General features: G+C 50.8%; 55 protein-coding genes (1 of these 55 running past the window's edge). 19 read left to right on the plus strand and 36 right to left on the minus strand.

Annotated elements, in window-relative coordinates:
• Positions 1 to 361: 361 nt before the first annotated feature.
• The 25 genes from O3660_RS06655 to O3660_RS06775 form a co-directional block, all read right to left on the minus strand.
• Positions 362 to 988, minus strand: a complete 627-nt coding sequence (locus O3660_RS06655) for a recombinase family protein (protein WP_049351093.1) — start codon at positions 986 to 988, stop codon at positions 362 to 364.
• Positions 989 to 996: 8 nt separating this feature from the next.
• Positions 997 to 1671, minus strand: coding sequence for a Fic family protein (locus O3660_RS06660; protein WP_049351092.1), 675 nt, complete (start codon positions 1669 to 1671; stop codon positions 997 to 999).
• A gap of 839 nt (positions 1672 to 2510) precedes the next feature.
• Positions 2511 to 3623 (minus strand): relaxase/mobilization nuclease domain-containing protein, encoded by a 1113-nt coding sequence (locus tag O3660_RS06665; RefSeq protein ID WP_318250381.1) that lies wholly within the window; start codon positions 3621 to 3623, stop codon positions 2511 to 2513.
• A complete protein-coding gene (gene mobC / locus O3660_RS06670; RefSeq protein ID WP_371464710.1) occupies positions 3586 to 4101 on the minus strand; it encodes a plasmid mobilization relaxosome protein MobC in 516 nt (171 codons plus the stop codon). The genes O3660_RS06665 and mobC overlap by 38 nt, the downstream gene beginning before the upstream one ends.
• 62 nt (positions 4102 to 4163) lie before the next feature.
• Positions 4164 to 5528 (minus strand): hypothetical protein, encoded by a 1365-nt coding sequence (locus O3660_RS06675; protein WP_371464711.1) that lies wholly within the window; start codon positions 5526 to 5528, stop codon positions 4164 to 4166.
• 69 nt (positions 5529 to 5597) lie between these two features.
• Positions 5598 to 8033, minus strand: a complete 2436-nt coding sequence (locus tag O3660_RS06680; protein ID WP_371464712.1) for an LPD7 domain-containing protein — start codon at positions 8031 to 8033, stop codon at positions 5598 to 5600.
• A gap of 61 nt (positions 8034 to 8094) precedes the next feature.
• A complete protein-coding gene (locus O3660_RS06685; protein WP_049351087.1) occupies positions 8095 to 10107 on the minus strand; it encodes a type IV secretory system conjugative DNA transfer family protein in 2013 nt (670 codons plus the stop codon).
• A 70-nt stretch (positions 10108 to 10177) separates the two neighbouring features.
• On the minus strand, positions 10178 to 10546 hold the full coding sequence (locus O3660_RS06690; protein WP_049323733.1) for a single-stranded DNA-binding protein: 369 nt from the start codon (positions 10544 to 10546) through the stop codon (positions 10178 to 10180).
• Between the two features lie 9 nt (positions 10547 to 10555).
• Positions 10556 to 11683 (minus strand): ATPase, T2SS/T4P/T4SS family, encoded by a 1128-nt coding sequence (locus O3660_RS06695; RefSeq protein ID WP_049351086.1) that lies wholly within the window; start codon positions 11681 to 11683, stop codon positions 10556 to 10558.
• Between the two features lie 54 nt (positions 11684 to 11737).
• Positions 11738 to 13060, minus strand: a complete 1323-nt coding sequence (gene virB10, locus O3660_RS06700; protein ID WP_053090729.1) for a type IV secretion system protein VirB10 — start codon at positions 13058 to 13060, stop codon at positions 11738 to 11740.
• Complete coding sequence (virB9, locus tag O3660_RS06705; protein ID WP_065425730.1) at positions 13057 to 13890, minus strand: P-type conjugative transfer protein VirB9; 834 nt, start codon at positions 13888 to 13890, stop codon at positions 13057 to 13059. Before virB9 ends, virB10 begins: the two co-directional genes overlap by 4 nt.
• Positions 13891 to 13917: 27 nt before the next feature.
• A complete protein-coding gene (locus O3660_RS06710) occupies positions 13918 to 14622 on the minus strand; it encodes a virB8 family protein (RefSeq protein ID WP_152333322.1) in 705 nt (234 codons plus the stop codon).
• A gap of 192 nt (positions 14623 to 14814) precedes the next feature.
• Complete coding sequence (locus tag O3660_RS06715) at positions 14815 to 15309, minus strand: hypothetical protein (protein ID WP_049323729.1); 495 nt, start codon at positions 15307 to 15309, stop codon at positions 14815 to 14817.
• A gap of 18 nt (positions 15310 to 15327) precedes the next feature.
• Positions 15328 to 15519 (minus strand): hypothetical protein, encoded by a 192-nt coding sequence (locus tag O3660_RS06720; protein ID WP_152333321.1) that lies wholly within the window; start codon positions 15517 to 15519, stop codon positions 15328 to 15330.
• Between the two features lie 23 nt (positions 15520 to 15542).
• Positions 15543 to 16457, minus strand: coding sequence for a type IV secretion system protein (locus tag O3660_RS06725; protein ID WP_049351082.1), 915 nt, complete (start codon positions 16455 to 16457; stop codon positions 15543 to 15545).
• Positions 16458 to 16519: 62 nt separating this feature from the next.
• On the minus strand, positions 16520 to 17191 hold the full coding sequence (locus O3660_RS06730) for a type IV secretion system protein (RefSeq protein WP_371464714.1): 672 nt from the start codon (positions 17189 to 17191) through the stop codon (positions 16520 to 16522).
• Positions 17192 to 17274: 83 nt separating this feature from the next.
• Complete coding sequence (locus tag O3660_RS06735; RefSeq protein WP_371464716.1) at positions 17275 to 19689, minus strand: conjugal transfer protein; 2415 nt, start codon at positions 19687 to 19689, stop codon at positions 17275 to 17277.
• A complete protein-coding gene (locus tag O3660_RS06740) occupies positions 19589 to 20023 on the minus strand; it encodes a VirB3 family type IV secretion system protein (protein WP_371464717.1) in 435 nt (144 codons plus the stop codon). The genes O3660_RS06735 and O3660_RS06740 overlap by 101 nt, the downstream gene beginning before the upstream one ends.
• 22 nt (positions 20024 to 20045) lie before the next feature.
• Positions 20046 to 20357 (minus strand): hypothetical protein, encoded by a 312-nt coding sequence (locus O3660_RS06745; RefSeq protein ID WP_371464718.1) that lies wholly within the window; start codon positions 20355 to 20357, stop codon positions 20046 to 20048.
• A 67-nt stretch (positions 20358 to 20424) separates the two neighbouring features.
• Positions 20425 to 21084 carry a lytic transglycosylase domain-containing protein gene (locus O3660_RS06750; RefSeq protein WP_371464719.1) on the minus strand — a complete coding sequence of 220 codons (660 nt, stop codon included), beginning with the start codon at positions 21082 to 21084 and terminating at the stop codon, positions 20425 to 20427.
• 660 nt (positions 21085 to 21744) lie between these two features.
• Positions 21745 to 22998, minus strand: coding sequence for an ABC transporter permease (locus tag O3660_RS06755; RefSeq protein WP_049352420.1), 1254 nt, complete (start codon positions 22996 to 22998; stop codon positions 21745 to 21747).
• Entirely contained in the window at positions 22995 to 23909 is a 915-nt protein-coding gene (locus tag O3660_RS06760) for an ABC transporter ATP-binding protein (protein WP_049352418.1), read from the minus strand. The genes O3660_RS06755 and O3660_RS06760 overlap by 4 nt, the downstream gene beginning before the upstream one ends.
• A 28-nt stretch (positions 23910 to 23937) precedes the next feature.
• On the minus strand, positions 23938 to 24681 hold the full coding sequence (locus O3660_RS06765) for an SH3 domain-containing protein (protein ID WP_049352417.1): 744 nt from the start codon (positions 24679 to 24681) through the stop codon (positions 23938 to 23940).
• A gap of 80 nt (positions 24682 to 24761) precedes the next feature.
• Positions 24762 to 25760 (minus strand): BtrH N-terminal domain-containing protein, encoded by a 999-nt coding sequence (locus tag O3660_RS06770; protein ID WP_049352415.1) that lies wholly within the window; start codon positions 25758 to 25760, stop codon positions 24762 to 24764.
• Between the two features lie 71 nt (positions 25761 to 25831).
• Positions 25832 to 26680 (minus strand): RnfABCDGE type electron transport complex subunit B, encoded by an 849-nt coding sequence (locus tag O3660_RS06775; RefSeq protein WP_371464773.1) that lies wholly within the window; start codon positions 26678 to 26680, stop codon positions 25832 to 25834.
• A gap of 195 nt (positions 26681 to 26875) precedes the next feature.
• On the opposite strand from O3660_RS06775, the gene O3660_RS06780 reads away from it, so the two are divergent.
• Complete coding sequence (locus tag O3660_RS06780; RefSeq protein ID WP_003684664.1) at positions 26876 to 27343, plus strand: YchJ family protein; 468 nt, start codon at positions 26876 to 26878, stop codon at positions 27341 to 27343.
• Between the two features lie 264 nt (positions 27344 to 27607).
• Here the strand turns inward: O3660_RS06780 and O3660_RS06785 are convergent, their stop codons facing one another.
• Complete coding sequence (locus O3660_RS06785) at positions 27608 to 28396, minus strand: inositol monophosphatase family protein (protein WP_049350881.1); 789 nt, start codon at positions 28394 to 28396, stop codon at positions 27608 to 27610.
• 167 nt (positions 28397 to 28563) lie between these two features.
• On the opposite strand from O3660_RS06785, the gene O3660_RS06790 reads away from it, so the two are divergent.
• From O3660_RS06790 to O3660_RS06805, 4 genes are all read left to right on the plus strand, one after another.
• Positions 28564 to 29289 carry a 16S rRNA (uracil(1498)-N(3))-methyltransferase gene (locus tag O3660_RS06790; protein ID WP_049350880.1) on the plus strand — a complete coding sequence of 242 codons (726 nt, stop codon included), beginning with the start codon at positions 28564 to 28566 and terminating at the stop codon, positions 29287 to 29289.
• Between the two features lie 107 nt (positions 29290 to 29396).
• Entirely contained in the window at positions 29397 to 29687 is a 291-nt protein-coding gene (locus tag O3660_RS06795) for an acyl carrier protein (protein ID WP_049350879.1), read from the plus strand.
• Positions 29684 to 30742 (plus strand): beta-ketoacyl synthase N-terminal-like domain-containing protein, encoded by a 1059-nt coding sequence (locus O3660_RS06800; RefSeq protein WP_049350878.1) that lies wholly within the window; start codon positions 29684 to 29686, stop codon positions 30740 to 30742. Before O3660_RS06795 ends, O3660_RS06800 begins: the two co-directional genes overlap by 4 nt.
• Positions 30724 to 31413: a hypothetical protein gene (locus tag O3660_RS06805; RefSeq protein ID WP_049350877.1), complete on the plus strand. Its 690-nt coding sequence runs from the start codon at positions 30724 to 30726 to the stop codon at positions 31411 to 31413. Before O3660_RS06800 ends, O3660_RS06805 begins: the two co-directional genes overlap by 19 nt.
• 110 nt (positions 31414 to 31523) lie before the next feature.
• Here O3660_RS06805 and O3660_RS06810 read toward each other — a convergent pair whose 3' ends face one another.
• The 3 genes from O3660_RS06810 to cyaY form a co-directional block, all read right to left on the minus strand.
• Positions 31524 to 32861: a hypothetical protein gene (locus O3660_RS06810; protein ID WP_049350876.1), complete on the minus strand. Its 1338-nt coding sequence runs from the start codon at positions 32859 to 32861 to the stop codon at positions 31524 to 31526.
• Between the two features lie 184 nt (positions 32862 to 33045).
• Positions 33046 to 33552 (minus strand): S-ribosylhomocysteine lyase, encoded by a 507-nt coding sequence (luxS, locus tag O3660_RS06815; RefSeq protein WP_049350875.1) that lies wholly within the window; start codon positions 33550 to 33552, stop codon positions 33046 to 33048.
• Between the two features lie 54 nt (positions 33553 to 33606).
• Complete coding sequence (cyaY, locus tag O3660_RS06820; RefSeq protein ID WP_036472792.1) at positions 33607 to 33930, minus strand: iron donor protein CyaY; 324 nt, start codon at positions 33928 to 33930, stop codon at positions 33607 to 33609.
• Between the two features lie 71 nt (positions 33931 to 34001).
• Between cyaY and O3660_RS06825 the strand changes: the two genes are divergently transcribed.
• Together O3660_RS06825 and lysA are read left to right on the plus strand one after the other, a co-directional pair.
• Positions 34002 to 34172: a lipoprotein gene (locus O3660_RS06825; protein WP_036472795.1), complete on the plus strand. Its 171-nt coding sequence runs from the start codon at positions 34002 to 34004 to the stop codon at positions 34170 to 34172.
• Positions 34173 to 34188: 16 nt separating this feature from the next.
• A complete protein-coding gene (gene lysA / locus O3660_RS06830) occupies positions 34189 to 35409 on the plus strand; it encodes a diaminopimelate decarboxylase (protein ID WP_371464721.1) in 1221 nt (406 codons plus the stop codon).
• Positions 35410 to 35511: 102 nt separating this feature from the next.
• Here the strand turns inward: lysA and O3660_RS06835 are convergent, their stop codons facing one another.
• Together O3660_RS06835 and O3660_RS06840 are read right to left on the minus strand one after the other, a co-directional pair.
• Positions 35512 to 35739, minus strand: coding sequence for a SlyX family protein (locus O3660_RS06835; RefSeq protein WP_049350873.1), 228 nt, complete (start codon positions 35737 to 35739; stop codon positions 35512 to 35514).
• 1 nt (position 35740) lies between these two features.
• Entirely contained in the window at positions 35741 to 37114 is a 1374-nt protein-coding gene (locus O3660_RS06840; RefSeq protein WP_049350872.1) for a Na+/H+ antiporter family protein, read from the minus strand.
• Between the two features lie 364 nt (positions 37115 to 37478).
• On the opposite strand from O3660_RS06840, the gene O3660_RS06845 reads away from it, so the two are divergent.
• Entirely contained in the window at positions 37479 to 38798 is a 1320-nt protein-coding gene (locus O3660_RS06845; protein WP_049350871.1) for an MFS transporter, read from the plus strand.
• A gap of 316 nt (positions 38799 to 39114) precedes the next feature.
• Complete coding sequence (gene adhE, locus O3660_RS06850) at positions 39115 to 41730, plus strand: bifunctional acetaldehyde-CoA/alcohol dehydrogenase (RefSeq protein ID WP_049350870.1); 2616 nt, start codon at positions 39115 to 39117, stop codon at positions 41728 to 41730.
• Between the two features lie 262 nt (positions 41731 to 41992).
• Here the strand turns inward: adhE and leuS are convergent, their stop codons facing one another.
• The 5 genes from leuS to O3660_RS06875 all read right to left on the minus strand — a co-directional run bounded on the left by leuS (position 41993) and on the right by O3660_RS06875 (position 50712).
• Positions 41993 to 44623 carry a leucine--tRNA ligase gene (gene leuS / locus O3660_RS06855; RefSeq protein WP_049350869.1) on the minus strand — a complete coding sequence of 877 codons (2631 nt, stop codon included), beginning with the start codon at positions 44621 to 44623 and terminating at the stop codon, positions 41993 to 41995.
• Between the two features lie 298 nt (positions 44624 to 44921).
• The gene (locus O3660_RS06860; protein WP_371464723.1) at positions 44922 to 45650 is read right to left on the minus strand and encodes a DUF4400 domain-containing protein; all 729 of its coding nucleotides are present in this window, start codon (positions 45648 to 45650) and stop codon (positions 44922 to 44924) included.
• Positions 45643 to 47694, minus strand: a complete 2052-nt coding sequence (traD, locus tag O3660_RS06865; RefSeq protein ID WP_371464724.1) for a type IV conjugative transfer system coupling protein TraD — start codon at positions 47692 to 47694, stop codon at positions 45643 to 45645. Before traD ends, O3660_RS06860 begins: the two co-directional genes overlap by 8 nt.
• A 1-nt stretch (position 47695) precedes the next feature.
• Entirely contained in the window at positions 47696 to 50284 is a 2589-nt protein-coding gene (gene mobH, locus O3660_RS06870) for a MobH family relaxase (RefSeq protein ID WP_371464725.1), read from the minus strand.
• A complete protein-coding gene (locus O3660_RS06875) occupies positions 50275 to 50712 on the minus strand; it encodes a hypothetical protein (protein ID WP_371464726.1) in 438 nt (145 codons plus the stop codon). The genes mobH and O3660_RS06875 overlap by 10 nt, the downstream gene beginning before the upstream one ends.
• Positions 50713 to 50735: 23 nt before the next feature.
• Here O3660_RS06875 and O3660_RS06880 point away from each other — a divergent pair, with 23 nt between their 5' ends.
• The 10 genes from O3660_RS06880 to O3660_RS06925 all read left to right on the plus strand — a co-directional run.
• The gene (locus O3660_RS06880) at positions 50736 to 51170 is read left to right on the plus strand and encodes a hypothetical protein (protein WP_371464727.1); all 435 of its coding nucleotides are present in this window, start codon (positions 50736 to 50738) and stop codon (positions 51168 to 51170) included.
• Between the two features lie 278 nt (positions 51171 to 51448).
• Positions 51449 to 52750, plus strand: a complete 1302-nt coding sequence (locus O3660_RS06885) for a GspE/PulE family protein (RefSeq protein ID WP_371464728.1) — start codon at positions 51449 to 51451, stop codon at positions 52748 to 52750.
• On the plus strand, positions 52747 to 53418 hold the full coding sequence (locus O3660_RS06890) for a DsbA family protein (protein WP_371464730.1): 672 nt from the start codon (positions 52747 to 52749) through the stop codon (positions 53416 to 53418). Before O3660_RS06885 ends, O3660_RS06890 begins: the two co-directional genes overlap by 4 nt.
• Positions 53393 to 53899: a hypothetical protein gene (locus O3660_RS06895; RefSeq protein WP_325197263.1), complete on the plus strand. Its 507-nt coding sequence runs from the start codon at positions 53393 to 53395 to the stop codon at positions 53897 to 53899. The genes O3660_RS06890 and O3660_RS06895 overlap by 26 nt, the downstream gene beginning before the upstream one ends.
• Complete coding sequence (locus O3660_RS06900; RefSeq protein WP_371464774.1) at positions 53811 to 54287, plus strand: OmpA family protein; 477 nt, start codon at positions 53811 to 53813, stop codon at positions 54285 to 54287. The genes O3660_RS06895 and O3660_RS06900 overlap by 89 nt, the downstream gene beginning before the upstream one ends.
• Positions 54284 to 54598: a type IV conjugative transfer system protein TraL gene (locus O3660_RS06905; RefSeq protein WP_371464731.1), complete on the plus strand. Its 315-nt coding sequence runs from the start codon at positions 54284 to 54286 to the stop codon at positions 54596 to 54598. Before O3660_RS06900 ends, O3660_RS06905 begins: the two co-directional genes overlap by 4 nt.
• Entirely contained in the window at positions 54598 to 55485 is an 888-nt protein-coding gene (locus O3660_RS06910; RefSeq protein ID WP_371464733.1) for a TraE/TraK family type IV conjugative transfer system protein, read from the plus strand. The genes O3660_RS06905 and O3660_RS06910 overlap by 1 nt, the downstream gene beginning before the upstream one ends.
• 10 nt (positions 55486 to 55495) lie before the next feature.
• On the plus strand, positions 55496 to 56314 hold the full coding sequence (locus O3660_RS06915) for a type-F conjugative transfer system secretin TraK (RefSeq protein WP_371464734.1): 819 nt from the start codon (positions 55496 to 55498) through the stop codon (positions 56312 to 56314).
• 1 nt (position 56315) lies between these two features.
• Complete coding sequence (locus O3660_RS06920) at positions 56316 to 57572, plus strand: TraB/VirB10 family protein (protein WP_007341063.1); 1257 nt, start codon at positions 56316 to 56318, stop codon at positions 57570 to 57572.
• Positions 57569 to 57671 carry the 5' end (the start) of a TraV family lipoprotein gene (locus O3660_RS06925; RefSeq protein WP_371464736.1) on the plus strand. 569 nt of this gene lie beyond the right edge of the window, so 103 of the gene's 672 nt are visible here — the first part of the coding sequence; its start codon is at positions 57569 to 57571; the stop codon falls past the right edge of the window. The genes O3660_RS06920 and O3660_RS06925 overlap by 4 nt, the downstream gene beginning before the upstream one ends.

The raw sequence follows: 57671 nt of genomic DNA on the forward strand, positions 1-57671 counted from the left end.
ATTTGAGTAGAAGCAGGAGTGATTTGGGATGAAAACAGCCGAGCTTGCAGTACATGAATCGTCAATGAACCTGTTACTTCCGAGACCACTCCCCTATTTACAGCTGTACTGTTCAGCTAATAGATAACTACCTTCCTTATCTGACTAGAAGAATACTTTTGATAAATCTGATTGCACTCACTCACTACTTTGTCAAAATCAATATCTTCAGGTTCTGAAGCATACAGTTCCCGGTGTAAGGCAACCAAACAACTTTGATCAGGTGTACGGCCTTCGCTTCGTGGAGTTTTTCACGCAATCATGGCCAAAACTGAAGCCACACGTTCAATCAAAGCGTCTTTCTGCATTAAGGTAGCCATTTTTATTCCTTTTCTGAAATTAGGGATTGTTTGTGTTGTCGCATTACCAGTTTCACCAGGGATACGCTACATCCGGCCAACTTGGCTGTTTCTTGAAGGGTATGATGTGAGCGCAGGCTGATAATCAATTTATGTTTTTGAGTATCTGCCTGACGACCTTTGAATCGTCCTTGTTTTTTTGCTTCAGCAATTCCTGCTGCTTGGCGTTTCTTACGTTGTTCGTAGTCATCTCTAGCCATTTGTAGGGCAATTTTAAGCAACATGGTTTGTATGCTGTCTAAGACGATTTTGGCAATATCGGAGTCAGTCTGTATTTGACTCAGGTCGATAATGCCGGGAATGGAGAGAAATGCTCCTTTTTCACGGATACGGTTTACCAGCTTTTCTGCTTCAACCAGTGGCAGACGAGTGATACGGTCAATATGCTCGGCGATGATCACGTCGCCTTCTTGCAAATCGGCAATCAATTTGTTCAATACAGGTCTGTCGGCACGAACGCCCGAAGCCTTTTCCTTATAAACCCCCGCAATGTAGTAACCTTCTGCCTTAGCTTTCTCAATTAAGGCGTTTTGCCGCTCAAGATTTTGTTCTTCAGTGCTGACACGTTGGTAGATTCTTGCTGCTTTCATGTTCAGCCTCAATAGTCGATACCAAAAATACAATTTTGGTACAAATAAGTAGCAACGTCAGTATCATCTCCGGAACGGTAGAAATCCGAAAGTTTTGTGTTGAACTCGGGCATTTGCAGTTCTGAAATTTCTAAAATACCGCAGCCTTTTTCGATCAACATTGCATTGGCAAACAGCGTGGCCGTTCGTTTGTTACCGTCCCAAAAGATTTGCTGACGCATAAAGGCCAACATGGAGCGGATAGCCGTTTCAGTGGTTGAATTACTTCTGTTTTCAATTTGTCCCAACAGGTTCTGTACGTCAACTTCCGACATTGCAGGCGGTGTGTGTCGAGACCCATCAACCAGGGTAACGCCGACTGTACCAGTACGGAAATCTCCGGGAGCCAATGAGTCTTCCTGGGCAACAATACTGTTGATTTTTTTTAGTAGTGGTATATCAACGGGAAGGCCGTCTGAAATATGGCGCATTACATATTGGTAAGCACGTTTCAGATTTAAGATAGTCTGAATATCACCCAATGATGCTGAAGCAACATTTTGCCCATTGATAATCTGTTCTGTCTGCAACAAAGTTGTCTGACAGTTTTCAAACCGGCTTAGATTGTGGATTTGGGCAACCAATACCTTTTTGGCCAAAAAGATATTTTCTTTCAGGCTGAGATTATATTTATCTGGAAACACTGTTGCTCCTTATACGAACAAAGGTGGTTAATTTGGGTATGCTCTAATTACCTATTTTCGAGATATTACAAAGAATCGGATAATTTAAAATATTGTGGACTTAAATTGCCCACATTCAAATTATCCACTCTATTTGCCCATTGTGCAATAAAAAAAACCATCCCGAAGGATGGTTTGACTAAACAAATTAATGTTTTTTATTTTTTACAGGGAAGATCCAGTAATCTCTTCCGTAATCATGAGCGTCAAGGTAGCGGTCGCTGTTCTTGACTCTCCGGAACCGGCATTTAACCCAGCCGTTTTCGAAGATAACTTCTTGATTCTGCATAAATTGCCTTTCAAAAAAGGCGTGAATACTTTACAACCTTTTATTCTTTTGATCTCCTACTTTGACAGACTTAATTTATAAAAATGTTCATTTAAAACATCAGTTTTACATTAAATATGTTTCAAAATGCTTGACCTTTGATTAAAAGCCCAAGTAGAATACGTTACTTATCAAACACAATTAGTAAATAACGTACTAGCAACTTAGGAAGTATTCACACCAACCTAGATGCTTTCTACTAATTAACAAGCTAACTCACCTGTTATAGATCAAGTTAATGTTCCAGCATTGAACTTGAATCCATAACGGGTATTTGACTTGCAACCTATATTAGTATGAAGCATGTTGACATAAATGTCAACAGGGTAGTAATTATATTTAGTGTGAATTTATATAAGTTGTTAATTCCAAAAGATATTTATTTTGGAATAATTTTTCTGCCTATTTTAGGTACAAAAAGCCCTGCGGCCATACAGACATCTGTATGGCCGCAGGGCTTTTACTTTATCGGTTAACGAGAGAGGTCGTTGTCTTGTTCAACATTTGATTGCTTGAAAGAGCGGGTTTCGTGTTGCATTTGAGGTCTGACCTTTTGATCGTATTCCCGTTGTGCTTTAGTGCTTAGAGGCTGTCCAACCATATCCTTAGCCAGTTTACTGATAAGCCGGGCTTCATTTTTGTGTCCCATCTTATATAGTTCCTTGGCTATAAGACCATATTCAGCCAATATGTAACCGCGTGTCTGCATGACCTTCTGAATGTAGGGATGTGTCGGACGTTCCAGGTTTTTGATTGCTTGGTTTAATTCTTCCAGCCGTTGCTTTTCGATGCGGGGTGTTGCACCACGTTCTTTCATGGCTCGCACTATGCCATTTTCAGCTTTGAGGATTTTTCCCCGGTGTTGCCGTTTAGTAGCCGCACACTCTACACCTTCCTCCCGGAGTTTTTCAGCAAAACGGACGCGCCATTCAAAAAGATCATTTTTACGCGGATTAAGCCGTTGCCCGTAGGTATCTCTCATCAATACACACAAATGTACATGGGGATGCTCAGGTTCGCCTTCTTTTTCGGATTCGTGATGTAAAGCGAAGAGATATTGATGGTCGGCAAACTGTTCGGCGGCAAAATTTCGGGCAGCATTCAATACTGCCTGTGGAGGTGTTCCGGCAGGCATGGATAGGACGATATTGAGGGCTTCCCGGTGTTTGCCTCTTTCGGGGATATTGAGTTTCTGCCAATCTTCTAGTTGCGATTTGACGGCTCTTTTACCGTTTAATTTTTCACCGGAGTGATTTTCGACAGTAATTTTACCGTTGCGTGAAATGTAGTCCAAATGGTTCCGTATGCCCTGCATACCATTGGAGTTTCGACTTAGCCTTTTAGGGATTTTAACCATGACTTCGGGGTGTTTTTTAGCCGCCGCCGTCAGGTTGGCCAAACCGCTGCCGGATTTGAGTGGGATGCGGGTATTTCCCCTGTGTTTGGATTTGGGGACGGAAAGGCCGGTATCTTTGGCTCGGACGGAACGGGTTTTGTAGCCCAAGAACCAGTCGTCTATTTTGCGGTGCAGGGACACGGTTTTGCTCCTATTCGGACAGGCGTTTTCGGTTGATACGCAGTACATCGCCGACCCTTTGGGTGTGCTGTTTGATGTATTGGGACAGGGCTTTGATCTGCTCGGACGTGAGGGATGCGCTTTCACCCATATTGAGCTGTCGGGCGATTTGGTTGAGGTTGCGGCCTATACTTAAAAGCTGGTAGTTTGACTGGAAAAGCACTTCGACTTCGGCCGCCGTCAGCAGGGGATGCTTACGGACGTGCGACTGGACTATATCGCGTATGATGTCGTTCACGCTGCTTTTGTGCTTTTTGGCGGCGGCTTCGAGGTAGGCACGGTCTTTTTCGGGCAGGCGGACGGTAACGCGTTTGCTGCTTTTTGGGGGTGGAAGTCCGATCAATTCGGGTTCTTCCTTTTCAAGCTGCGCCTTCAAAAGCCGTTTTGCCATCCACGACACACTGGCTTTCCCATACCGTTGTTTTGCCAGTTGCGTAAGCTCTCTAATTTCTTCATGGGTTAAACCATAGACACTGATTTCAGGCATGGTTCTTTTCCTTAAAAAAACAAGGTCGTCTGAAACCATGTTTCAGACGACCTTTCTTATCATTATCGTCCGTAAAACAGTTCCTGTTGCTCAGGAGGCTGTTCCAGGTCTTTTTGTGTCGTCAGGCGGCCATATTGGGTCTGATAGAAATTCAGGCGTGCCTGCATCTGTGTTTGTTCGGGCAGGCCTTTAATCAGGTTTTCCATGCCTGCCTCTAAAATGCGGTGCTTTTTCTGCCCGTCTGCATTCATATCAGATAACCGCTTTTCGTACTGTCCTTGAACTGCCTGTAAACGTTCCTCAAGGGATTGTTGTATAACGGCTGTGTTTGAGCCTTTGATAGTTGGGGCAGGGCGGATCTGCTGTGGTACAGGGTGATGGCTGAGCCACGCGACGATGTTGCGATCTTCGTAATAAGGAATGGCAGGATCCAGCTTGGCGTATGTATCTGCAATATCGCAACCCAAGGCTGTGAAGGCAGTAGTACGGGGATTTTTGTAACCGGTGCCAATATAGCCGGAAGGTTTCATGGTCTTGTCGCGCAACCGTTCTGTAAACTGTTCCAGTTCAGTCAACCGTTGCATCGTATGTTTCTCCCCGTATCCGTTGACTTCACCACCATTGATTTTGTCCATAAATGCTTCCATACGAACATAGGGAATACCGGCTTTTTCCAATATAGCTATTCGTTCGGCAATTTTTTCGGATTGTTTGGCGATGGCCGCATCCAGCGAATCAGCCGCATTCTGCCAGCCGCGATTGAAGGCTTGAAGGTCTTCACCTTTGAGACCGAAATCAGGCATTGTGGGTAGCTGAGGAGGACGTTTCACAGATATTTCAGGTAACTTTTCTGCCGGTTCTTGTACCGGCCGGGTTTCGTTTTTTTCTGCTACCGCCTCTTGTTTGGTTTCGTTTTCACGTTCTTGACGGTGCAGGGCAAGGATATGGTTATAGGTGTCGCGGAATTTGGCGAACTGTTCGCCTTTTACGCCTTGCAGGTAGGCATAGCCGAACTGCTGCTTGTCTTTATCCCATATGATGCGTGCTTTCTCTACGCCGCTGACGAAAAAGCGGTTCGGGAATTTGCGCCATTGGGTAATTTCGCCGGACTCAATCATCGGTATTAAAAACGCAGGGATGTCGGCATTGTTCACGCGGTCGATGGCCGCCTGTTCACGTTCGATGGCGCGCAGGGTCTTCTCAATTTCCTTGTCCGCCGTCCGCAAACCGTCGTTCTGGCGTTCCCAGCGGTTCAATGTTGCCTGTCCGTTGCGCTTGTCGTTGAGCGGTTGTCCGTTCGCACTGCGAACGTCGTCGAAATGGTTTTGCAGCCGTTGGTCGAACGCCGCCTGTTTCTTTGCCAGCGACTGTTGCAGGATTTTCATTCTCCTGCTGCCCGCAGGTTGCTTGTTTTCATTCTCTGCCATATTGCCTCCAAGAAAGAAAACAGCCTGAAACCGCAGGGTTTCAGGCTGTAAGGTAAACCGTCAGAAAAATCAGCGGCCAAGTTCCACTTCAGGCTCTTGGGAGCGGCCGTGCTCATGCTGCCGATCGTTCTGCCGTGCCTGCTCCGGCGACGGAATCTGAATCGGATCGGGCAGTTTCAGCTTCGTTCCGTGCATATTTTGGGCGGTATGCTCGTAGTAGTTTCTCAAGGCTTTTGTGCGTACATCACCTTCCAGCCCGCGTATTGAATCCATCACACCGCGTTCATACATTGCCAGTTTCTTTTGATTGGGCTTACTCAACTTTTGTGCTTTCTGCATATAATGATCTTTCGCCGCAACAAAGCCTGTATTCAACGCAGTCGCCTTCATATCATCAGTCTGATGCACAACTTCGGCGGGAACTTCTTCCCGACCAATGGAATGAACCGGTACGTCAATATCGGTATCAGCTCGTGGAGAAGCATTGATTGTACTGTCGGATGGCAGTGTGCTTTGCGCTTTCAGTCGATCAGCGGCAGACAGCATGGCAGCATCGGACTGGGTATGGATGCGCTCTTCACGTTCAACCTCGGGTTTAAGCTGTTCCTGCTCCTGTGTAGGCTTCCCCGTTTCGCTTTGAGAGTTACCCTGTTCTGTTCGTTTGTGAGGCTCTTGTCTTGGCTGTTCCTTTTCTACTTCCGGTTGTCGTCTTTCCTGCTCACGCACCATCTCCGGTGTAATGCCGTTTTGCGCGTAACGTTCCCGCAACGCTTCCACTCGCTGCAAATCAGCGGCAGTCGGATTGTAGCCACTGGTACGGATACCCTGGGCGGCAGCTTCAATAAACATTGCCTGACGGAAATCTTTACTGCCCGACAACTTGATGCTGTCCCAACCTTTGGCTTTGACAACTTCCAACATATCCTTGACTGTTTGCGGATCAGAAAGGGCTGTTTTTAACTGCTTGCCTTTATCTTCAAACAGCACTGTTTTGTGGTCTGAAACGGAATAGAATTTGCCCCCTACGGTGTGATAGCGAGTTTTGATATTTTCCGGAATGCGGTATTGCAGATCTAAAACTACTTTACGCGTTTCTTGGCTTTTTTCAGACAAGTTTGCAGTTTTGGGAGCTTCTGTTTCAGGTTCGGGTTGTTTTCCTGATTGCACCTTTTTCTCTGATTCTTGAGCAGGCTCCGAATGTTTAGTTTCAGAATGCTTGTGATCAGGTTGTTGTTCGGGCTTTGTGTTTTTTGAAGTTTCGGGTTCATTGACGTTCTGTCTGCGGCCATCAAATTCAATGCTGTTTGTTTCGGTGGCCAAAGTTGTCTGAATGTTCTCTTTGCTCTCGGAATTCATCGGGTTCTCCAAGTGTTTAGTTTCGGTACGGCTATCGTTGGCTTTATCTGCTCTTTCGCGCCATGCCTCCAATTCGTCAGCGATTGTCTGTTCTTGGCTGCTGATGTCGGGCTTTGGGACGAGATTGATACCTTCTTTAAAGGTTTGGCGGACAGCCTCTAAACCGGCCAGTTGGTGTAGATCGTTGAAATCACTCGGTAAAGGGGGACGGCCTTTTTCATCTACCCCTTTGCCTTTCTGATATTGTTGTATCTGCGTCATGGTAAATTCGGGCTGGATTGCCGTGGCACGATCGCCCAATAAAGCAACCGCCTGTCGTGCTTTTTTAATGCCGGTTTGTGAAGCATCATTATCAACTGCAACCACGACAGGTACGTTTTGAGGAAGATTTTGTGCCAGTCGTTCGGCAACGGCAACCATATTACCTGCATCAAAAGCAATGATGACGGGCTTGCCAGTGGCTTCGTAGATACTTGCCGCCGTAGCATATCCTTCCGCCATGACGACACCGACCTTTTCTACATCCTCAGCCTTACCGATAAAGGCATATGCTCCCTGAACCTGACCTCCTGCCAAGAAACGTTTACCGCCATCTTGGTTGATGGATTGCAGGTTGACGATCTCATTTTCGTACAGGACGGGGATAATCAGATTGTCGTTGTCCTTATATTCGTTTTGACGCAGACCGGCGATGGCATCCGGGTTGGTAATTCCTTTGGCAGCAAGATAGGGATGGAGCAAAGAGGCAGGTCGGCTGCTTTGCCATATCTTTTGTGCTGTGATTTTGACCTTTTGTTGTGTTTGTTGCCGTTCGCGTTCGGCAGCCAAACGTTTTGCTTCGGATTCTGCCTTACGACGTTCAAGCTCTTCCGCACTCGGCGGCGTATAAGGCTTGGTAGGCTGCCATCCGTTCTGCCGCGCCAACTTCCATACGGTTTCAATGTGCCACATTCCTGGCTTCAAGCTTTTCCAGGTCGATTTAGCATCACGAGCAGAATAACTATCGGCACGTTGAGACCATTCGTCCCAAAGGTCGTATCCGTTCTCACCCAGTTCATCTTTAACGGCTGCGCCAACCTGCCACCAGGTATCTCGGTCTTGTGAGTCGATATAACTCAAAGCACTGCGAATGTCGTCAATGTCGCTCATATCTTCAATTCCTTATAGACTGAAAAAAATAAAGCGGCCTGCATTTTGCAGACCGCTTCTCTTATGCTCCGGCTTGGACGTTATCACCTATGAACTGCTTGATAAATGGCAGTGAGTCTTCACCCCAATTTTCCAAAAGCACAGGCATCAGTTCATTGATATATTCCGGCGGGCTATCCGGCGGAATAATCGAGGATAGGATTGCACCGGCAATTTCTTCTGAGTTTGAAGCATCCTTCCAATGGAAACTATCCATCTCATCGGGAGAAACGAATGTTGCTTTAGATGCAGTGATGGGTGATCTAACATCGGTATGAATATCCAAAACCGGGATCTCCGGCAATTCCCAATTTGCCCGTTTAGCGAATACGGGGTCGGTGTAATATACGATTTTCTTGGCATAGATCGGACGGCTGTTACCCAAGCTGATGATACAGTCGCTTTTCGGCATTATCTTCAACTCGTCCGGATTCATCACTGCTCGGCGTTGATCACTGGTACTTGTGCTTCGACTTCCCCCTTTCCCTACTGACCGTGATGTAGATTTGGCTTTGTAAGTCTCGTAACCGATAAGTTTACTGTATTCATCAGCATCGCTTTGTTCTCGCGGTGGATAGACAATTTGACAGCCAAAGTTGGTGAAAAATGTGCGTGTTGCATCACGTCCATATAGATCAGTTACCTGAGATGGAGTTTGTATAATCAGCAGAAGACGCAGACCGTAACCGGCGATATACGAGACACCGTGCTGAATGGCTGGAATTACACCCAAGGCGGTAAATTCGTCCATCAATAGGCAACATTGGTATTTCAGCGCATCGGAATTGTTGGACGGCAAACCCTGCTCGACGTTTACTGTAATCAGTTGGCTGAAAAAAAGGTTCGTCAGTCGTGAAAATACGGCTGTTTCAGTCGGAACAATACCGATATAAACCGTCATCCGTTTTTTGCGTACTTCATCCAAGTAAAAATCGTCGCCACTTGTTGCCGCTTCGACTACCGGGTCAATGAAAATACCCAAAGGCGCAATCAGTGTCGCCAAAATGTCTGCACCCGTTTTGGCGTTACCGTTGGCAAAGCCCATCAGTAGGCTGCGGCAGTTTTGGCTCAACTTTGTATGTGGCTGTTGTTCGCGCAATGTCATTTCATCTTTAATCCACTCTGCCAACGTTCTACCATCCGATGGGGTCGTCAAACGGAACAGGTTGGCCAACGTGGTTTTGTTTTCAGGTAAAGATAAGTCGCGCTCCGATTCCGTCTCAACCATGTAGAGCAACAGACCGGCAAACAGGTTTTGTGCAGATTCCTGGAAAAAGGTCGCACTGCCGTTATCTTTAGACGGCTTTGGGTACATGATGGAAGCGATGTTTTTCACATCTTTGTAGGTATAGACGGGATTTCTGCGAATATAGGTACAAGGATTCCAACGGTGTGAAACCAAAGGCGCGTTCGGATTGCGTTCGTGTTCAGGCATTCTACCGGCCGGATTAAACAAAAATACTTCCTGCCCATGAGAAGACCGATAGCCACCTGAAATCAGGAAATTTTCCAGTTTCGGATCAAATACGACCATGCTGTCCCGGTAGTGAAGACAGTTTGGAATCACAATACCTACGCCTTTTCCTGACCGGGTAGGTGCGGCTAAATATAAAAATTCGTTACCTGACCAACGCAAATAATCGTTACCATATTTCCCAATCAGTAAATCCGGTTCCTCATCACCAGTAAATTTCTTTTTCAAAAGACCATGCTTTGTGATTTCCATACGATTGGCAAAGCGCGCCGATCCATGCAGTTCACGTTTTGGTTTCATCAGCATTGCTGCACAAATTATCACGGCAACTACAATTGGAATCAGAAGAGCAATAAAGACTGATACTTCAAAGGCCGTCTGAGCGCCAGGTCTCAACCGGTCGTAGTATTTCCAATAGTGGTACAACATGCTAACGGATGGCTCACTTTTTAAATTCAACCATGCCGTCATTACGATACTACCTAGGTACATGCCACCAGCAAAACTTATTGGAACAAAAATGCCCAGCATGGCTAACAGCCCAATTAACTTGTTTTTCATTCTCTAATGCCCCATAAAAAAATATAGCCCGCTTAAAGCGGGCATACGATTACAGCTTGAACTCAAAAACTTACAGATATTCCAAACCGGACACAGTTTCGTTTTGGTTTTTTGTATGAATAATCTGTATTTCTCCAGCCATAATCTCATACACAGTCTTCTCAACACCGTGATGTTCGTAACGGCGTGATTGCAACTTACCTGCAACCCACAAACAATCACCTTTCTTCATGTAGCGACAAACTGTTTCTGCCTGTTTGCCGTACAACACAACATTAAACCATTCGATTCGTTCACGTTGCTCGTTACTGGCTTTGTCACGCCATTTTTCTGTATAGGCTAGTGAAATACTGCTTACAGGCGTTTGATTGGGCAGATAACGCAATTCCGGGTCTTTTCCCAAATTACCCATTACTTCAATACGGTTTAGGTATGGCATATTTCTTCCTTAAACTCGGCCACGCATGGCATAAAATTTTTCAACCGGGTCAAAATACAGTTCGGTCATATGAGTCTTTTCAAAATAGGCAACAACATCAATACTGGATTTAACCGAGTTGAGGATATAGTCGTAATCCATTGTCCGGCCAGTTGCCGATTCTTTCGCCAGTTGGGCGATACGGTAATGGACGCTCCGTGCATCATTGGCATGGACGGACATTAGGCCGCCCGGATGGCCTGTATTTAAGAGCGAGATATAATCCCAAGCCTCGTCGCCACGCAGCTCAGTCAGGAAAACGCGGTCGGGTTTTAAACGCATACAGGCGGCAATCAGCATTTTTGCCGTGATATGGCCTTTGTAAAAGAGGTGGGCATGATTAAGGTGCATGGGCAAGTCAAGCTCATGCGTGTCTTCCAGCGTAATAATACGGGTTTCTGCCGGTACCAAATCGGACAGGGCTTTAGTGAAGGTCGTCTTACCGGAGCCGGTGCCACCGACCATACAGATATTGAGTTTGTGTTTAATGGCCAAAGCAAAAAAGGCGTTCATATTACGGTTTGCCTTGTGATCCAACATCTCATATTGCCAAGGTGCAAGTTGTACGTCATGTGGCAACTTCATCTTGTCAGAAATATCCCGAAAATATTTGTGGTCTATTTCCATTTCGCCAAAATTGAGGTCGTCTGAAGCTCCAAAGGCAGATACATCTTGAAAACGGGAAACACGATCCGTCTGTATGTAATCGTCTAATGTAAAACGTGTCTGCGACGGTTTACGGAAAGCATAGACGATAGTTTTGTCTTCACAGGACGGCGGTATCATGATGTGGCCGCGTTCGCCGTCAGGCAGAGTAACGGAGTGGATAGGTTGCTCCATACTGATGTGTTTGCTGTTATAGGTACATAACGCCGTAGCAAGCTGAGTCAAAATCGGCAGTGTCAGTCGGTCGTCTTCAATCCGCTCAAAACCGGCCGAGGTTTCCAAAAAAACTTCGCGTTCCCGGTTAATCAGTACTTCGGTTACGCCTTCTCGGTTGAGATAATCGTCCAAACCTGTTTTGGCCATCAAGTTGCGGACAACCGCATCTGAATGGATAGATGCCTGCCCGTGAAAGGTTGTCGGGTTTTGTGTCATTTGGAATTAGGCTTTCATAAAAAAACCTGCCCCCGGAGGGGCAGGCCGTCTGAATCAGTATCCGTAAGGATTAACCAACTCATATACTTTGCTGAAATCAACATCCCGGGCAACCATGATGTTAATCAGTGAGCCCTGATTAATCGTACCGGTTGGCGGAATATTGATACTGTTTTTCAAGGCTTCGGTTGCCATCTGTTGCGCGGCCTCGCTCGTATTTTCATACGAGATGTGATTATTATTGCCCGAAGTTCGATTTTGGCGATTACCAACAGCATCACCAATATCACCAATCAAGCTAATCATAATAGAACCGCCGAAACGTTTCCAAAAATGGTATTTAACATAAGCAGCATGACCACTTTCACCCAAAGCCCCTGCACCTGGACTCGCTAGTGGCACTTTTACGCCAGTCGGCGTTTCCAGCTCATTCCATAACACGAAGACTCGTGCTTGTCCTTGCAACAAGGCGGAAGTTTGTTCACCGATGATTTTACTGCCACGTTCGATCAGAAGGGTTTGTCCATTAGCGGAATATACATCTTTCGATACGATACACCGGGTAAATCCAGGCTGGGTTGTTACTATCTTGGTATCCAATCCGCAAGGGATATTCGTTCCTTTGGCCAGCAGATATGTCAAATCTCCACGTTGTTGTGCTTGGGCTGAAGCTGTTACAGTTGCATTCAGTCGCGAACCAAAACTGCCCCCACCTCCCTGTGTAGCACCACCTCCATCCTCACCCCCAAAGAAACTTGGAGGGCTACCTGTATTCAGTTGTGCGCTACTTTCAGATGAAGTGCTGCCCAAGTCAGAGATACTACTATCGAACTTAACTAAAACATTACCACTCATTTTGCGGTCTTTAGGGGTTTGAGAAGGCGTAGTTTCAGATGGTGTGGCTTGAACAGTGCCATCGTAGGGTACTTGCTCCACCGGTTGAACAGTAGGTTGAACTGCACCCGTTTGGACTTGTGAAGCCACTTCCGGTTGAGGCTCGGAAGCACCCTCATCCGGAACGGGATCTGAAGCGGCTTGTTGATCCATCAGAGCAATTTCCGCTTTATCCTGGGCAAAGTTTTTACTCCCTGTTACTTCAGGAGCAGAAGCAGTCTTTGGTTGAGAATCTTCCGCTTCTTCATCCCCACCCGTCATCCCGATCAGTCCCGATACGATGACACCTACCGCAAGAATGCCTACTCCTGCTAAAGCGACCTTACGCATATTATTAGGTGTAGCAGTATTTAGATTCAGTGGTATGCCGGGTTCGATTTTATCGTTCTGAACAGATTGGGATAGGGCTTCAGGCTTTGTAAAATCACCGTTTTCTACGGTATTAGGCTTAGTTTTTCGTTTGAATTTGTCGAAGAATTTCATCTGCCTTCCTTCTCTCTACTAATACGGACAAAATCATGATTGCCGGTGCCGGTTCGATTAAACGTGCCTTGTTCATCGAAGCTACGATTTTCCAAACCAAGCACAGATTTTCCGAGGCGCAAAACAAAATGTTTTGCAGTTTCATGGATTACCACGGTATCGCCCTCCACATGGCTGTTAAGCAACATTTCTGTACCGTCAGCCATAACTTTGTAAATCAGTGGCAGTTCTCGACCGTTATCAAAGCTGAAATAAGTAAAGCGGCCATTATCGTAGGCCGCTGTCGGTGCTAGTGCTTTATTGCCCTTACCCCAATAGTTGTAATTGTGCTGAACACTGGATCGATGCCTTGTTCCTTTGATTTTTTCCAAAGCCTTAGCCTGTTTCTGAGCTTCGGCACGCGCTTTATATTCCGCAGTATCAGGATAGACAAATCGAAGTAAATAAGTCGGCTTTTGCACATATTTGCCGTTTTTCTTGCCGGTTAGCGACAAATCGAAGGCATATGTTCGTTTTTTGTTAGTTGTAATCAACATATTTGTGGCTGGAGCGGAAGCAACCGGCTTCATATAGAGATTGTTACCTCGAACTGCCAAATTCCAGGCTTCTGTATCACCCATACCCAAGCCGCTTGTATCACCAGTCAGCAATTCACCGTCTTCAAGTTGGATTAAAACAGCTTCTCCAATACGAGCATGAACATGAATAACATCATCGGGATTGTACACAACGGTTTGGATGCGGCCGTCTTTAGCCGACCCTTTGGGAACAGATACCGCTCCGGATACGGCAGGTAAAAGTCCCATCAGCAGTAATGCTGTCAGTTTCATTTTTACATTCATCGTTAACCCTTTCTGTTATGGCGCGGTTTCCGGATCGACGCGATAACTTTTGACAATAAAGCCCAATGGATTGATACGGCGGGCTTCCTCACTCATAGGTTGGTTCGCATATTCGTAGCCGATAGTTGCGATCATGTTTTGAACTGGAATTTCCTGATTTAAATCTCCTGAAATCGGAACCATGCGTTTTTCAAAACGGATTTGCGCGGTACTACCAATAAAAGTCACGGCTTTCACTTTGGCGACTACCTTGTATTGGTTTTTTAATACCTTATGCGGAGCTTGCGGATTGTCGTTATAGATTTTTGAAAATGCTGCCTGAATCTCAGGTGAACTCATCAACATAACCGCATCGTAGTTATCCTGAATTGTTACCCAGTCATAGCTTTCACGAAGTTGGACGTAACGTGTCAACCAGTGTTTATCCATGACTTCGCCGTATGACTGTTCCTGATTTTTCATCATCGTTACAATTTCCGTTTGTCCGGTGTTGTTATCGACCTTGATTACATAAGGCCGTGTCTCTTTTAAAGGTGTCAGACCTGCTACTGCTCCAACTGCCAAGCCTGTGATCAAGAGACACGCACCACTGATGCGCCATGCAATTTTTGCTGATTTATGAACACGCACAATTTCTGCGCTTTCAAAACCTTTTGCGGCATTAATAAACTCAATAGCCATTTTGTTATTGCTGGCTTTTTGTGAATTGTCAGGCATCATTTATCCTCTTGCTTGAATAGTTGAATTAATCGGAAAAGGCGTACCGTGAGGTTGAGGAGGCTTTTTTCCGGAACATGCACAAAGTGCGATAGAAAGGGAGAGAAGAAGGATGGTTTTCACGGGGATTTCCTTGATTTATGAATCGATAAGCCCAAAAAAAACACCCCGATTGGGGTGTTCTTCACAGATAGATTAATAGGTTGTTGCGTGATATTGCGTTTTTTGAATATTGAAACGATTATCATCGGTTAGAGAAAGAGTTGTACGAAAGTTGTCAATTTTGACTTTCTCTTTAGGAGGTATGTGGATGTCGGTTGATACTGCCGACACATAATAACCCTGTTTGTCATAAATAGGAACGGACACATTAACCACAATCAGACGATTGGTTTTGTTTAAAGCCTCACCAGTAAAGGTTATATCTGCCTGTGGAATCGCCCCCTTATAACTGCCACCTCTTTGGACAACAAGCATTTTCAAGTTTTTTAATTCGTATTGAGCTGTCGATTTACTGCCTAAAGACAAAGTGTCTTTAGCTTGCCCTGCTCCCGAACCGGCCATACCTGAATTAATGCCCGCCAAAGTACCGTTGATGGCGCTGAGGCCGTCAGTCAGTTCAGCACAGGCACTCAAGCCCAAACTCAGGGCTGTTATAGCAGCAAATTTAGTAATCTTGCGATAATCCATATTTAAACCCTTAGAGTATTAATCATCAAAACGAACCGGTACTGGTCGGTCAAGCAGTTTAAAAAATAATCCAAAAATCGATAAACCGATACATAGCCCGGCTAATCTGGCCAAAGAACTTTCCATCAAGTTGCCGAACATACCGATAAACATCAATGTGCTCACAGAAAGCAACAACATCCACCAAAGCATTTTAGTTACGAAAGTCATAATCATATTCTCCTAAAATTGGATTATTCCTTTTTGACTTTCCCGCCACCGGGAAGTTCCACACCTTTTGCCCATCTTGCCACAGACATAACGGTTCGACTGAAACCGTTTACAGATGCCCCACCCGTTAAAGCGGAAGAAATCGAAGGAATACTCCAGGCAACCAAAATAAAAATTGTTGTTGATAGGAAAAAGAGCGGAATCAAACCGACTACCTGAGCAACTGATCCGATCTCTCCAACTACTGCTCTTTCTAATTGGTTCTTGAAAAAATCATTCTGCAATGCACCTAGAATAACGTAAAACACTACTGTAACTGAGTAATTAAGGATTTGCCCTATCCAATTCATGCCCCACTGCCGTGTTGCAGGAAACAACATTGAACCTATAAACATAGGTCCGATGACGATTACCATCGCCAATGATAGTTTGGCAATTAGGTAATAAGCAAATGTAATGAGAAAGAACAAATAAGCCAATATAACAGCAACCGTACCACCAATATAAAGCATCAGCTTATCTGATACTTGTAGCATATCCAAAGAAGAGGCATACGCAAAAATATTCTCCATCATCTTTAAGATATTGTTGCTTTGGGTATCCAACGCGCTTGCAGTATAGGTTGAAGTCCCCAACAATCCACTCAGATTTTCGGGCAACATCCACATGATATTGGCGAGTTTCTGATACTGACTGGAATTGAACGCAAAAGCGATAATTAGCAACCAGCCGATCATGCGCTTACCCAAATCCACGACATTTTCATCAAACCCCCGTTTGTAATAGTCAAACGCGATCAACAGGATATAAATCCCAAAGCCGATTTGAAAAACCGGAGCAATACCGCTGATCATGTTGTTTGATTTTTGGAACAGATTAGTTCCCATACCGTTTAGTAGAAAGTTGGCGAGTTCGGAAAAATAAGAAGTTGTTTCCATAATTTGCCCTATTTTATTTAGTGCTGCATTCGCTTACTCCCGAATGCAGCACAATAAAGCTACTACTGATTGCAGACCGCATAGTTGCGATCACGGATATGACGTGCCATACATTCTTCACGGGAAGCATACTGGCGCTGTTCGATTTCTTGTTGTCGTTTATACAACCGATCGAGCATATCCAGCTTGGTTTGATTGTTGGCGATTTTTGCCTGTTCCACAGAAATACGGTTTTGCAGATCAGTAGCGGCTTTGATGTCTTGTGTATTGTTGACTTCGTCCATCAAGCGCGACAGAGATTTAAGTTGTGTCTCCATCGAGTTAAAGACTTTTTCCATCTCCTTCATGTTATGCACAGCCATTCGTTGCGCCGTTTCAGGGTTATAAGCCTTACTATTAATTACAGACTTATAGTCGATATTTTTTGCGCCTTTATAAATCTCGCTCCACTCGGACGGAATTTGGTCTTTGAGCGTATCCTTCAAAAGATTGCCCATATTGCGCGAACCTGTCATCGCTTTAAACTGTTTAACCTGTTGTTCGTACTGCTGTTTCATTTGTGCGAGTTGCTTAGCCATCTCCATCATCTGCTGAATGAAGTTTTGGGCGCGTTGAGCTGCTGCTGCACCATCAACTACCGGAATACCACTAGCTGTAACTGCTAAAGGCATAGCTGCTAAACTCGTAACAAGAAGAGCCATAGCGGATATTTTCTTCAGATTCAATTTCATCATAAGTTCCTTGTTGAAAGCCGCATCAAGCGGCAAAAAAAAAGGCCGTTTGAAATTCAAACAGCCTTCGTTAAATTAAAAGAATATTATGCGGCTCGCGCATTTTTCTTCTCTTCACGGCGTTCTCGCAGGGTTTCAAGAAATGGGCGATACCAAACATCCGGATTTTCACTGCCAACATCTTCCATAATTTGATGCAACAACTCAACGTTATCAGATGAACCTGACAGGAAAGCCATTTCATCATGAAAACCGTACAAATCCAGCATGGCAAAAGCCGATTGTTTCGACTGCTTAACCAAGAATGTGCGACTTTCCAACGAGAGTTTGGAAAGTTCCTCAAACTCTTTTAGCGTCAGGCCACAACGTTCGTAGCTGTTTTCAAATTCGGCATCAGGATTCGGCAGAAAGATTTTAGTTGGTGTTTGTTGCACAATCGCCGGGAAAATAGGACAAGAAATCGCATCCTCCGGTGATTGCGACACCAAAATCAACCAGCCGCCGCGTTTACGGTCGGTTTTCAGAATTTTGAGCATGATGTCCTGCAATGCCTCAAACCGGGCAGCATACCAAAATTCTTCAATGATGGAGGCAAGGATGCCGTCTTCTTTGGCAACTTTGTCCATCATGATATTTCTCAGGTGGAACATATACGCTAAAACCGGAGCGGTCGGCGGATAGTCGTCCTTCAGAATATCGGTCAAGTCAAAGCCGACACGGTAAAACTGTTCGGCATCAAACAAGTTTGTTGGGTTGTCCAGGCACCATGCGAACCGTCCGCCTTCACTTTCGCACCATTTGGACAGGCGCATACGCAGTGAATTAGGATCAGGAACAACAGGGATGCTTTGCAGTAGATGACTGAACCGGCGGTTTTCATAATCCATACTGAACAGGGTATCGACAGCAGCCTGAATCTCCTTTTCTTCCGTAGCCGTCAATTTGCCATTCTCGTCCGCTCCACACATGCCGACCAAGCTGTACAGGAATTCACGGTTTGAAGGTGTGTCAGGCAGTTGAAAAGGATTTAACCCGGTAGGCACACCTGCTTCTAAGGCAAAATAAGAACCACCGATGGCGCGGATAAAGATTTCCATACCTCTGTCCAAGTCCATCACAAACATATAAGGATTGAAGCGTTCTGTGAACGCCATCATTGATGTTTGCAAAGTGGTTTTACCCGTACCGGTTGCACCCAACATCAGTGTGTGTCCGGCGATTTTCTCACCAAGGTTGTCCTCCTTCAGATTTGAGAAATGGAAGTTGAAATCGTAAATCGTCTTGGATGTGGTTTGCAGCGGCATAATTGCTGAGCCGTCACCAATCGGATTGCCCTGTTTTTTACCGTGCGAGTAGTTGTGTATGCCGAAGGTTGTCGCAAAGTTTGTTGTCGTTTTCGGGAAAGAGCGAGGTCTTTCCTTACTGCCCGGCACCTGACTGAAAAATGTCGCCGGAGCAGACAGCCCAGCCTTGGTAAAGCGGTAGCCACCCGCATTCAGGAATGTGGAATAAGCACGCGCACCGTTTGCCGCCGCCTCTTCCGCCGTCTTACCGTACACAACCAACGCCGCATGATAGTCGCCGAACATAAGTTCGCCCGATACCAGCAAGCCCTGACCTTCTTCCAGCTCTTCCTGTTGCGCGGTTGCTTTGTCGTTGACCGATGTCAGATTGTTCAACTGCTTCCTGATTTCACCCTGCATGTCGTAGGGATTAATAAATACAAGGCTTTGAGTGAATGTGAACTCACAAGGCAAGCGCAAGATTGATGTCAAGATTTTAGGTTTACTAATCCCAAAGTCTTTCAGATCGAACATTTGTGCAAACTTACGAGTCCCGTTTTGGGAACGAATTTCGCACAAATCCGAGCCAAAATGCAGATTAGCTCCTGGAATAGTCTGATAAGCATCAACGAAAGACAAAGGAATCTCTTCCCGTGTTCCATTAATTAGGCTACCAAAAAACGAGTACACCTCCGAGAAGGCAACACCGTTTTCATTCTTATAGGCAGTCAAAAGATACGGATCGTATGGTTCGAGTGAACGCATCAGAATCTGAATTTGCTCCTCTGCTTCTTTAATACCTGCTTCCAAATAGTCGTTCTTAATCAAAACCGTCAAATGGAACACGTTTTCAAAATAATCCGCTTCCTGAAAGCGTTTCAGATACTTGTCAGCAAACTGCTGACAGAAAGCCGTCTGAAACTTGTACTCACGGTCAAAGACAATCTTTTGGCGTTGCAGCGTTCCCCACACCGCCAAACGGTTGCCCAGGGTTTTGCCCATACCGGCGAGCAGGTTGCGTAACGATACAAACTGCGTGAACAGGTGCTTGTCGTCCACACCGTCAAACGGCAGGCCTTCCATGCGGATAACGAAGGCGAGATGTCCAGTTTTGTAATTAACGATGTTGTTTGTAACGTGTTGGCAGATTTTCGGTAGAAAATCCGACTGTGCCGGTTGCGCTTTTAGAGCGTTGCTCAAAAAATCGCTGATAATCACTTTGTTGTCTCCCGAATTTTGTAGCGAGAATGGTATTGGTGCCGTTGAACATTTTGGCGTTTCTGCGACGTAAGAAGTATTTTGTTTCATAGAAATAAATTCTTAGGGCTTGATCGTCGTTAACGCAGATGGTGCGGAAGAAAGCCAAAATTGGAAAAGGCAACAGTAGAAAAAACAATGCCTTCCCTTGGAGGAAAGGCATTGAGAACATTGCAGTCATCATTCCTACAAATATACAGGCTACAACCGCTGGAAGGGGAATACCCCAAAGCATAGCCTGACGACTTAAACCGTTGAATGTTGACTGCTCTGTATGAATATCTTCTCTTTTCATAAAGTTAACCAGTTCAATCAACTTACAAGCTAATAGAGCCACCTTTGGTAAACAAGTAGGTTGCAAATACGATTGCACCACCAGCAACGAAAGTTAATAAACTTGTTTCTAAAAAATCAGACCACGTTTTACGACCGGCCTTGATTTGAAAAACAGTCCAAAGTAAGACAGCACCGGCAAGAACACCTACCAATGTATACATACCTGCCCTGATATTTGTGGCTATTGTTGTAACTTCATTAAACCCGTCTGCGAGTGTCATTTTCGCAACCGTTAACAAGGCAACTGTTGCAACTGTTTGTGTATTGGTTACAGCTTTTTTGATGTAATTCATCATCATTTCCTTTTTAAAAGACAAAAAAAACCGCATTTAGCGGTAAGTAAGAATTGCCCGAAGGCAGTTAAAACTCTTTAAATACATCCCATTCCGCGTATCGTTTGACGGGTGTTTGGGCTGCTACTTTGACTATGTTTTCAGACGAGCTGTTAGATCGCGCAACAGCAGGTATAGGCTTCGGTTTAACAGGCTGAACAGGGTGTGAAGCCAAAACAGTACGATTGCCGCTCAATCGTGCGTAACGTTCTTTCACGTTGCGGACGTAGTGCTGCGTTTCCCGATAAGGCGGAATACCTCCATATTTCCTGACAGCTCCCTCACCGGCGTTATACCCAGCCAGTACCAAATCAATATTGCAACCATGTGGGCTGGATTTGTCGGGAAAGTGGTTACATAAAAAACGCAGGTAACGTGTACCTGCGATGATGTTTTGTTCCGGGTCGTAGAGGTTTTTCGGATTTACCCCCATTCTTGCAGCAGTGGGAGGTATTACCTGTAACAAACCCCGTGCATTCTTATTGGACAGAGCATAACGGTTACCGGAACTTTCTCGTCCCATAACTGCCCATACTATATTTTTGTCCAAACGCTGTAATGCTGCATGCTTTTCAACTAATGCAGCGTATTGAGGGTATGGAGCATCGGCAATCGCTGATGTTTGGTAAAAAGCAAAGAGTGATGTTGTCAATATCAATATTCTCTTCATGTTTTTTTCACACCCCATTTCTCGGCAGGGGACACCTGCCAATCATTTACATAACGGATACGGCCACCCTCAATTGAGTGATACCGTGTTCCATAAACATACACTTTCAGACGACCGTCAGACATAGTCTTCAACACATTACAATACATCAAGTAATCAATCCGAGACCGACTATTTAATGAATGCGTACATTCAAGAAGATGCGAACCGTTCCAACCATCGGGTTGTTCGTTACGAATTGTTCTACCCATTATTTTTCCTTTATTTATTCTGAAAAGAAAAAACGAAAATCAAAGCAAATTGAGTAAAAATGCTTGGATTTTCGTTCTGTGGTATGTGTCTAGTTTGTGCCGAGATAAGGCAAGATTAAACTGTATCAGACTGAAGGTGCTGGCTTCAACTCTGTTTAGAAACAATTAGTTATATTTTATTATTTGGACTTTTAATCCGTTGGTCGAGCGTTCGAATCGCTCACGACCCACCAAATATGAAAACCTGCTTTGAAAAAAGCAGGTTTTTTTACGTTTGGATTTTAGGATTTTGTTGAAAATATTTTGTTATTGAAACAATCCATAGCACATCAAGCATCAGGTCGTCTGAAAATATCTTTCAGACGGCCTGAAGTTTTATAGGAATGGTTTTGAGAAATAAGTTTGTCTACCTAGGGCAGACAAACGTTTAAAACCTTACCTGCGTCTGCAACTGCCTACGATAAACCAATACGGCAGCAGTCAGCGTGGCACAAGAGAATGCTGACAGTAAAAGCAGATAACGGCCGATTCCGTCCAGTCCGCTGCGGTTGAGCAGCAGTTCCTGAAAAGCCTTTAAGCCCCAAGCCATCGGGGAAATCCAAGTAAGTTGTTGCATGGTTTCGGGCATGACGTGGGCGGGCACCATAATGCCGCCGATTGCCGCCATCAGGATAATGCCGCCGCCACCGAGGACGACGGCGTGTTCGGTAGATTTTGCACAGACACTGATTAACAGTGCGTAGCCAAGGGTGGCGGCACTGACGGCAGCGGACAGCAACGCGTAGGGAACAAGGCTGCCATTGAGTATGAGGGCGGGAACGCCGATTTCAGGTAGCAGGTAGCGGCCGAGCAGCAGCATTCCGACAAACTGAAGCTGGTTAATCAGGAAATAGGGGACGAGTTTGGCGGCAATCAGGCCGGACGCGGAAGCGCGGGCGAGACGCAGGCGGGTAATGGTGTTGGTCTGGCGTTCCAGCGCCATGACGTTCGACAGCGGTATCATAATGAAAAACATACCGAAAATCAGCCATGCGGGGACGCTGTGCTGTACGGCGTTGGGTTTTTCCACTGTGCCGCTGCCTGCACTCAGGTAATGCTCTTCTAGCATTTTTTTATCTAAAAAGCTGCGCACGGCGGCGAATTGTTCGTCGTTTTTTTCATCGACTTTTTTCTGGATGTCTTTGCGGATGGAGCGGGGCAGTTTTTTATTGTCGATTTTGATGCCGTCGTTGTTGTCGAAATAAGCGTCTAGCCGCGTTTGGGTGTAGTGCTGCTGCAAAACGCCTTTGACCGCTGCCAGCCATGAAGGCTCGGTATCGGGCGGTACATAGATTTGCAGGGCTTTGTCATCAGTGATTTTGCCGGAGGCGGCATTTGGGTTGTGCAGCACCAGTTGGAAACGTTTGTCGTGCAAGCCGTTTTGCGCGTTGGTCAGTTTTTCAGACGACATCAGCGTGACATGAATCTGCTCTTTTTCCAACGCGGCTGCCAGCGCGGTATTGACGCTGTCGTTTGCTGCACCGACCAGCGCAATGCGGCTGTCGGTGTGCGGGTCTTGGTCACGGCTCAGAGCCAACGACATAATCAGCATGAAGGCGATGGGCATCACAAACAACACGGCCAAACCGTGCAGGTCGCGGCAGAGCAGTTTGAGTTCTTTGAGGAGGGAGGAAGTCGTCATTGTGGATTTTGCTTATCTGTTGCCGGTTCGTCTTTGCGCAGGAAATCGAGGTAAAACGTTTCCAGCGAACCGTGTCCCTGCTGGAAGTAGCGGATTTGCGCGCCACTTTGTTGCAGGGCGGCGTAAACGGCGGCGGCATCGTGTGTCGTTTCCATCATGCCGCGGCTGTCCACTTGCTTGGCACCCAAAGCGGCCAGCGTTTGAGGCGGCAACGGCGGTTCGACGGTAAAACGCACGACACCGGTTTGCGTGCTTAAAAGCTCGTCCAAACCGCCGTGATACACCAGTTTGCCGTGTTGCAGCAGCGCGATTTTGCCGCAAAGCTGCTCGATTTCCGACAGATAGTGCGAGGTGTAAACCACCGTTACCCCCTGCCGTGTCAAATCCGCCACGCTGTCGAGGATAAAGCGGCGTGACTGTGGGTCGATGCCGACCGTAATTTCGTCGAGGAACACCAGTTGTGGCGTGTTAATCAGGCCGATGGCAAAATTCAGACGGCGTTTAAGCCCACCTGAAAGGTGCTTCGCCGCTTTGTTTTTGTGGGCGGTCAGGTCGGTCTGTTCCAACAGCGCATTCAGACGGCCTTTGTCGCGCACTTTGTAAAGCGAAGCGAAAAACAGCAAGTTGTCCCACACAGAAAGCTGCGGATAAAACGCAAAATCCTGCGGCACCAAACCGATTTTCTGCCGCTCGCTGCGGCTCAACAGGCGCAACGGTTTGCCGTCAAACAAAATTTCGCCCTGCCGTACTTCCTGCAAGCCTGCCAAAAGCGACATCAGCGTTGTTTTCCCCGCACCGTTGTGGCCGAGCAGCCCCAAACATTCGCCGTCGGCAATATCGAACGACACATTGTCCAGCGCGGCGGTTTCGGTTTTGGGATAACGGTGGGAGAGGGATTGGATTTGAATCATGGTTTCAGACGACCTTTTCGAGCGATATTTATATCGCAGCACCCCATAAATAACGGCGCTGGAATTTACCGTCCTTAAATATAAAGCAGACATCGAAAGGATTGCCGTCCGAACCTTGTCTGCCGAACAGATAAAGTGTCTTATCGCTGTGGCGGTAATAGGCTTTCCAGCCGTGATATACATTGCTGCCGCGTGCGGTAGCGGCAAAATCGGGCGAGAACAGTCCTTGCAGTTCGGCAGCGGGAACCGCTTGACCGTTTAGCGTGATACGTTCAAGCGCGAACACGCTTTTGGGAATCATAGAGTCCATGCCATAGAACGGCTTGCCTTGATAGAGACGCGCAGTGAAGTTGTCTTTGCTGATACTGGAGAAATCACTGCGTTTTAGATGGAGGCGGCGTGCAGCGATGCGTACTGTTTGTCCGTTGCCGGACAAAGTCAGCGTATCGTCGCGATCGGATTGTTCACGCAGTCGGACGAAGTTTTTGTCGGAGGCGGGAAATATCAGACGACTGTAATGGATAAAGCCAAAATTGTCGGCACTTGCCTGTTGTAGCTGAACAAAACAGAAGTCCGACCTGTTTTCACTGAGTTCTTCTATACATTCCAACGGTGTGCCGTTGGGAATTTTTGCCAAGACTTTGGCATTCAAATCGGGTCTTTTGCGCAAGTTGGTGTGTCCGTCGGCATCATGAACCAAAGCAAAGCCGTCCGGCGGCGCGGCATAGGTTAAGGCAGAACACAATAATAAGACAGTAGCTAGGTAACGCATTTTTAATTTCTTTTAGTTTTCAGACGGCCTGAATGTCAAAATAATCCACGGTAGATTAATCTGGATCGAATAAATCCTGATTATTTCAATAATCCGCGCCACAATGCTTCTTCATTATCCGCAATTTTGCGCAGAAATTCGGCAATGTTGCGGCAACCGTTTTCGGATGGTTTTTTGCACTGTTTCACGCACATTGCTGCGAATTGACGCCATTGGTCGCCGATGGCGGTCATTTGTTCTGAGGCCGTCTGAAATGCAGGTTCGTTGCAGATATGGGCGGCCTGTTCGAGGAAGTAGGCGTAGATGTAGCGGAAACCTGCGCCGCCGGTACCGATTTCTTCCTGCATCCGCACCAAATGGCCGAGAAACAGTTTTTGGTATTTCTCATTTTGTTTGGCGGGCAGGGATTCGATTTTTTTGGCCAGCGTGCGGATGCCTTTTACGCCGATGAAAAAGACCGGTGTGAGCATTTGTTTGGCGTTTTTGCGGATGGCTTTGCGGATGATGGCGGGCAAGTCGGCCTGAACTTTTTCAGACGACCTGTCGTTTTCCAGCGTGTACATCATGCCTTTTGCCGCCAATACACCTTTGGCGAAGCGCGCCTGCTGCAAATCTTCGGCGGCGCAGCGCTGCACGGTTTCAAATACGGGGTCGCTGATCAGGTAGTCGCCGCCGTCTTTGCCGTATACCAAGAGATTGTGTGCGTTGAAATGGAAACGCATTTGCGGCGGGAAATACGGCAGCCAGAAGACGGAGGTTTGCAAACCTGCCAGCTTGCCTGAGGACAGCGCGGCATCCAATGCGGCTTGTCCGCTTTGTGCGTCGGAAAATTTGCGGACGGATAATTTCAGCCCCAATGCTTTGCAGGTGTTTTTGATGATGCTGCGCGGCGCGGTACGGTAGGAAACCAGCGGCATGCCGTTTAATTTGATCAGCGGCATCCAGACAAATGTCAGTGCGTGGGCAATGCCGAAAATCATGGCTTCGTCTAAATTGTGGCCATGGTATTTGAGTAGGGTGGACATCACACCGCTTTCGCAATGGGCGGTATGCTGGTGTGGAAATTCTTGTGTGGTCATAAAGTTATTGGTTTTCGTGCAATGTTTTCAGACGGCCTGATGCGGTCAGAATGGGTTTGTTGTTTTGGAAATCAGCGGGCTTCTTTGGCCGCTTCCTGCTCGGCTTTGTAGCGGCGCAGAAATTCGATGGCGGCGGCTCTTTCGGCTTCGTTGCCGTATTTGGCATCACGTTGGGCGCGGCGCAGTTCGGCGCGTTCTTTGGCTTCTTCGATTTGGCGCGCTTTGAAGTCTTCGCGGTTGTCGGAGGAGACAAGTTTGTCCTGTTGCGATTGCGCTTTGGCCATGGCTTTGGCAATCAAATCCATGGGGTTGAATGCGGCGCTTGGTGCGGCTGTTTGGGTTTGTGTCTGTGCGGCCTGTTTGGCTTTGACGGCGGCTTCGCGTTGCGCCAGCAGGGCTTTGCGTTCGGCATCGTCGCGCTGTTTGCGCGCGGTATGGCGTTCAAAACGGCTTTGTGCGTGTTCGGCGGCGGCAAAGCGCGGTTCGGCAGAGGTGCTGAAACGGCGTGCGGACGGCAGGAAGGGCTGCGATACGGGAACCATGTCGATGCAGTCGACGGGGCAGGGGGTAACGCACAAGCCGCAGCCGGTGCATTCGTCGCTGATGACGGTGTGCATCAGTTTGGACGCGCCCATAATGGCATCGACAGGGCAGGCGCGGATGCAGGCGGTACAGCCGATGCAGATAGCTTCGTCAATCAGGGCTACGGCTTTGATTTGCGTTTTTGCCGGATCGAGGTAGGGTTTGCCCAACAGGTCGGCAATGTCTTTCATGACGGTTTCCCCACCCGGCGCGCACAGGTTTACCGGCGCTTCTCCTGTCGACAGGGTGCGCGCATAGGGTAAGCAGCCTTCGTAGCCGCACTCACGGCATTGGGTTTGCGGCAACAGGCGGCTGATGCTTTGGATGGGAATGGTCATCATGGATAGTCAAAATCGAAAAGGCGCATTATATCAGATTGTTGCGTTTGTTTTGGCGAAACCCGCTTTGCTTATTTTAGCGAAACTCTCCACGCTCGTTTTAGCGAAACTCGTTACACTCATTTTCAGACGGCCTGAGTCGGGTTTACATTATAATATTATAATTTTGAAATGGATTTATTCGGGTAATTAGGAATGACGGCTACACTTTGTCCCTGTCAGTCAGGGCGTGTTTATACGGAATGTTGCGCACCGTTTCATGCACGTGAGGCGGCGGCCGCGACGGCGGAAGAGTTGATGCGTTCGCGTTACAGCGCGTATGTTTTGCAGGAAATCGACTATATCGTGGACACGACTGTCCCTGAGCAGCAGAATTTGTTGGACAAGCAGGATTTGGCGGTATGGAGTAAGCAGACGCAGTGGTCGGGATTGAAGGTTATCCGTCATGTGCCGTTTGGCAAGCTGCATGCTTTGGTCGAGTTTGAGGCGTATTTTGAAGAGAACGGGCAAACCGAGTGCCATCATGAATTGTCGGCGTTTGTGAAAATAGACGGGCGTTGGTACTTTATTGATCCGACCGTTGCTTTGCCGACGATGAAACAGCCTTGTTTGTGCGGTTCGGGCAAAAAGTTTAAGGCGTGTTGCGGACAGTTTTTCAAATAGTAATGTAAACAGGCCGTCTGAACGTTCAGACGGCCTGAGCTGTTTTTGCAGATAAAAAAAACCATTCATACTAAGGGAGAAGTATGAATGGCCAATACATTGCGGGAAAACGTCTTACTTGCTGCACCGCCCAAAAGGGATGAAAGAGCGGTGTTGTGTCAGCGATTAGTATTCTACTATTTTTAGTATTAAATGCTGTTAAGAAGTGAAATAATTTCAATAAATTGCAAGATAATCGTGATTTTTTGAAGATAAACGGCATTTTTACTGATTTTCTCGAATCCATTTCACCCATTGCTGAAACAGTTCGGGTTGCAATGCGGCGATGACGGAACGCTTGAATACATGTTCGCCGCTCCAAAAATCGTCGCCTTCCAAAGTAGTCAGGCAGCCGCCGGCTTCTTCAAAAATCAATGCGCCGGCGGCGTAGTCCCACAGCTTTTGTCCGCCGTGGATGTAAATATCGTAGCGGCCGCTGGCAAGGTAGCACCAATCGAGCGTGCTGCTGCCCATGCTGCGGATTGTGCCGAATGGGGCAAGGGTATTCATGCGGCTGGCGAGTTTGCCCGAACGCAGGTATTTGATTTCTACGCCGGCAATGGATTCGTTAAGTTTTTTGTTTCCGGAACGCAGCGGCAGCGGTGTGCCGTTGAGGAATGCGCCTTTGCCGCGTTCGGCATAGAAACATTCGCCGCTGACCGGATTGTAAATCACGCCCAATTCGGAGTGGCCGTTTTTAACCAGTGCGACGGATACGGCAAAATGCGGCAAACCGTTGACGAAGTTGTTTGTGCCGTCGATAGGATCGACAATCCACAGGCCGTCTGAATGTTCGTTCCACAAACGGGTTTGCTCCTGAACGTTCATCTCCTCGCCCAACATCGGACAATCCTCCAATAAGGGCAGGGCGGCGGCAAAAGCGGTTTGTGCGGCCAAATCTGCTTCACTCAAAACCGAGCCGTCTTCCTTGCGTCGTGACGGCGTGTTCAGAAAACGCGGCATGACTTCGGTTTGGGCGATGTGGCGGACGACTTTCTGTAAACGGTATAGCACGGCGTATCCTTGTTTTTTGCAGTTTTGCGTGACAGTGGATTAAAATTCGGGAAGTTTTCAAATTATAGTGGATGAAATCAAAATCAGGCAGGCAAGTGTATGTCGTCGCCGTGTTTCAATTTCGTTCACGAAAGTTCAAATTATATACATGAATAAAGCAGGAAACCATGCCCCGATTTTATGTTGATTTTGCCTTAAGCCCCGACAGCGTGGTCGAATTGCCCGATAATGTGGTGCGCCATCTGAATGTATTGCGCGTGAAAAACACGGAAGAAATCGTGTTGTTCAACGGCAATGGCAAGGCATATCCGGCATTGCCCGAAGTTTTGGAAAAGCGCCGCGCCAGCGTGCGGATTCTGCGTGAAGAGGCAACGGACAACGAATCGCCGCTGAACATTACGTTGGTACAGGCGGTATCCTCCGCCGAGCGCATGGATTTCACTTTGCAGAAAAGCGTGGAATTGGGCGTGGCAGAAATTCGCCCGGTCATCAGCGAACGCTGTGTCGTCCGCTTGAGCGGCGAACGCGCTGAAAAGCGGGTGGCGCGTTGGCAGGAAATCGTCGTTTCGGCGTGTGAACAAAGCGGCCGCAATATTGTGCCGAAGGTTTTGCCGCTGACGACTTATGCACAGGCTCTGCAGCAGTTGCCGCAGGAAACGACCAAACTGTTAATGAGCTTGAACCGCGCACAAAAACTGAGCGATGTTCGGCCGCAATCCGGCAAAGTCGTGTTTATGGTCGGCCCGGAAGGCGGCTGGACGGAGAAGGAAGAGCAGCAGGCATTTGATGCCGGTTTTCAATCCGTTACGCTTGGCAAACGGGTGTTGCGTACCGAAACCGCCTCACTTGCGGCCATTGCGGCCATGCAGACACTTTGGGGCGATTTTGCATAAAGTTCAGGCCGTCTGAAAACGAGTGTCACGAGTTTCGCTAAAACGAGCGTAGCGGGTTGTACTAAAACGAGCTGTTGCTTCATGAGATAAAAATGGGAGTTTAAAAAATGTCTTACACCTTTACACTGACCGAGCACGAGCTGGAAGCGGAATTGAAAAAGTTAATCGTGCAAGAGGCCGATAAGGCCGATGATGTGGATATGGATGATTTTACCGACGATGCACTTTTGTTTGGCGATGACAGTCCGGTCGGTTTGGATTCGCTTGATGCGCTGCAAATCAGCGTTGCCTTGCAACAGTATTTCCAAGTGCGTCTGCAGGGCGACCGGATGGTGCGCAAACATATGATGTGCGTACGCGATTTGGCGGCGTTTATCCGTGCGGAGCATGGCGCGTGAGTTGGGTTTGCGGTACGGCGGCCACTTCTGCCTTGAATCCGCAAACGGATTTCAGACGGCCTGATGCAGTGTCTTATACGTTTTTAAACCAGCCACAGCAGGCTGCTTATTTTCGTGCATTCGCCGGCGACAGTTTGGGGCGGAAGGAATTTGCGGATATTGCCGAACAACATTTGCGACAAGCCGCCGAAAGTGCAGGCTGGCCGTCTGAAAGCTGGCATGATGCGCCGGTGTTTATCGGTTCCAGTTCCTATTCCATCTCCGAATATGAAAACCGCCATTTTGCGGGCAATAGGGCGGTAGAAGAACACAATTTGCTTTATCTCGCCGAAGATTTGCGCCGGCGCAGCGGCAATCGGCAGATTTTCAGTTTCGCTACTGCCTGCACTTCATCCGCCCATGCGCTGATTCAGGCGGATAATTGTTTGCGCAGCGGGGTGGAGCGCGCCTTTGTGCTTGGGATTGAAAACCTCAACCGGCTGACTTTGCTGCATTTTCACAGCTTGGGTTTGCTGGCCGAGCAATATCGGCCTTTTGGCGGAAACGGTTTGATTTTAGGCGAAGGTGTTGCCGCACTTGCCTTATCTTCCGCTGCTCCTGAATCTTCTTCAGGCCGTTTGAAACTTATCGGACATGCCGCCAATACAGGCAATGACCTGATTCAAAGCGATGGCCAAGCGCAAGAGCAGGTGATGCGCCGTGCGTTAGATATTGCAGGCATCGCTCCTGAAAGTATTGCAGCCGTTAAAACACACGGTATCGGCACGGCTGACAGCGATGCCGCCGAATTGGCCGCACTGGAAAATATATTCGGTACACTGCCGCCTTTGATGGCGTTCAAGCCGAAAATCGGACACACGCTTGGCGCAACGGCAGCCCTTGAAACAGCCCTGCTATTATCCGCTTTAAAACAAGGCGGAAGTAGCGATTATCAGGGGCGGAAAATTTGTTTTTCCGAGTGCGCGGCTTTACAAAAAGGCAGCTTTTTCTGTTTGGCCAATCAGTTTGGTTTTGGCGGCAGCAACACATCTTTGGTATGGCAATGGCAACCGTAAATCCTAATATCCGTATTACCGCCGCCGTGCGTTTTGATACTGACGCCGGCACCGGCGGTAAAATCCTCAAACAAACCTTAAAGCAGCAAAGCGGTATGGATACCCGCCGTCTCAGTCGGTTAAGCCTGCTTGCCGCGCTTGGTGCAGGGCAGCTAAAGGAACAAAGCGAAATCCGTTCTGATTGCGCTGTTTTTCTCGGTACACCATTTTCTTCGCCATCCGTATTTGAAAAAATGGCAGACAATGTGCTGAACCATCACGCCGCGATGCCGTTTGACTTTATCGCCAATCTGCACAACTCTCCCGTTTTTCATGCCGCGCAAGCGTTAGGCACGCATGGTGCAACTTTGGTCGTGGCTGCTGACAACAATGTGGATACCTGCTTTCATCCATTATTGCTGGCGATGCAGTCTGTGCAAAATGGCGGACAAGCTGCGGTTGGCTGGGCATATGAACATCAAGCAGCTCATGCCGATACCCATGAAGGCAGTATTTGGATGTTGCTTGAAGCCGGTGCAGAGCAGGGTGTTCCCGTTGTGTTGAATGATGAAGGTACTCAGACTGATAGGCCGTCTGAAAAGCCGCAATATTATTGGCAAAATATCGCCGATTGGATAGAAGAAGTAATGGCGCACGAGGGTAGGAGTGTGAAGAAATATACTTTGGCGTGATCGGCAAATGATTTTAGAGAAAGTATTTGTCTTTTGAATAAATAAGGTTTATGTCATTAAAAAGGCCGTCTGAAAATATTTTCAGACGGCCTTTTTGTATCAAAAACCAATCAACGAGACATCTCACCTTGAATAGCGCGGATATTCGCTTTACGGGCGTTGATGGTACGGGTCAGCTGTTGGATCTTAATTTGATCACCTTTTTGTTTGGCCGCATTCAGCTGGGTTTGAAGGTGGGTAATAGCGGCCTGTTCATTGCGTACTTCGGTCTGCAATATCTGTTTGCGGGTTTCTTTAGGGCTTGGCTTAGGAGCCGGCGTAACTACAGGTGCAGTACGGATAACAGGGGCTTTGTATTTGCTGTATGAAGAACTGCGTGATTTGTTCTGATGGTTGCGCAGGGTAATATTAAGGCGCGGATTGGCGGCTTCGGCTGTATTGGTCACGCTTGTAATTGGAATATGGGGCAAAATTTTAATATCGTTGTAAACATTGCTTGGATCAAACGGAATATTAGCAGCAGGTGTATATGCCTTAGGGAAAGGTGTTTGCGCGGATGTTTTGCTTTGATCTACCGGGGAAACCGTTGTAGCAGGTTTATTTGGTACATTTGATTCTACTGTTGGAGCAACAACGGTTTTAATCGTTTGTTCGTTAGCCGTGTTTGCGACAGTTGTTTTACCAGTATTGGTGTTTTTTGCATTATATCGGGTTGAGGTTTTGGTATAGGCTTTACCTTTACGCTTGGTTTCAACGTTGATAGGTGTTTTGTCGATTGCTTCATCTGAGGCAATTACGGTTTGGTTATTTTGTTTGGCCGTGGTTCTATCAGGTGTTTTGGGTAAAACAACAGGATTCTGAATAATTGCTTGAGGGATTTGAATCGCAGATGTTGTTGGAAGGGTTTGCGTAATAGGGGTAGGAGTATTGTTTGGAGTTTGAACAGCCATAGTTTGAGGCTGTGTAGTAGCAGACATGACGTTGAGAACGTCGGTAGTGTCAATTTCAGACTTTATTGTAGGGGCAGTGTCTAAAACAGCTGTATCGCTGAGAATGGCAAGGCCGTCAGCAACGTTTTTGTCAATTTGAGAAGTTAGACGTGCTTGCGCAATAGGAATGGAAATAGGTGCGGGAACACCGTATTCATTTCGAGCAACAACGACTGGGGTTTGTACCGCAGGAGTTGCTTGAGAAGCATGAACGTAGTCAGCGGCAGATGCTTTAAATTCTGTTGTTTGTACCGTTTTTAAAACCGGAGTGTCGCCTGGAATTGCAACGACGCTGTTTTCCGTTACATTGTTTGTTTCAACTATGCGACAGGCGTCATTGATCTGGTATGAAGCATAAACAGTGATGCCTTCAACATTGCAGACATACTCGGCAGCGTTGGCGGCGGCGGGGAGGGTCAGGCTGAGGGCAATGGCGGTTTTGCAGAAAAACGGTTTCATAAAGGCAATAGAATCAGGTTGTTTGTTTAAAGTGTAATTATACTATGTACACTGTCAGCATCCGCCAACTTATTTTTAGGCGGTGTAAAACTATGGCTGAAAGGTTGAAAATTGGAATAAAAGGTCTTAGGCCGTCTGAAACTTGTCATATAAAGTTTCAGACGGCCTTTACTGTCATGGCGGATTAAGCGTTCAACAGGCTTTCGTCCAATGTCAGCTCTTCGTTTTTATTGACGGCGACTTTGCGTGCCAAAACGTTTTGGGCGATTTCGTGTGCTTCGGCAAGCGAGTGCATCAGGTAAGTGCCGCATTGGTATTCGTTCAGCTCGGGGATTTTGCTTTGGTCTTGAACGGTCAAAACATCCTGCATTGAAGCAAGCCATGCGTCGGCGACCTGCTGCTCGTCAGGCGTGCCGATAAGGCTCATGTAGAAACCGGTGCGGCAGCCCATTGGGGAAATGTCGATGATTTCAACGCCGTTGCCGTTTAAGTGGTCGCGCATAAAACCTGCGAACAGGTGCTCCAGCGTGTGAATGCCTTTTTCAGGCAGGATTTCTTTGTTGGGAACGCAGAAACGCAGGTCAAACACGGTAATGGTGTCGCCTTTGGGCGTGGTCATGGTTTTTGCCACGCGGACGGCAGGGGCGTGCATACGGGTGTGGTCGACTTTGAAACTGTCTAGTAGGGGCATTTGGGTGTCCTTTGAGGTAAATAGATGTTTAGCTAGGGATATTTGAAGACTGAATCACAATTCTGCAATCTCAACTGCTTCGCCCGAAGCCTCGCTCAGTGCTTCGTTTAAAACGTCGTAGAAATCGCGGCTGTCGCGTGTTGCCAGCCATTTGCCGTTTTGCTCGGCGAAATGGTAGCCGCCGCTTTTGGCTGCAATCCACAATTCTTGGTTGGGCGTGTGGCGGTTGACGATGATTTGCGTGCCGTTTTCGGCTTCGATGGTCAGTACGTTTCCGGCAAACTGGCAGTCGAAATCCCAGCCGTTTTCGTCGATTTGGTCTTCGATATGTTCGAACAATTCTTCGCTCATGCGGATGAATTCGCTTTCGGTCATCATGGCTTTTTGTGTGGTTTTTGTTTAAGATACCGAATCTTGCCACATTCGTAATGATGAAGAAAGTTTTACTGATGAAATACGGCGTATTTTTTGCAGCAGCAACGGCTCTGCTGCTCTCTGCCTGCGGCTACAAAGGCGATCTCTACCTGCCCAAAGAAGGCGACAAGGCGCGCTTCGGCGTGATTCAAACCGGCTTGAAATTCGATACGGCCAAAGAACCGACCACTCAAACCAACGACTAAAAAAGATTTCACAAACATGACCTTATTCTGCGAACAACTCCCTTATACACACCTTGCCGAAGAGTTTGGTACGCCGCTTTATGTGTACAGCAAATCTGCGCTGACCGAGGCATTTGAAAACTACCAAACCGCATTTGCCGCTTTAAATCCGCTTGTCTGCTACGCAGTGAAAGCGAATGGCAATCTGAGCATCATCAAGCACTTTGCTTCTTTGGGGAGCGGTTTCGATATTGTGTCCGGCGGCGAGTTGGCGCGTATTTTGGCGGCAGGCGGCGATGCGGCGAAAACGATTTTTTCCGGTGTGGGTAAGAGTGAAGCAGAAATCGAGTTTGCGCTGAATGCAGGCGTGAAATGCTTCAATATGGAAAGCATTCCCGAAATCGACCGCATTCAGAAAGTTGCCGTGCGCTTGGGTAAGGTCGCTCCGGTTTCCCTGCGCGTCAACCCCGATGTCGATGCCAAAACCCATCCTTATATCTCCACCGGCCTGAAAGCCAACAAATTCGGTATTGCCTATGCCGATGCACTTGAGGCCTATCGTCATGCTTCCCGACAAAGCCATTTGAAAATTGTCGGTATCGACTGCCATATCGGCTCCCAACTGACCGACCTCAGCCCGCTTGTCGAAGCCTGCGAACGGATCTTGGCTTTGGTCGACCAACTGGCAACCGAAGGCATTGTGTTGGAACACTTGGACTTGGGCGGCGGTGTCGGCATTGTTTACCAAGATGAAAATGTGCCTGATTTGAGCGCGTATGCCAAAGAAGTTCAAAAACTGATCGGTACACGCCGTCTGAAACTGGTTCTCGAGCCAGGCCGCAGTTTGGTCGGTAATGCAGGCGCGTTGTTGACGCGAGTCGAATTCGTCAAACATGGCGAAGAGAAAAACTTTGTGATGGTCGATGCGGCGATGAACGATTTGATGCGTCCGGCGCTTTATGATGCCTATCATCACATTGAAGCGGTCGAAACCAAAGACATTGAGCCTCTGACGGCCAATATCGTCGGCCCGATTTGTGAAACCGGCGACTTCCTCGGCAAAGACCGCACCATCGCCTGTGAAGAAGGGGATTTGCTGCTTATCCGCAGCGCCGGTGCGTATGGCTCAAGCATGGCGAGCAACTACAACACGCGCAACCGTGCGGCGGAAGTATTGGTTGACGGCAGCGAATGCAAACTTATCCGCCAACGTGAAACCGTCGAGCAGCAAATGGCCAATGAATTGGCTTGTTTGTAAGGTTTGATTGTTTAAAAGGCCGTCTGAAGGCTTGATAGACTTTCAGACGGCCTTTGTTATGAAAGAAAAGGGCATGTATCCAACACGCCCTTTTTTAGTTTATCAATAATGCGGCGGAATCTCATCGCGCAGGCTGTACGGTTCGCGTTCGCCGTTTGCGCCTTTATCCTGCATCCGTTGATACAGAAGCCGCAGCTGGCCTTGCTGCAAATCCAAAGCCTGCTGCATCTTGGCGATGGTGTCGTTCAGACTGCCGATTAAATCTTCCTGCAAGGCCGTCTGAATTTCCAGCTCCGTGACGCGGTGTTCCAATTCCCGAATATCGCTCATATTACAGCACCATCGCGGCAATCCAGCCGGCGGCCATCAGCGGGATATTGTAGTGGATAAAAGTCGGGATAACCGAATCGCGGATGTGGTCGTGCTGACCGTCGGCGTTCAAACCCATGGTCGGGCCGAGCGTCGAGTCGGAAGCAGGAGAGCCAGCATCGCCCAGCGCACCGGCCGTGCCGACGATGGCGACGGTCGCCATAGGAGAGAAGCCCAAGCTCATGCACAAAGGCACATAAATCGCGGTAATAATCGGCAAAGTTGAGAAAGACGAGCCGATGCCCATGGTCACCAGCAAGCCGACGCACAACATGGTCAATGCGGCCATGCCTTTATTACCGCCGAACAAAGCCATGCTGCGTTCGACCAAAGGCTGAATGTCGCCGGTCGCGTTCATTACAGCGGCAAAACCTTGTGCCGCAATCATAATAAAGCCGACCATCGCCATCATTTTGATGCCTTCGCCGAAGACATCGCTGGCGGCAGAGCGGTTCATCACGCCCAACATCATAAACACAGCAAAGCCCAACATAGCGCCCAACACCAGCGAACCATCATACAAAAGCTGAATGGCAAAACACACGGCAATCGCCACGGCCGCCACCAAGCTGCGATAGGTTGACGGCTCTTGTTGTTGCACTGCTGCACGGTTGTCTTCCGTGTCAGTGGTATTGTTTTGATAAATACGCGGCTTGCGGTAGTGCCAAAAGGCCAGCAGCAAGCCGGATACCATGCCCAAAGCCGGAATCGCCATTGCATGCATCACATTGATGCCGCTGGTGTCCATGCCTGCCGAGCGGATATTGCCCAACATGATGTCCTTCAAGAAGATGGCGCCGAAACCGTAAGGCAGGAACATATAAGTCGTTACCAAGCCAAACGTAATTACGCAGGCCACCAAACGGCGGTCGAGTTTCAAACGGTTGAACACCAACAGCAGTGGTGGAATAATCATCGGGATAAACGCAATATGAATCGGCACGACGTTTTGGCTCATCACGCCCATGCACAAAATAATCGCCAGCAGCAGCCATTTGACCGCACCTTCGCCTTTCGCATTACCTTCGCCGCCATTGAGCTTGCGGATAATCACACCGGCGAGCTGCTGCGGCAGGCCGGAATGCGTGATGGCCATGGCAAACGCGCCGAGCATGGCATAAGACAGCGCGATTTGCGCCCCGCCTTTCAGGCCTTCGTTAAAAACAGGAATAATCCCTTGCTGCACCACATCGCCGGCCGTGTTGGTTACATTCTCCAAAGGCATACCGGCCACCAAGCCGCCGACAAACGCGCCGACAGCCAAGCTGAGCACCACATGCACGCGCGATAAAGACAGCACAAGCATGATGATGACCGCAATTACAACCGCATTCATATCGTTCTCCGTTGTTCAGACGGCCTGTTATGTAAAAACAGGCAATCATCTGTTTACATATTACAAATAAACATCATAACCCAAGCATGAAGCCTTTGCAAAAAACGGCAGGCCGTCTGAAAACCAAACCATCGACTTTCAGACGGCCTGAAGTGATTTCTTGTTTTATGTTTCAAAATGGTATGCGGTTTATCGCCGAGATTAAGATATTTAAAAATAGCCAAAAAAACGTGCGCTTCCTATTCTTTGCATATTGTATAAATGTTAAAATCGACATAATGCTCTATTTTTAGGTTTGTCGCTGAAACTCAAGCAGTTATTTATAAAATCTAATTCGATATTACACAAACAAAGGAAAGAAGTTATGGATATTCTGACGCGGCTGCACAATCTGCCGCCTTCCCGCTTTCATTACAAACTTTTAGTGTTGGTCGGTATAGGCTGGCTGTTTGATGCCATGGATACAGGCTTGGTGTCGTTTGTATTGCCGGCTTTGGGCAAAGATTGGGTGCTGGCTCCGGCGCAGTTGGGTTGGATTGTCAGCATTGCCTTTGTCGGCATGGCCTTGGGCGCGGTATGCAGCGGCTGGCTGGCGGACAGGTTCGGACGGAAAACTGTTTTTGCCGGCACGATGGTGGTGTACAGCATTGCCACAGGTTTGTGCGCGCTCGCGCCTGATTTGGCGGTTTTGCTGGTGTGCCGCTTTTTTGTCGGCGTCGGTTTGGGCGGCCAACTGCCCGTCGCCGTGTCGCTGGTCAGCGAATATGCGCCGCCGAAAGTACGCGGCCGTTTTATTGTGTTGCTGGAAAGCTTTTGGGGCTTGGGCTGGCTCTCGGCCGCGCTGGTGTCTTATTTCTTTATTCCGCAAACCGGCTGGCACAGCGCGTTTTTATTCGGCGCCTTACCCCTGTTTTATGTGCCGTTGGTGTTGAAGTTTGTTCCCGAATCCGTGCCTTACTTGCTTTCCCGCGGCAAAACCAACGAAGCGCACCGTTTGGTATCCGCGCTGGAAACTCAATCGGGCATCACGCCGCCGACAGAAGCCGTTGCCGCCCCGGCCGCCCCGCGCGAACGCATCCGCTTCGTCCAACTTTGGCAACATCCGTTTGCACGGCGCACGCTGATGTTGTGGCTGGTTTGGTTCGGCATCGTGTTTTCGTATTACGGCATTTTTACTTGGTTGCCCAAATTGCTGGTCGAGCAGGGCAATACCGTGGTCAAAACCTTTGAATATGTGCTGGTGATGATTGTGGCGCAACTGCCCGGCTATATTGCCGCCGCGGCTTTGGTGGAAAGAATCGGCCGCAAAGCAACGCTGGCAGGCTTTCTGGCCGCTTGCGCCGTGTGCGCATGGTTTTTCGGGCAAAGCACAACTGCGACCGAAGTCATGATTTGGGGCAGCATGATGTCCTTCTTCAACTTGGGCGCATGGGGCGTTTTGTACACCTACACCCCCGAACTCTACCCCTTGCGCTTCCGTGCCTTCGCATCCGGCTGGGCAGGCGCCATCGGCCGCGTCGGCGGCATACTCGCGCCCATGGTAGTGGCGGCGATGGTGGGCAACAGCGGCGGCTTCGGCAATATCTTTATGATGTTTGCGCTGGTTATGCTGCTGATTGTGGCGGTAATCTTGGTATTGGGTGAAGAAACCAAAGGCCGTACGCTGGAAGACATTAGCCGATAAAAGAAATACAAAAAAAGGCCGTCTGAAAAATATTTTCAGACGGCCTTTGTATTTTGAGTATGTAATTTTGATACATTGGTTTTCTGTTCTTATTTTAATATGCGGGGAAAGCGACCAAGAATGACCGTCTTCGGTTACGTCAGGATAAAATCATTATACTTCAGTAAATTAAAATGAATAAATGATAAAGAGGCCGTCTGAAAAGTTCAATTATGGTTTGTGATGTAGGTCAAAGCAGAATGTAACTAAATTACTTATAGTTATCGTAGTGAAAATTTATTGACCTTATTGCCACCTTTTATTAAGGAGATACACCATGAACGCATCAGCCGACAACGTCGTCAGCCCAGCCGTAGCCGAGGTAAACAGCCTGGTTGAAAAGGGTTTACGGGCGTTGGATGAGTTTCTTAAGTTGGATCAGGAGCAGATTGATTTTATTGTGGCCAAAGCCTCTATCGCCGCGCTGGACAAACACGGTGTGCTCGCCATGCACGCGGTGGAAGAAACGGGGCGCGGTGTGTTTGAGGATAAGGCGACGAAAAACCTGTTTGCCTGCGAAAACGTCGTGCGCCGCCTGCGCGATTTGAAAACCGTGGGTGTCATCAGCGAAAACGATGTAACCGGTATTACTGAAATTGCCGATCCTGTCGGCGTGGTTTGCGGTATTGTGCCGACGACCAATCCGACTTCCACCACCATTTTCAAATCCCTGATTGCGCTGAAAACCCGCAATCCGATTATTTTCTCGTTCCACCCGTCCGCCCAGCAGTGTTCCGCCCACGCAGCGCGTATCGTGCGCGATGCGGCGATTGCGGCCGGTGCGCCGGAAAACTGTATCCAGTGGATTGAAAAGCCGTCTATGGAAGGCACTTCCGCGCTGATGAAGCATCCGGGCGTGGCAACGATTTTGGCAACCGGCGGCAATGCGATGGTGGAAGCCGCGTATTCTTGCGGCAAACCTGCGCTCGGTGTCGGGGCGGGCAACGTACCTGCTTATGTTGAAAAAACGGCGGACATCAAACAGGTGGCACACGATATTGTGATGTCGAAATCTTTCGACAACGGCATGGTGTGTGCCAGCGAGCAAGCGGTGATTGCCGATAAAGAGATTTACAAAGAGTTAGCCGAAGAATTCAAATCTTACGGCGTGTACTTTGCCAATAAAAAAGAAAAAGCCATGCTCGAAGAGTTTATCTTCGGCGTAACGGCGAATTGCGCCAGCTGCGGCGGGGCGAAACTTAATTCTGCGGTAGTGGGCAAACCGGCGGCATGGATTGCCGAGCAGGCCGGGTTTAAAGTGCCTGAAAAAACCAACATCATCATCGCCGAATGCCGCGAAGTCGGTCCGAACGAGCCGCTGACCCGCGAAAAACTTTCGCCTGTGTTGGCCATGATTAAGGCGGATTCGACCGAACAGGGTTTGCAGTTTGCCGAAGAAATGGTTGCCTTTGACGGCTTGGGACACTCCGCCGCCATCCATACCGCCGACGAAGAATTGGTCAAAACGTTCGGCTCCCGCGTCAAAGCGCTGCGCGTGATTTGGAATTCGCCTTCCACCTTCGGCGGCATCGGCGACGTGTACAACGCCTTCCTGCCTTCTCTGACCCTCGGTTGCGGCTCTTACGGTAAAAACGCCGTCGGCGGCAACGTCAGCGCAGTCAATCTGTTAAACATCAAAAAAGTAGGCCGTCGGAGAAACAACATGCAATGGTTCAAAGTGCCCGCCAAAATCTATTTTGAACGCGATTCCATCCAATATCTGCAAGACATGAAAGACTGCGAAAAAGTCATGATTGTGACCGACCGTTCGATGGTTGATCTGGGCTTTGTCGATAAAATCACCCATCAACTGCATCAACGCAAAAACAAAGTGACCATCCAGCTGTTTACCGATGTCGAAGCCGATCCAAGCGTCCAAACCGTCTATAAAGGCACCGATTTGATGCGCAGCTTCCAGCCGGACACCATTATCGCGCTGGGCGGCGGCTCGCCAATGGACGCGGCCAAAGCCATGTGGCTCTTCTACGAACAGCCGCAAGTCGATTTTGAAGACTTGGTGCAAAAATTCATGGATATCCGCAAACGCGCGTTCCGCTTCCCTGAGTTGGGCCGCAAAGCCAAATTTATCGGCATTCCTACCACATCGGGCACCGGCTCCGAAGTCACGCCGTTTACCGTCATTAGCGACGGAGACAAAAAATATCCGATTGCCGACTACTCGCTGACACCGACCATTTCGATTGTTGATTCTGCGTTTACCATGACCGTTCCGGCAGGCGTAACCGCCGATACCGGTTTGGACGTACTGACCCACGCCGTAGAAGCATATGTTTCTGTACTGGCGAACGACTTTACAGACGGCCTCGCCCTGCAAGCCATCAAGCTCGTGTTCCAATACCTCGAACGCTCCTACAAACACGGTGCGGCCGATCCAGAAGCGCGCGAGCATATGCACAATGCCTCCACCATTGCAGGCATGGCGTTTGCCAATGCGTTCTTGGGCATCAACCACTCGATGGCACACAAAATCGGCGGCAAATATCACGTTCCGCACGGCCGCGCCAACGCCATCCTGCTGCCGCATGTCATCCGCTACAACGGCACGCGTCCGCAGAAAACTGCCACTTGGCCGAAGTACAACTACTACAAAGCCGACCTGAAATATCAGGAAATCGCCCGTACTTTAGGCCTGCCATGCAGCACACCGGCAGAAGGCGTAGAATCCTTCGCCCGCGCCTGCCATGAACTGGCGGTCAACGTCGGCATCAAAATGTCGTTGAAAGAGCAGGGCATCGATGAGAAAACCTTCCTCGACGGCAGAAAAGAGCTGGCCATGATGTCTTTTGAAGACCAATGCACCCCGGCCAACCCACGCCTCGCCATGGTGGCCGATATGGAAGAAATCCTGACCAAAGCCTATTACGGCGAATAAAATCGGGTAGTAAAAAAGGCCGTCTGAAACCTGAATATAGGGTTTCAGACGGCCTTTCTTTATTCGGCTAAACCTTGTTTTTATCAAAGCTAAGGTTTGCATTTGAATACGATGGTTCAAAAAATATCTTTATGATTTTGATTTAATTGAAAACCTTACGTTTAAATAAAATAACGATTGGGCTTGAAAGCCAAAATAAAAGGCCGTCTGAAAACCAAGTTTCAGACGGCCTTTATCCGTATGGCTAAACCTTAAAAGCGGTTTAGACGACGATATTTACCAAGCGTCCGGGAACGACGATGATTTTCTTGGCAGGCTTGCCTTCCATGAATTTCACCGCGCCTTCGGTGGCGAGTGCGGCGGCTTCGAGGTCGGCTTTGGATGCGTCGGCGGCAACGGTGATTTTGCCGCGCAGTTTGCCGTTGACTTGAACCATGACTTCGATTTCGGATTTGACCAGGGCGGCTTCGTCGACTGTCGGCCAGCCTGCTTCCCAAAGTTTCGCGCCATTCAATTCGCTCCACAGGGTTTCGCAGATGTGCGGCACGATGGGCCACAACAGGCGTACGGCGGTTTCCAATACTTCTTGGGCGACGGCGCGGCCTTGTTCGCTGCCGGTGTCGGTTTTGTCGTATTGGTTGAGCAGTTCCATCACGGCGGCGATGGCGGTGTTGAACTGCTGGCGGCGGCCGTAGTCGTCGCTGACTTTGGCGGTGGTGGCGTGCAGTTTGTGGCGCAGGTCTTTGAGTTCTTTAGACAAACCGTCTTGATTGCCTGCAAACGCTTTGACCGCGCCGCCTTGCTTCAGGTATTCGTAAACGGTGCGCCACAGACGGCGCAGGAAGCGGTGCGCGCCTTCGACGCCGCTGTCGCTCCATTCGAGGGACTGTTCGGGCGGTGCGGCAAACATCATGAACAGGCGGGCGGTGTCCGCGCCGTAGGCGTTAATCAGTTCTTGCGGATCGACGCCGTTGTTTTTGGATTTGGACATTTTTTCCGTGCCGCTGATGACGACGGGCAGTCCGTCGGCTTTGAGGACGGCGGAAACGGGGCGGCCTTTGTCGTCGAAAGTCAGCTCGACATCGGCGGGGTTGATCCAGTCTTTGCTGCCGTTGGCGTTTTCGCGGTAGTAGGTTTCGCAGACGACCATGCCTTGCGTGAGCAGGCGTTCAAACGGTTCGTCAACATTAACCAAGCCTTCGTCGCGCATCAGTTTGGTGAAGAAGCGCGCGTATAAGAGGTGCAGAATCGCGTGTTCGATACCGCCGATGTATTGGTCGACCGAGCCCCAGTATTTCGCGGCTTCAGCCGATACCATGCCTTCTGCGAACTTGGGCGACATGTAGCGGAAGAAATACCAGCTTGATTCCATGAAGGTGTCCATGGTGTCGGTTTCGCGTTTCGCTGCGCCGCCGCAGCATGGGCAGGTGGTTTCGTAAAACTCGGGCATTTTTGCCAGCGGCGAACCCATGCCGTCGGGTACGACGTTTTCAGGCAAAACGACCGGCAGTTGGTCGGCTGGGACAGGTACGTCGCCGCATTTTTCGCAATGGACAATGGGAATCGGGCAGCCCCAGTAGCGCTGGCGCGAAATACCCCAGTCGCGCAGGCGGTATTGGGTTTTCGGTTCGCCTGCGCCTTGGCTTTGCAGCTTGGCGGCGATGGCGTCGAAGGCCGTCTGAAAATTCATGCCGTCCAAGTCGCCGCTGTTGACCAAGACGCCGTTTTCTTTGTCGCCGTACCATTCTTGCCATTGGTCTGCGTCGAATGCGTTGTCGCCGACGGCAATGACTTGTTTTTTCAGCAGATTGTATTTGGTGGCGAACTCGAAATCACGTTCGTCGTGTGCCGGAACCGCCATCACTGCGCCGTCGCCGTAGCCCCACAATACATAGTTGGCAATCCACACTTCCAGCTTGTCGCCGTTGAGCGGGTTGACGACGTAGCGGCCAGTCGGCACGCCTTTTTTCTCCATCGTCGCCATATCGGCTTCGGCAACCGAGCCGGCTTTGCATTCGGCGATAAATGCCTGCAATTCGGGTTTGTCGGCGGCTGCGGCGGTTGCCAGCGGATGCTCGGCGGCAACGGCGACATAAGTCGCGCCCATCAGCGTGTCGGGACGGGTGGTATAAACTTGCAGGAACTTCGCGTAATTGCCTTCCAAACCTTGTTTACTGTCGTCTGAAACAGCAAAGCGCACGGTCATACCGCGAGATTTACCGATCCAGTTGCGCTGCATGGTTTTGACTTGTTCCGGCCAGTGTTCCAGCTTGTCCAAATCGTTGAGCAGCTCTTCAGCGTAATCCGTGATTTTGAAGTAATACATCGGGATTTCGCGTTTTTCGATCAACGCGCCGGAACGCCAGCCGCGCCCGTCGATGACTTGCTCGTTGGCCAATACGGTTTGGTCGACAGGGTCCCAGTTTACCGTGCCGTTTTTGCGGTAGACGATGCCTTTTTCAAACAGCTTGGTAAACAGCCATTGTTCCCAGCGGTAGTATTCGGGTTTGCAGGTGGCGACTTCGCGCTCCCAGTCAATCGCAAAACCCAGGCTTTTGAGCTGGATTTTCATGTATTCGATGTTGTCGTAGGTCCAAGCGGCGGGGGCGACGTTGTTTTTCATCGCCGCGTTTTCCGCAGGCATACCGAACGCGTCCCAACCCATAGGCTGCATGACGTTGAAGCCGTTTAAGAGTTTGAAGCGGCTCAATACGTCGCCGATGGTGTAGTTGCGCACATGCCCCATGTGCAGCTTGCCGCTGGGGTAGGGGAACATGGAGAGGCAGTAGTATTTGGGTTTGGAAGCGTCTTCGGAGACGTTGAAAATACGGGCGTCGTCCCATTTTTTCTGCGCCGCAGGCTCGATGGCGGCGGGCTGATATTGTTCTTGCATGATGTTTCGCTTTATAAAAAGGCGTTGGAAAATAAAGTCAAACGCAGATTATAGCGGATTCAGAAGCGGATTGCTTGTGTCGTAACATCATGTCAAACCGCTTTGGCATTGTTGTTTCCCGTTTGTTTTGACATGGAAGAACGCAAACAATCAAAAGGCCGTCTGAAAACAGGGTTTCTGTGAGTTGGGCTAGATACTCGCCCCCAAGGAATAGAATTGAAGAATTTTTGAGAATACCGTAAGCAGAAAATTCACGGCAGGGAGAGATTAACTCAAATTATCGATTGCTGCAAGAATGTTATAGGTATTTTTTCAAAAACTTCGCTTGGAGGTAGATCATGGCTTCCAATGCACCGACGGGCAGCATCAGCCATAGGGGAGAAGTCGCGGTCGGCCATGACAGGTAGGCTAGAAGACCGGCAGACAGAATGCCGGTGCGCCAGTATTTTGCCCGGTGGTAGATGCCCGCGCTTTCGCGTGAGGCGTTTTCCTGACGGATGCGCCGTTGGACGAAGCCGTCGATCAGTGCAGGGATAGCAAGATAGAGAGCGAATAGAGCGAAGAATACTGCGTTGCCCAGCCGTAGCGAGATGATACGCAAGGCTTGGTCAAAGCGTTCAAGATGGCGACGGTTGGGTTCGAGAAAGCGTTCTTTAACGGTATAGCCGAAATCATCTGCTTCTGCTGAGAGCAGGTAGTTGATCGGAATCCAGTCGTAAAGGACGGTGGAGAGTGCCTGATAGGTGGCACGACTGGCAGTAAGGTTAAAGCCGGTTTCGCTGCTTTCCGCGCTTCCGCCGTCTTTCTGCGTCCACTGCTGCCACAGGCTGCGACTGCCCATGCGAGTGGTGGCGGTCAGTTCCTGTTCCAGCAGGTCGTTTTGGTGGAAGTAGCTTTGCAGCAAAATTGAACTGCCGAACAGAATGAGTACCGCCCAGCCTAGGATTTTCAGCCATCTGACTGGGGCGGTCAGAAAGCGCAGCAGCAGGGATTCTGCCATAAAGTCCTGTTGTGGTTTCTTAGCCATAGTGTCGTCCTTCGACAAACAATTCTTCTTTGTCGTTTTCCGGTTTGCGGCTTAGGCGGACGGTTTCCCTCATCTGACTGGCCATTTCGGCAAGATTGTCGGGTACGCCGCTATTTGGGTCGGGCAGCGGGAGCGGCAGGCGCAGTTTGTACAGATTGCCCCCTTCCAAAAGGGCGAATGCCTGCCCTTTGGGCAGCGAGGTCAAGTCGGCGGGCATCAGCGTCGGTACGGTTTCGCTGCTCAGGCGGTCTTCGTTGCTGCTGGTAAAGTCTTCGTAGCCTTCGGGGCTGGCGATGTCGCCTGCGCCGGAAACCAGCGTGCCGGTTACCACCCGCACATCGGGAAGCTGGGAGGTCAGCATTTTGGCGGTGGATTCCAGTTTGACGCGCAGCATAATCATGGTGTTGAAGTTGCCGCCCATCTGTTCGGCTTTGGCTTTGGAGCCGATTTTGGCTTCCACGTCCGACCAAGTCTGGGTGTAGGCGGTAACCTGATAGCCTGCGCCGCCGGCTTTGTTGAGCATGGGGATAAATTCGTTGCCGATCAGTTCGTTGAACTCGTCGGCATGAATGGCGATTTTGCGCTTGCCGGTTGCGCCGGATTGGCCGTAGCCGTGTCCGTGTTTGTAAATCTGCCCTGCCAGCGATGTGAGGTCGGCAAACATGGCGTTGCCTACGGCGGCCGCCACTTCGGCATCGGTCAGCGCGTCAAGTCCGACATACACCACCGCGTTCTGCTCCATCACTTTGCGCCAGTCCATAATCGGGCGCGTGTCGTCCAGATTTTCAAAATCGGGGCTGATCAGTTCCACTACTTTGCCGCTGGTCAGTTTTTCCAGCAGCGGATACAGCGAGCTGACCAGCTTTTCAAAATAGCTGCGCTCGTTACCCAAAATGCCGGCCACCGCATCGCTTAGAGCATTGTTCAGTTTTTTGCGTTTGAGAAACTGCGACAGTTTCACTGCTTCTATACTGCGGCCGGTCTTACCGACCTGCTGCATCTCCGCTTTGGACAGCTCAAACTCTTCAAACTCATCTTTCCAGCCGGAGCATTCCTTATCCAGCACCGACGCAAAATATTGCGCCGCCAAATCATCGACATTAACCGCACAGCGATAAATCAGGATATAGCTTGGTTTGATGGACAACGCCTCCATCATCTTGCCCAGCACATTGACAAACCGCCAGACAAAATCGCGGAAAGCTGCCGACTGCCCTTCGTCGGGCAGGTTGTTGGCGATACGGGTCGCCACCTCCGTGATGCGGGTAAAGTCGCCAATGGGGTTGTAGCGGCAGGATTGCTCGGGAAAGCCGAGATGGAACATATAAAACGGCCGTCCTGCCTTGCGGGCGGCGGCATACATCGCCAGCATCAGGTCGGCATCGCCCTTGGGATCGAAGGTAATGACCGTATCGCCGCGCATAATGTCTTGGTTAATCAAAATCTCCGCCAGACGGGTTTTGCCGACGCGGGTCGTGCCCAGCACGATGGTGTGTCCGACCCGCTCGCCCAGCGGAAACCAGATGTCCGATTCATACGGCTCCACCCCGTGCAGTTCGGGTTTGCCGCCCACCGGTGGCAGCGGCGCAACAGGATTCCACCATGCCTGCGCCGAAGTTTTGCGGGTCAGCCACGAGATGCCGGACGTATCGGTTTCCTTCTGCCTTGCCCAGCGGTACAACCGCCCCGGTTCAAGCAGTTTTTCGTTTTCAGGCAGCCTTGCCATCAGGAGACGCTGGGTGTGGGTCTGCGTCCATTTGAAACCTTTGCCGAGAAACAAGGCTTTGTCCGACACCGGTATCTGCGCCGGTGTCATGGCATAAAACGACAGCCGGCTCAGGTTGCGGCGGTAATGGCGGATACGCAGCCCCTGCTTGGCACGCAGGGCAGACAAGGCCAGCAGCACCGGTGCGCTCAAAGCGACGGCGGCAGGCGGCACAGGCAGGAACACCGTGCCCAGCGCAGCCGACAGATAGGCAGCGGACGAGACCAGCTCATGCGGTTTGCGGTACACGTTTTCCGGCGGACGGATGGTAATGCCCATATCAGGACTCCTTCGCAGCGTCCGAAGCCAGACCCGCATCGAGCAGGTCGCCTTCGGCGATGGTAATGTCGGGATTGTTCGGCGGGCGGCTGTCGGCGCGGATAATGTGGTACAGGTTTTCTTCGGGTACCAGATAGCAGTAGAACAGCCGCTTTCTGCTACCTTTGGCGGTTTCAACGTTGAACAGCGCGGTGCGCTTGCTGCGTTTGTGCAGTTTCAGGGCGACAAAGCCGCGCTGCGCCCGCACGCCTGGGCAGTTTTCGTCGTTTTTGTTGAACACGCCGCCCGCGTAGTCGCGAAAGATGGCGGGGGAAACCAGCAGCATGCCCTGCGCGACAAAATGCACTGGTGCACCGCTTTGGTTGACGACGATGCTGCCGTCCGCCAAGCCATCGGCCAGCCACATCCAGAAATGGCGGCCGTCCTGCTGCTGGCGCAGACGGGTTTCTGCGAGCGCGTCGGCAGCATTCGTGCCGTTTTCAGTATTTTCAGGCTGCCTTTCAGACGGTTTTTCAGACGGCTTCTGCGCCGTTTCAGGCTGCCCTGCGGTATTTTCAGACGGCCTTTCAGGCTGCCTGTCCTCTTCTGTGATAAACGGCGGTGGCACGGCGGCATCGGGGTTCTGCACTTTGACCGGACGCGGCGAGCGTGGCGGCTTGGCAGTGCGCTCGGCTTGGATTTCGGTTAATCCGGCAGCGGCATCTTGCTGCGGCGGCAGGCTGTCCGCGCCGTCGTCAAACAGTTTTTGTAACACTTTCAAACCCGCCGCGCTGTTGGCCTGCGGTTTTTTTGGTTTTGGAGAAGGACGGTTTGCTGCCCCAGTATCCTGCTTTTCCGGCCTTTTGGGGGCGGTTTCAGACGGTTTCTGTGTATTTTCAGACGGCCTTTCAGGCTGTCCTGCCGCTGCCTGCTGTGCAGCGGCGGTTTCGTTTTCTGCCCCAGTTTCTTCATCGTCATCAAGCAGACCGTGTTTGGCCAGCAGTGCGTCAATGCCGCCGGAAGTGTCGGCAAGGTTGTTTGCGTTTTCAGGCTGCCCTGCGGGTAGTTTTTCAGACGGCCTGTGTGTGTTTTCAGGCTGCCTTTGTGCTTCGCGGTATTCGGACAAATCTTCGGCGGCAGCCATAAAGCGTGCCTGCGGTGCGGACGCTGCCTCAGTTTCGTTGCCAATTCGGTTTTCTGTTTCCGTGTCCTGACGCTTGCGCGGCGGGGGCGGAATATCGGCGGGAATAATGATTTCGGCTGCCTGCGGCGCGGTCTCTGCCTCAGTTTCCTGCGCTGCGGTGTCGGCCCTGTCCTGCCGTTGGGCGGGGCTTTGGTCGCTGCTGACGTTCAGACTGCCTGCGAACTCGGCGGGGTAGTTGCCGTCGGGGTACAGGGTTTCCAGTTTGAAAGCGAGCATGGTAAAACGCTGGCTGCGCGTTTCGCCGTCGCTGCGCGTAAAGGCAATATCGACGGCGGTAACAGCGCGGCGTTCGTCGGCGGGATTGGGTAGCACCGCGCCGTATTCCAGCAAGGTGTCAAAGACGCGCTGGTTATCGGAGGGAAAGGACGGTGCGGCGGGGTGTTTGGTCTGCTTCAGAAACTCGCGGATGCGGTCGGGGACGTGTTTGGACACCATGTACACCGTGCCGCCTTGCCGAAACAGGTCGCCTCCGGCGGAGGACGCGGTGCTGAACCAGCGGCCGCGTTCGGCGAGCATTTCAACCAGGGTTTCCATCACGGTTTCAATCAGCGGCGTGCGTCTGGCGGTGGCGAAACGCTGACGGGAACCGCTTTTCAGGTCGCGGGCGGTGGAAGCCATGTCGGCCTTGCGGATAATGTCGGCAAACGGGCTGCCTTCGTGCTGCCCGCTCAGATACTGCCTCAGCACGGGCAGCAGTTTCGGGTCGTCCGCAGCCAGCCAGCGGCGTACGGAAGCGGGCACGATGGCGGCAAAAAACGTCCACGCCAGTTCGGTATGCAGGGTGTAGGGTGCTTTGTGTTCGGGAAAGGACACGCGGTACCAGCGGCCGCCGTTTTGTGCCATATTACCCGCATCGGGCAGCCACAAACTGCCCTGCGTATCTTCGGCGTGCTCAAACAGTTCCACGTTTACGCCGGTCAGGGTTTTGCCGATGTCGTGCAACAGCGCAGCGGTCAGAATGCCGAAACGCCACGGCGCACCCAAGCGGGCAATATCTTCGGTTTTCGCACCAGGCGGCCAGCTGCGGGCGGCAGCTGCGGTCAGCGCGAGCACGGCAACGTCAAGCGTGTGGCGCACCAGCCCGCCGTCGCCCGCGTGGTGGTGCGATTCGGAAGCGGGCAGCCGCTGCACGAAAGCAATGTAAGCATACAGCGTCGGCAGCGCGTCGCGCCGCCAGTTTTCGTCGGACAGCCCAAGGTTGGCCTTAATGTTGGCCAGCACCGGTTCCAGTTTGAGCAGGCGGACGAGTTCCTCCGCTTCCAGCACGCGCAGCCTGCCGTTGGCGGTATCGGGCAGGCGTTCGCGGGTTTGGACGGCGGCGGGCGGGTGTTTTTCGGGGTGGTAGAAGAAATAGAGCAGAATCAGAATGACGGCGGCGGCAGCGGCCGCAGACCACGTCAACGGCATAATGCGCCCCCTGTTGCAGCGGCCAGAAGCCAAGATGCTGCCTCAGCTTCATCGGCATGGGAGACGGACAACTGCGCCAGTTCGGACACGGCGGTGCGGGCGCAGAAGGCGGAAAAAGGTTCGTGCAGGCTGTTCCAGTGTACAGTGCGTCCTGCGGCCGTACCGCAGGCATGCCAGTAGAAACCGTCAAACTCGGCAGCCAGTACCTGTGCCAGTATCCGGTCGCTGCTGTCGGCAGGGAGCGCGTCCAAAAGGGCAGCAGTTTGCGCCACCAGCACACTGCTGCTGTCTGCTTCGCCGAGCGTCAGCTGCTCCATAAAGCCGCCGCACTGCGCGATGCGGTAGGCCAGCACCGCCGGCCACAGCGGCGAAACGCCATGCAGACGCTCGATGCTGCGGTGCAGTTGCATAAAGTGTTCTGGTTGCATGGCGTTTCGGCTCCGTCGGACAAATGTCGCGAGTATTTCGGACAAAAACGCGCACAGGCAAGCAACAAAGTGAAAAACGGTTTTTTTGCATTGTTGCTTGCGTTTTCAGGCTGCCTATGCTTCGGCTTTATGGCGTTTTAAAGGCTTGTTATTCAAAGAATAACAAGCCTTTTGCCTTTAACGCCTTTTGGCATTTGCCCTTAAATCCTTTTTCCTTTGACCTTTGGGCTGTTCCCTTTGCCTTTGGGGCTGTTGAAAAAAAGCGGGATGCGTGCTTTAAGCATCCCGCTTTTTGGCTTTTGGATAATCGCCCTTACCCTTGCTTTATTACGGTAAAACAAAGCATTAACGGTTTTGAAAATGCACTGCGGCAAACAGGCGAACCGCGCAATATGCAGGAAAATGCTCTGTATTGTCAAGCAACAAAGGAAATCGGACTTTTTTCTTTTGTTGCGTGATTTTTCATGATGTTTTGTGAACAATGGTTATTGAGTGCGGCAGGACTGCCTGCCGCGAATCGCCAACCGAGGCAGCCGGGTAAGGATGGGGGCATCTCAAACCGAAAGCCTGTCAAAAAACTGTCAAACAATCCGTCCGGCCGCGTATTTTCCGGTTCGGGCAGTCAGCACATTCGTGCGCCGCAATATATTGAGAAGTATTGCGTCAGCAGTGCCATCGCACCGCACTGCCGACTGTCCGAACCCGAAAGTATGCCCGCCGGCATTTTGGGGAAACCATGCACGATACCGCCGACACCGACGAACCCGCCTCCCTCTCACTGCTGTTGCAGGACGAGGGCAAAGCCTTTGATTTGGGCGTGGCGGCACGTTTTATTTCCACCTCGAACGGCGACAAGCCGGTGGTGGATTTTTTGAACTGGGTGTTTCCCTATGCCGCATCGGTCAAAGCGTCCGACATCCATTTCCGCGATCAGGAAAACGGCTGCATGGTCAGGCTGCGCGGCCGCGATATGGCCTTGTCCGACCGCTGGCTGTTCAGCCGCGCCGCCTCGCAGGAGGTGGACGAGAAAATCCGTGCCAAGTGCCGCATCGGCAACAGCGACCGCGAATCGCCGCAGGATGGCTCGTTCTGGCTGCTGGATCAGACCAATCAGACAATGGTGGACGTGCGGGTCAGCATTCTGCCCAACCGCTACGGCCAAAGCACGGTATGCCGCATTCTGAATCAGGAAAACGCGCATTTCGGACTGGATGCCGTCCATATGCCCGATACCGTGCGCTGCGCCTTGGAAAAGGTGCTGTCCATGCACGAAGGTCTGATTTTGTGCTGCGGCCCGACTGGCTCGGGCAAATCGTACACACTCAACGCCTGTCTCAATCATGTCAACCGTCCCGACATCCACGTCTGCACCGCCGAAGACCCGGTGGAATATCCGGTTAAAGGCGCGAACCAAATCAGCATTCATCCGGTTTACCGCCCGTTTTCCAAAGTTATCCGCAGCTTTATGCGCCACGACCCCGATGTGATTCTGGTCGGCGAGGTGCGCGACGGCGAAACCGCCGAAATGGCGGTCAATGCCGCCAATACCGGCCATCTGGTGCTGACCACCATTCATGCCAACGACGCGCCGCTGTCGCTGTACCGGCTGATGGGGCTGGGCGTGGAAGGCTATATGCTTGCCGATGTGCTGCTGGCCTTTTTTTCGCAGCGGCTGCTTAACCGGCTGTGTCCGCACTGTCGCGAAGCAATCACGCTTTCCGAGGCGGAACAACCGCCGTCCCGCTTTTTTCAGGCTGCCTGCTACCGCCGCAATCCAAACGGGTGCGACAACTGCCGCTCGGGCTATACGGGGCGGATTCCGGTCATCGAGTTCGCCCTCAATTCGCCGCAGGTGCGCCAAGCCCTGCTGGCACACGACATGGCGGCGGTACGCGAAGCCCTGTACGCGCAGCCGCAATACCGCACGCTGACCGAAGCTGCGCTGGAAATGTCGGCGCAGGGGCTGGTTGATTTTGACGATGCCTGCGCCATCGGCAGCATGGTAGTGGATAAGCTGTTATCAGGAGAACAACCGTGAACCGCCGCCGTTTTCTGACTGCATTTGCCGCATTGTCCGCCTCGCTGGCAGCGCGGGCAGACAACCCGTTTGCTCTGCCGGAAAACAGCGGGGCGTTACCCGAACAGTCCGCCAAGCCGGATATTGTCAAACCCTATCTGGCGGTCGGCCCTTATGCTGACGACCGGTTCCGCGTGTTCATGTTTATGAGCTACGAATGCCCCTACTGCGAACAGACGTGGTACGGCATGGGCGAATGGGGGCGCACGCTGCCCGAGCCGTTTCGCTTTGTGTATGTGCCGCTCTATACCGGTAACAAACGGCTGGACGCGGCGGCCACCGGTTTCTACATCGTACGCAGCCTTGCGCCGCAGCGGATTGCCGAATATCAGCGGCTGGCCTTTGAAGCGGCAAAAACGGCACGCAGCAGTGCCGATTTTGCCCAAGTGCTGCACCGCATGGGGTTTTCCCGCAGCCAAATCGACGCCGCAGCTGCCGACAAACAGACGCAGAACCGGATAGCACGGGCAATGCTGTTGGTGCGCCGCTACCGCGTTACCGCCACGCCGTTTTTCGCCGTCGGCGGCCGCTACACCACTCACGCCGGCTTTACCGGCGGCGACTACCGCGTGCTGGTACAGCTGATGAACGGGCTGGTATCCGATGTGTTGCAGAGTACGCACCGCTAGGTGTCTGACCGCAGCACTGCCTGTGCTGTGGGCATTGTGGCTGTGGACGGCACCGTTGCCGCCCTTGTGTCCGCTGCCCCAGCAGGAAAACCTGCGCTACGGCAGCGCGGACATTCGCAATCCGGCAGAGGCAGCATGGTCTTTTGCCATCAGTGCGGGGCAGTTGCCCCAGTGTTTCGGCAGCCTGAAACCCGCCGCACGCGACGGCTGGACGGTGTATGCGGCACAGATGCTGCGCCCCCATGCCTACCGCACGTTTGATGCGTGGCGTAAGGCGTATGCGGTTTTACTGCTGCTGTTTTCAGGCTGCCTGATCCGGTGGCTGAGGGTAACAGACAAGAAAGGGAAATATGGCCAAAACAATTCTGACGGCGGTGCTTTCAGGCTGCCTGATGGCGGCGTGCACGAGCACACCGCCGCCCGAACCGCCGCTTGCACGGCGCACCGAAATCGTGGTGCTGAAACGCACCGGATACAGTGATGCCGCTATTTTGGACGAAGAGGAAGGCAGCTATTTCTGGCTGCCGCAGGCGGTCAGCCCTGCGGGCATTGCCTTGTCTTTTCAGACGGCCTCAGGAGAGCACAAGGTGCTGCACACGGTGTACTTCCGCACCGATTCGGCCGTCTTGTCCGCGTATGAAAAACAGGCACTGCGGCGTGCCGCCCCGATGCTGCGGCAGCAGGGCGTAACTCTTTCCGGCTATGCCGACCCGCGTGCCGGAGTGGAATACAACAACCGACTGGCCGCCCGTCGCGCCGAGAGCGTGGCGCGTTATCTGGACGGATTGGGCGTAAGGGTCAACCGCCGCTGCATTTTCGGCGAAACCCGTCTGCCCGACAGCGATTTATGCGAATGGAGAACACAATGAGCGACAACAACCGTGCCGTCGTTTTTCCCGAATACGTCGATACCCTGCCCCAGTTTCTGTTTTTAGAATCGGACGATATTTCGGTGTTTATCGTCGGCTTGATGATTGGGGTGGTGCTGCAATACGCGCTGCGCACGGCATTTGGCATGCTGGCAGGAATTGCGCTGGGGGCATGGATGTCCTACCAGTATGTCAAATTCAAGCGCAACACCCTGCCGGGTACCATGATGCACATGCTGTACGCGCTGACGGGTTTGTTCGTGCTGAACAAACGCTTTGCCAACGGGCTGATTAAAAGGGTGGACAACTGATGCAGTGGCCGACATTCAAAACCACCTTCCGCAAGGCTCTGGAAAACAACACGATACTCGGACTGATTGCCATCGGTCTGCTGATTATGAACATCGTGCAGGCGGTCAGTCTGGCGCGAATGCGCGAACGGGTGGTGCTGAAACCGCCCAGCGAACTGCCCGAGCAGGCGGTTATCGGCTGGGACAGCGCATCGCAGAACTATCTCAACTCGTTTGCTGCCTACATTGTCGGCACTATGTCTTCCGCCACGCCGGGGACGGTGGACTTTATCGGCCGCAACATGGAACCGCTGTTTGATCCGAAGGTGTGGCAGCTGGTCAAACCGCAGCTTTTGGCCATCAAGAGCAATCCGAACTACATCGGTGTCAATCCGGTCAGCAATTTCACACCGGAGGGCAACATTATTTTTGAAGCCAAGAGCCGCAAAATCTTTATTCCCGGCACACTGGTTTCGTCTGCTTACAGCAAGGGCGGCATGACCCGGCTGGGACAGGTGGCGGTTACCTACGAATTGCAGATGGAAGTGGTCGGCGGACTGCCGCGCGTAACTTCTTGGTACGTCTATCCGGGCGAGCCGCACACCTTCGCCTGGGCCGACCGCTACCCCGACAAGGCGGAAAAAGAAGCGGCAGACCGCAGGGCGCAGATTCAGATTGTGCCGCAGGTGCCCGAAAGCGAGATTGCCTTCCCGCAGGCACCGTCGGCAAGCGTACCCGCCTCCGCACCTGTGCCGCAAAGGCAGCCTGAAAATACACAAAACCCGCTTGGAGCAGACCCTTTTGCCGGACAGGCGGCACCTGCCGCATCCGTGCCTGCCACACTGCCGCCCGATGCTTCCGTCGTGCAGCCGCCGCCCGCACCCAACGACAACCCCGATGTTTTGTAGGAGCCGTTTTATGAACCCACGTTTGTCCCGCCTCTGTATCGCGTGCCTCCTGCTGTGCGCGGCCGCCGCCCGTGCGGACGAAGCCGTGCAGGCTTCGGACTATGCCCGCCGCCGCGTCGTGCAGGTAACCGCGCCCGTCGGCGGCGCAGCCCGTGCTGCGGTTGGAGGCATACAGGAAGGACGGATAAACGGCGTGCATGCCGTTGTCTCTTCCTATGGCGAAAACCACCGCGTACCGGTGTCGCGCCGCCATCCGAATATCATCAACACGCCTTTTGCCCGTGCACACGCCGTCGGTCTGAAAACCCATTATGACCTCGGCTCCAACGGCTCGGCGATTCTGGTTACTCCGAAAACCGACAAACCGTTTTTCGTATCCATTACCGATGCCGACAACCCGACCGGCATGCCCATTTCGCTGACGCTGGTTCCCTCCGCCAAGCTGGATTCGCAGACCATTACCGTGTCGCTCGGCGGCAGGCAGGGTGCGGGGGCGGCGACACCGTCGGGTGGGTTTCCGCAGCAGCTGGCCGCCGTTATCCGCGACATCGTGATGCTGAAAACCCCTGTCGGTTACAGCGTGCGCCCGCTGCACCGCAGCTTTTCAATGGCTTCGGGCATGAGCGTGTCGCCCGTCGAACGGTACAGCGGCAACGAGTTTGATATTTTCCGCTACCGCCTGAAAAACACCACCGGCCGCACCCAAACGCTGGCCGAAGAAATGTTCGGCGCAAACGAGCGGGTGGTGGCAGTGGCCTTCTACCCGAAAATCCAAGTGCGACCGGGTGAGAGCACCGACGTGCTGATTATGGTCGGCAGGGGGCGTTAGCATGGGACTGAAAGAAAGCTGGCACAACGCCGGCGGCAAACAGAAACGCAATATGGTTTTGGGCGGCGTGGCGGCAGTCCTGATACTGGCCACCATTGCCGCGATGATTACCGACAGCGTGCGCGGCACGCGCTCCGGCCGCCGCAAGACCGAAGTGGAGCAGGTGGTAACCCCCAACCAGCGCAATCTGACGCAGGAAGGGCTGGCGGCGGAAATCTATGCGCTGCGCAACCAAATTCAGCAGATGCAGCAGCAACAGGCGCAAAAGCAGCCTGAAAACGGCGGTGGTCTGACGGAAGAACAGGTACGGCAGATTGTTGCCGAAAGCCGCAACACCGGTTTGGAAAACCAAGCCGCTTCCGACATCGGCAACGGCTTTATTCCGCCCGGCACGCTGCCCGACGACAAGGGTGCACCGCTTGCCCCCAGTGCGGACGGCTCGGCGCAGCCTGCTGCGGCTGCGGAGGAAGAAGACAGCAGCCCCTATCAGAACCATACCAGCAACAGCGGCAAAAGCGGCAGCGGCAAGGATAAAGACGGCAGTCCGGCTGTGGGCAAGGAAAGCGGCGCGGCGAATGACACGCGCAGCTATCTGCCCGCCGGTTCGCAGTTGTCGGTTATCGCCGTTTCCGGCATCAACGCGCCCACCGGCGACGGTAACGGCGAAGCAGGCAGTTCGGGCGAAAACGCCATGCCCATTCTGCTGCGCGTAAAGGGTTTGGGGCGTATGGCCAACGGTTTCAAAAGCGACTTGTCCGACTGCGTGATTATCGCCAATGCCTACGGTCAATTGGCCGACGAGCGCGCCTATGTGCGCACCAAATCGATTACCTGTATCCGTTCCGACGGCAAGGCGGTTGAAGCAACGCTCAAAGGCACGCTGATTGGCGAAGACGGCAAACCCGGCTGGCACGGACGGCTGGTTTCGCGCGACGGCAAAGCCATCGCCCAAATGGTCAAAATCGGCATGATTAACACCGCCGGACAAATCGGCATCGCCGCAGCGGGAAACAGCCGTATCGGCCACCGCGACGGCGGCGGCAACAGCATCAATATCGGCACCGGTGGCACTCCGTTCGGACAGGCAGCCACTACGGCAGCCGCCAACGGTTTGAACAATATTTTCGATCGGGTGGCATCGATTTACGAAAAATACGCGCAGCAGTCTTTTCCGGTTATTGAAATCCAGCCGCTGCGTACCGGCGACATTCTGATCCAGTCCGGTATCTCACTGGAATATGCAAAGGAAAAACGATGATTAAAGAGACTGTTTCAAGCGTATTGGCCGCCCTGCTGCTGGCCGGCTGTGCCGCTTCGATGAATACCGGCTCGGGCAAACTGGGGTGCGGTCGAATCA

Origin of the sequence: Neisseria sp. 27098_8_139 (genome assembly GCF_041433195.1) — a bacterium.
Lineage (GTDB): Bacteria > Pseudomonadota > Gammaproteobacteria > Burkholderiales > Neisseriaceae > Neisseria > Neisseria subflava.

Coding starts and splice junctions, on each gene's coding strand:
- mobH (WP_371464725.1), bottom strand. CDS start 50,284: ATGCCGTTGACGTGGTCTGCGGCCGCTGCCGCCGCCGTCATTCTGATT.
- mobC (WP_371464710.1), bottom strand. CDS start 4,101: ATGCCTGAAATCAGTGTCTATGGTTTAACCCATGAAGAAATTAGAGAG.
- O3660_RS06825 (WP_036472795.1), top strand. CDS start 34,002: ATGAAATACGGCGTATTTTTTGCAGCAGCAACGGCTCTGCTGCTCTCT.
- cyaY (WP_036472792.1), bottom strand. CDS start 33,930: ATGATGACCGAAAGCGAATTCATCCGCATGAGCGAAGAATTGTTCGAA.
- O3660_RS06730 (WP_371464714.1), bottom strand. CDS start 17,191: ATGATGAAATTGAATCTGAAGAAAATATCCGCTATGGCTCTTCTTGTT.
- O3660_RS06875 (WP_371464726.1), bottom strand. CDS start 50,712: ATGCAACCAGAACACTTTATGCAACTGCACCGCAGCATCGAGCGTCTG.
- O3660_RS06795 (WP_049350879.1), top strand. CDS start 29,397: ATGTCTTACACCTTTACACTGACCGAGCACGAGCTGGAAGCGGAATTG.
- O3660_RS06810 (WP_049350876.1), bottom strand. CDS start 32,861: ATGAAACCGTTTTTCTGCAAAACCGCCATTGCCCTCAGCCTGACCCTC.
- O3660_RS06790 (WP_049350880.1), top strand. CDS start 28,564: ATGCCCCGATTTTATGTTGATTTTGCCTTAAGCCCCGACAGCGTGGTC.
- traD (WP_371464724.1), bottom strand. CDS start 47,694: ATGGGCATTACCATCCGTCCGCCGGAAAACGTGTACCGCAAACCGCAT.
- O3660_RS06720 (WP_152333321.1), bottom strand. CDS start 15,519: ATGACTTTCGTAACTAAAATGCTTTGGTGGATGTTGTTGCTTTCTGTG.
- O3660_RS06770 (WP_049352415.1), bottom strand. CDS start 25,760: ATGACCACACAAGAATTTCCACACCAGCATACCGCCCATTGCGAAAGC.
- O3660_RS06655 (WP_049351093.1), bottom strand. CDS start 988: ATGAAAGCAGCAAGAATCTACCAACGTGTCAGCACTGAAGAACAAAAT.
- O3660_RS06695 (WP_049351086.1), bottom strand. CDS start 11,683: ATGACACAAAACCCGACAACCTTTCACGGGCAGGCATCTATCCATTCA.
- O3660_RS06680 (WP_371464712.1), bottom strand. CDS start 8,033: ATGAGCGACATTGACGACATTCGCAGTGCTTTGAGTTATATCGACTCA.
- O3660_RS06725 (WP_049351082.1), bottom strand. CDS start 16,457: ATGGAAACAACTTCTTATTTTTCCGAACTCGCCAACTTTCTACTAAAC.
- O3660_RS06920 (WP_007341063.1), top strand. CDS start 56,316: ATGGGACTGAAAGAAAGCTGGCACAACGCCGGCGGCAAACAGAAACGC.
- O3660_RS06900 (WP_371464774.1), top strand. CDS start 53,811: ATGGCGGCGTGCACGAGCACACCGCCGCCCGAACCGCCGCTTGCACGG.
- O3660_RS06915 (WP_371464734.1), top strand. CDS start 55,496: ATGAACCCACGTTTGTCCCGCCTCTGTATCGCGTGCCTCCTGCTGTGC.
- O3660_RS06760 (WP_049352418.1), bottom strand. CDS start 23,909: ATGATTCAAATCCAATCCCTCTCCCACCGTTATCCCAAAACCGAAACC.
- leuS (WP_049350869.1), bottom strand. CDS start 44,623: ATGCAAGAACAATATCAGCCCGCCGCCATCGAGCCTGCGGCGCAGAAA.
- O3660_RS06740 (WP_371464717.1), bottom strand. CDS start 20,023: ATGAAAAGAGAAGATATTCATACAGAGCAGTCAACATTCAACGGTTTA.
- O3660_RS06840 (WP_049350872.1), bottom strand. CDS start 37,114: ATGAATGCGGTTGTAATTGCGGTCATCATCATGCTTGTGCTGTCTTTA.
- luxS (WP_049350875.1), bottom strand. CDS start 33,552: ATGCCCCTACTAGACAGTTTCAAAGTCGACCACACCCGTATGCACGCC.
- O3660_RS06880 (WP_371464727.1), top strand. CDS start 50,736: ATGTCGCGAGTATTTCGGACAAAAACGCGCACAGGCAAGCAACAAAGT.
- O3660_RS06860 (WP_371464723.1), bottom strand. CDS start 45,650: ATGGCTAAGAAACCACAACAGGACTTTATGGCAGAATCCCTGCTGCTG.
- O3660_RS06805 (WP_049350877.1), top strand. CDS start 30,724: ATGGCAATGGCAACCGTAAATCCTAATATCCGTATTACCGCCGCCGTG.
- adhE (WP_049350870.1), top strand. CDS start 39,115: ATGAACGCATCAGCCGACAACGTCGTCAGCCCAGCCGTAGCCGAGGTA.
- O3660_RS06710 (WP_152333322.1), bottom strand. CDS start 14,622: ATGATGCCTGACAATTCACAAAAAGCCAGCAATAACAAAATGGCTATT.
- O3660_RS06665 (WP_318250381.1), bottom strand. CDS start 3,623: ATGTACTGCGTATCAACCGAAAACGCCTGTCCGAATAGGAGCAAAACC.
- O3660_RS06685 (WP_049351087.1), bottom strand. CDS start 10,107: ATGAAAAACAAGTTAATTGGGCTGTTAGCCATGCTGGGCATTTTTGTT.
- O3660_RS06905 (WP_371464731.1), top strand. CDS start 54,284: ATGAGCGACAACAACCGTGCCGTCGTTTTTCCCGAATACGTCGATACC.
- lysA (WP_371464721.1), top strand. CDS start 34,189: ATGACCTTATTCTGCGAACAACTCCCTTATACACACCTTGCCGAAGAG.
- O3660_RS06675 (WP_371464711.1), bottom strand. CDS start 5,528: ATGGCAGAGAATGAAAACAAGCAACCTGCGGGCAGCAGGAGAATGAAA.
- O3660_RS06895 (WP_325197263.1), top strand. CDS start 53,393: ATGTGTTGCAGAGTACGCACCGCTAGGTGTCTGACCGCAGCACTGCCT.
- O3660_RS06780 (WP_003684664.1), top strand. CDS start 26,876: ATGACGGCTACACTTTGTCCCTGTCAGTCAGGGCGTGTTTATACGGAA.
- virB9 (WP_065425730.1), bottom strand. CDS start 13,890: ATGAAACTGACAGCATTACTGCTGATGGGACTTTTACCTGCCGTATCC.
- O3660_RS06755 (WP_049352420.1), bottom strand. CDS start 22,998: ATGACGACTTCCTCCCTCCTCAAAGAACTCAAACTGCTCTGCCGCGAC.
- O3660_RS06845 (WP_049350871.1), top strand. CDS start 37,479: ATGGATATTCTGACGCGGCTGCACAATCTGCCGCCTTCCCGCTTTCAT.
- O3660_RS06690 (WP_049323733.1), bottom strand. CDS start 10,546: ATGCCATACCTAAACCGTATTGAAGTAATGGGTAATTTGGGAAAAGAC.
- O3660_RS06835 (WP_049350873.1), bottom strand. CDS start 35,739: ATGAGCGATATTCGGGAATTGGAACACCGCGTCACGGAGCTGGAAATT.
- O3660_RS06745 (WP_371464718.1), bottom strand. CDS start 20,357: ATGAATTACATCAAAAAAGCTGTAACCAATACACAAACAGTTGCAACA.
- O3660_RS06775 (WP_371464773.1), bottom strand. CDS start 26,680: ATGACCATTCCCATCCAAAGCATCAGCCGCCTGTTGCCGCAAACCCAA.
- O3660_RS06885 (WP_371464728.1), top strand. CDS start 51,449: ATGCACGATACCGCCGACACCGACGAACCCGCCTCCCTCTCACTGCTG.
- O3660_RS06715 (WP_049323729.1), bottom strand. CDS start 15,309: ATGGATTATCGCAAGATTACTAAATTTGCTGCTATAACAGCCCTGAGT.
- O3660_RS06750 (WP_371464719.1), bottom strand. CDS start 21,084: ATGGGGTGTGAAAAAAACATGAAGAGAATATTGATATTGACAACATCA.
- O3660_RS06910 (WP_371464733.1), top strand. CDS start 54,598: ATGCAGTGGCCGACATTCAAAACCACCTTCCGCAAGGCTCTGGAAAAC.
- virB10 (WP_053090729.1), bottom strand. CDS start 13,060: ATGAAATTCTTCGACAAATTCAAACGAAAAACTAAGCCTAATACCGTA.
- O3660_RS06765 (WP_049352417.1), bottom strand. CDS start 24,681: ATGCGTTACCTAGCTACTGTCTTATTATTGTGTTCTGCCTTAACCTAT.